Raw genomic sequence first — 55,746 nt, 5'->3', positions numbered from 1 at the left:
CGACCGCATCAACCTGTTGCTCAAGTGGAGAACGAACCATGCGTCCCGTTGATTTTGCTCCCCTCTATCGTTCCACCGTCGGCTTCGACCGTCTCTTTTCGCGTCTCGACACGCTGGCGCAGTCGGACGCCGCGCCGGCCTACCCGCCGTACAACATCGAGCGGACCGGCGAGAACGCCTACCGCGTGACCATGGCGGTCGCGGGCTTCGGCGAATCCGACCTTTCGATCGAGTCGCGTGAGAACACGCTGACCGTGAAGGGCGAGAAGGCCGAGGAGAAGGCGGAAGGCGTCGAGGTGCTGCACCGCGGCATCGCGTCCCGCGCCTTCGAGCGGCGCTTCCAGCTTGCCGACCATGTCGAGGTGAAGGGCGCGACGCTGAAGAACGGTCTTCTCCATGTCGATCTCGTCCGCGTCATTCCGGAGGCGATGAAGCCCCGGAAGATCGAGATCGCGACGGCGGCCGGCAACGAGAACGCCAGGCAGATCGAGGCGAACGCCGCCTGATCGACCGACCCGTCGTCGGATATGCGAACGGCGCCCTTCGGGGCGCCGTCTTCGTTTGCGGGACTAACTCGCGATAGTCGGTTCACCCCTTGCCGAAGGCCGCCTTCACGTCCGATTCGGAGATGCGCGCGGAGGGGTTGCCCTTCTGGTTGAGGTTCTGCTCTTCCGTGCCGTCGCCCATCATGCCGGGGTGCTGGTCGCCTTGCGGGCCGTCGCCGGTCGGGGAAGCGTTGCGCGCCCCGTTCCAGCCGTTCATCCAGTCCTCGCGCAGCGTCGAGCCGACCGGGAACTCGCAGGACGACATCGGATGGTTGTTCTGGAAGGCGAGCTTGCCCTGTTCGTATGCGTCGGTACCGGTAGCCATGATCGTTCCTCCTCGGATGGGAGGAGAAATCGGACCGGGCGGCGATCGGTTCCGGCGGTCAGGCGATGAGCGATGCGAAGCCGGCGACGTCCTCTTTCGTGGTCGACCAGCTCGTGACCAGCCGTGCCAATGTCTCGTCGTCCTTCAGGATGTCGTGGGAGGAGTGCGGCGGGTTCCAATCGTAGAACACCGCGCCTTCCGAGCGCAGGCGCTCGGCGGTGCCTTTCTCGATGATCGCGAAGACCTCGTTGGTCCGCGTCGCCCAGGCCTGGCGCGCGTGGCTGCCCGCATCGAGCGCAGTCCGCAGCTCGTCGGCCATGGCGTTGGCGTGGCGGGCGAGATCGAGCCAGAGGCCGCCGTCGAAATAGGCCATGAACTGTGCGGCGATGAAGCGCGTCTTGGAGAAGAGCTGCGCGCCGCGCTTGCGAATGTAGGGGAACTGCTTCGCCTTCTCGGGATCGAAGAAGATCACCGCTTCCGCGCACCAGCAGCCGTTCTTGGTCGCGCCGAAGGACAAGATGTCGACGCCGCGCTTCCAGGTCATCTCGGCCGGCGACAGGTTGCTGGCGACGAGCGCGTTCGCGAAGCGCGCGCCGTCCATGTGCAGCGAAAGCTGGTGCTCGTGCGCGATGCCGGCGATCGCCTCCAGCGCCTCGGTCGGGTAGATCGTGCCGGCCTCGCTCGGCTGCGAGATCGACACCGCCATCGGCTGGCCGGCGTGGACGAAGCCGGGGTTGAAGCGCTTCAGCTCGCGACGGAGGTTGAACGGGTCGATCATGCCTAGCGCGCCATCGACGGGCGCCATCCGCGCGCCGTGGGTGAAGAACTCCGGCGCGCCGCACTCGTCCTCGATCACGTGCGCCTCGCGGTGGCAGAGCACCACGCCGCCGGGCCGGTTCAGCGCCGCGAAGGACAGCGAATTCGCCGCCGTGCCGGTGCCGACGAAGAACACCGCCACCTCGCGCTCGAAGATCTCGTTGAACCGCTGCTCGACCGCCTTGTCGAGGTCGCTGGTGCCGTAGGCGGCGGCCATGCCCGCCCCGTGCTCGGCGAGCGCTGCGTTGACGGCCGGATGCGGGCCGGACCAGTTGTCGGATGCGAAGAACATGGCCGCGTGCCTATACCGGGCCGCGATCCCGGACAAGCCGGCGCCGGCGCGACTTGCGGGCGGCGGCGGAGGCTCTTATGCCGGCGGCATGGGCGATTGGCTGTTCCTCTGCGTCGCGGGCGTGCTTGCCGGCGCGATGAACGCGCTCGCCGGCGGCGGCAGCTTCGTCTCGCTGCCGGCCCTCATCGGCGCCGGCCTGCCGTCGGTCGCCGCCAACGCCTCTAGCACGGTCGCGCTCTATCCCGGCAGCGCCGCCAGCCTGTGGGTCTATCGCGGCGGATTGCGGAGCGTCTGCGGCGTGCCGCTGCCGCCGACGCTGGCGGTGACCCTGCTCGGCGGACTGGTCGGCGCGCTGCTGCTTCTCTGGACGCCGTCCTCGCTGTTCGACGGGGTCCTGCCCTGGCTGCTGCTCGTCGCGACGCTGGTTCTCGCCTTCGGCCGCCGGCTCGGACCGTCGCTGCGGGCGCGCTTTCGCGCCGGCGTCGGTACCGTCCTCGGAATCCAGTTCCTGCTCGGCGTCTACGGCGGCTACTTCGGCGGCGCCGTCGGATTGATGATGATGGCGACGTGGAGCCTCCTCGACGACGCCGACGTGAAGGCGCTGAACCCGCCGCGCGTCCTGCTCGTCACTGCCGCAAACACCATCGCCGCCCTCTGCTTCGCCGCCTTCGGCGCGGTGTGGTGGGCGCAGGCGGCCGTTCTCGGATTGGGCGCGCTCGCCGGTGGTTACGTCGGCGCGAAGCTCGGGCGGCGACTGCCGCCGGCCGCGGTGCGCGTGGCGACGGTACTCCTCGCGGCCGCGATGACCGTGCGGTTCTTCCTGCGCGCCTACGGCTGACCAGCGAGCACACCGAGCCAGCTTGCGGATTTCCTCGCGCTCTGGCATAAGCGCGAAGATAGGTCAGCATCACTGTCGTATTTACCTTTCCGCTTCGACGGAACGGACAGTCGGCGACGGCGATTGCGGATCGAGCCGGACGATGGTCCGGGCAGCGGGGAGACGATGCGATGACGAGCGAGACGCCATCCGTGACGACGGGCACCACGACCGCCGCCAAGCGCATCGCCGACGCGCGTCGCCTCGGCCTGTACGATCCGCGCAACGAGCACGATGCCTGCGGCGTCGGCTTCATCGCCAACATGAAGAACGAGAAGTCCCATTCGATCGTCGAGAAGGGGCTGCAGATTCTTCTGAACCTCACGCATCGCGGCGCGGTCGGAGCCGACCCGCTGATGGGCGACGGCGCCGGGATGCTCGTGCAGATCCCGCACGCGTTCCTCGCGTCGGAGATGCAAGCGCAGGGCATCGAGCTGCCCGAGCCCGGCCGCTACGGCGTCGGCTTCGTGTTCATGCCGCAGGACCCCGAGCGCCGCGCGCATTTCGAGGCGCTGTTCGAGGCGGTCGTCGCGGAAGAGGGACAGGCCGTGCTCGGCTGGCGCGACGTGCCGGTCTGGAACGGCTCCTTGTCGCAGGCCCCCGAGATCGTCGCGACCGAGCCGTTCCACCGGCAGATTTTCATCGGGCGCTCGGCCGCGATCCAATCCGACGAGGAGTTCGAGCGGAAGCTCTTCATCATCCGCAAGGTAGTGTCGAACCGCGTCTACGCCGAAGGCCAGGGCGAGGATCTCGGCTTCTACGTCGTGTCGCTCTCGTCGCGCACGCTGGTCTACAAGGGCATGTTCCTCGCCTACCAGCTCGGCGACTACTACAAGGACTTGAGCGACCCGCGCTTCGAATCGGCGCTGGCGCTCGTCCACCAGCGCTTCTCGACCAACACCTTCCCGTCGTGGCGGTTGGCGCATCCGTACCGGATGGTCGCGCACAACGGTGAGATCAACACGCTCAGGGGCAACGTCAACTGGATGGCGGCGCGGCAGGCGTCGGTCGATTCCGAGCTCTTCGGCAACGACATCGCCAAGCTCTGGCCGATCTCCTACGAGGGGCAGTCGGACACCGCTTGCTTCGACAACGCGCTCGAATTCCTGACGCAAGGGGGGTATCCGCTCGCCCATGCGATGATGATGCTGATCCCGGAAGCATGGTCCGGCAACAAGCAGATGTCGAAGGCGCGCAAGTCGTTCTACGAGTACCACGCGGCGCTGATGGAGCCGTGGGACGGGCCGGCCGCCGTCGCCTTCACCGATGGAAGGCAGATCGGCGCGACGCTGGATCGCAACGGCCTCCGGCCGGCGCGCTACGTCGTCACCGACGACGATCTCGTCGTGATGGCCTCGGAAGCCGGCACGCTCGACATCCCGGAAGAGAAGATCGTCAAGAAGTGGCGGCTGCAGCCGGGCAAGATGCTGCTGATCGACCTTGAGAAAGGCCGCATCGTCTCCGACGAGGAGGTGAAGCAGGAGCTTGCAAGCGAGAACCCATACCAGGACTGGCTCCGCGCGACGCAACTCGTGCTGGAGGACCTGAAGCCGGTCGCGCCGCGGGCGTCGCGCGCCGACGTGTCGCTGCTCGACCGCCAACAGGCCTTCGGCTACACGATCGAGGACACCCGCCAGCTCATGGCGCCGATGGCGACCACCGGGCAGGAGGCGATCGGCTCGATGGGCACCGACACGCCGATTTCGGCGATGTCGTCGAAGTCGAAGCTGCTCTACACCTACTTCAAGCAGAACTTCGCGCAGGTCACCAACCCGCCGATCGACCCGATCCGCGAGGAGCTGGTGATGAGTCTGGTCTCGTTCATCGGGCCGCGGCCGAACATCTTCGACCTCGAAGGCTCGTCGCGCCGCAAGCGCCTCGAAGTGCGCCAGCCGATCCTGACCAACGGCGATCTGGAGAAGATCCGTACGATCGGCCACACCGAGGACCGCTTCGACACGAAGACGCTCGACACGACCTACCCGTCCGAGCAGGGCGCGGCGGGCATGCGCGGTGCGCTCGACCGGCTGTGCGAGCGGGCGGAAGCCGCGGTCGTCGGCGGCTACAACATCATCATCCTGTCGGACCGGCAGATGGGGCCGGACCGCATCCCGATCCCGGCGCTGCTCGCCTGCGCGGCCGTGCACCATCACCTGATCCGCAAGGGCATGCGCACCGCGGCGGGGCTCGTGGTGGAGTCGGGCGAGCCGCGCGAGGTGCATCACTTCGCCTGCCTCGCCGGCTACGGCGCGGAGGCGATCAATCCCTATCTCGCCTTCGACACGCTGCTGGAAATGCACCGGAAGAAGGAGTTCCCGCCGGAGGTCGACGCCGGCGAGGTCGTGACCCGTTACATCAAGTCGGTCGGCAAAGGGCTGCTGAAGGTGATGTCCAAGATGGGCATCTCGACCTACCAGAGCTATTGCGGCGCGCAGATCTTCGACGCGATCGGCCTGAAGTCCGACTTCGTCGCGCAGTACTTCACCGGCACGGCCACCACGATCGAGGGCGTCGGGCTGGACGAGGTCGCGCGCGAATCGGCCGAGCGGCACATGCTCGCTTTCTCGGACGATCCCGTGCTGGCCCGCTCGCTCGATGTGGGCGGCGAGTACGCCTACCGCATGCGCGGCGAGGCGCATCTGTGGTCGCCGGACGCCGTCGCGACGCTGCAGCACGCGGTGCGCGGCAATTCGTGGGAGCGGTTCAAGGAATATTCGAAGATCGTCGACCTTTCGGCGGTCCACGCCTCGACCATCCGAGGCCTGTTCCGGATCAAGCTCGCCGAGGACGTGGGGCTGAGCCCGGTGCCGCTCGACGAGGTGGAGCCGGCGAAGGATATCGTGCGCCGCTTCTGCACCGGCGCGATGAGCTTCGGCTCGATCTCGCGCGAGGCGCACGCGACGCTCGCCGTCGCGATGAACCGCATCGGCGGCAAGTCGAACACCGGCGAGGGCGGCGAGGAATCCGACCGCTATCTGCCGATGCCGGACGGCTCGGCCAACCCCGAGCGCTCGGCGATCAAGCAGGTGGCGTCCGGCCGCTTCGGCGTGACGACGGAATATCTCGTCAACGCCGACATGCTGCAGATCAAGGTAGCGCAGGGCGCGAAGCCCGGCGAGGGCGGCCAGTTGCCCGGCCACAAGGTCGACGCGACCATCGCGAAGACCCGCCATTCGACGCCGGGCGTCGGCCTGATCTCGCCGCCGCCGCATCACGACATCTATTCGATCGAGGACCTGGCGCAGCTCATCTTCGACCTGAAGAACGTCAACCCCGCGTCCGACATCTCGGTGAAGCTCGTTTCCGAAGTCGGCGTCGGCACGGTCGCGGCCGGCGTCGCCAAGGCTCGGGCCGACCACGTGATCGTCTCCGGCTACGACGGCGGCACGGGCGCTTCGCCGCTGACCTCGATCAAGCACGCCGGTTCCCCGTGGGAGATGGGGCTTGCCGAGACGCAGCAGACGCTCGTCCTCAACGGCCTGCGCTCCCGCGTCTGCCTGCAGGTCGACGGCGGCCTTCGCACCGGCCGCGACGTCATCGTGGGCGCGCTTCTGGGAGCCGACGAGTTCGGCTTCTCCACCGCGCCGCTGATCGCGGCCGGCTGCATCATGATGCGCAAATGCCACCTCAACACCTGCCCCGTCGGCGTCGCGACGCAGGACCCGGTGCTGCGCCAGCGCTTCAAGGGCACGCCGGAGCACGTCATCAACTTCTTCTTCTACGTGGCGGAGGAAGTGCGCGAGCTGATGGCCGCGATGGGCGTCCGTCACCTGTCGGAGCTGATCGGCCAGTCCGACCGGCTCGACAAGCAGGAGATGATCGACCACTGGAAGGCGAAGGGCCTCGACTTCTCCAAGGTCTTCTTCAAACCGGAAGGGCAGGCCGAGCAGCTTCGCTGGACGGAGAAGCAGAGACATCCGATCGAGGACGTGCTCGACCGCAAGCTGATCGCCGAGGCCGAGACCGCGCTCGTCGCGCGCCAGCGCGTCGAGATCGAGACGGCGATCAGCAGCGTCGACCGCTCGGCGGGCGCGATGCTCTCCGGCGAGGTGGCGAAACGCTTCGGCCATCGCGGTCTTGCCGACGACACGATCAAGGTGGCGCTGAGCGGCACCGCCGGGCAGAGCTTCGGCGCGTTCCTCGCCAAGGGCATCACCTTCGAGCTCACCGGCGACGGCAACGACTATGTCGGCAAGGGCCTGTCAGGCGGGCGCATCGTCGTGAAGCCGCGGCCGAACACGAAGATCGTGCCGGAGGAGTCGATCATCATCGGCAACACCGTGCTCTACGGCGCGATCGGCGGCGAATGCTATTTCCGCGGCGTCGCGGGCGAGCGTTTCGCGGTACGCAACTCCGGCGCGGTCGCGGTGGTGGAGGGCGTCGGCGACCACGGCTGCGAGTACATGACCGGCGGCGTCGTGGTAATCCTCGGCCAGACGGGACGCAACTTCGCGGCCGGCATGAGCGGCGGCGTCGCCTACGTCTACGACGAGAAGGGCGACTTCGCCGAGCGCTGCAACATGGCGATGGTGGAATTGGAGCCGGTGCCGGAGGAGGACGACCTCCTGGAGAAGCTGCACCATCACGGCGGCGACCTCCAGCACATGGGGCGCGTCAACGTCTCATCCGACATGACGGGTCACGACGACGAACGGCTCTATCAGATGATCCTCAACCACCATCACTACACGGGCTCGGCCCGTGCCAAGACGATGCTGGACGAGTGGGAGAGCTACCGCCCACGCTTCGTGAAGGTCATGCCGGTGGAATACCGCCGGGCGCTGCAGGAAATGGAGCGCATGCGGATGAGCGTCGCGGCGGAGTAGCCGCGGCCGGATCGGATTCTATCTTCGGGGAAACCGAGGCCGGGACGCGTCCCGGCTTCTCTTTTCATGGAGGATGGGATGCCGAAGATCACGCTCTGGGGCTTCAGCGGCTCGACCTATGTCCGCACCGTTCGGATGCTGCTCGCCGAGAAAGGCGTGACGGATTACGAGCAGGTGCCCGTCGACGTCATGAAAGGCGAGCCGAAGAGCCCCGAGCATCTGGAGCGCCATCCGTTCGGCAAGGTGCCGGTGGTCGACATCGACGGCTTGCGCCTGATCGAGACGCCGGCGATCACCCGCTACCTCGATGCCGTCCTGCCCGGCAAGGCGCTCGTGCCGCGCGACCCGAAGGACGCGGCGCGCATGGACATGGTGACGAGCATCATCGATTCCTACGCCTACGGCCCGATCATCATGGGCGTCGTCGGCTACCACCTCTTCCCCGAGATGATCGGCGGCAAGAACGATGCGGCCCATGAGGAAGCCATGCGGACCTCGAAGCTGGCCTTCACGGAACTGTTCAAGATCAAAGGCGACTCGCCGTGGCTCGCCGGCGGCGAACCCAGCGTCGCGGATTTCTACCTCGCTCCCCACATGGCCTACATCGCGATGACGCCGCATCTCGACGAGTTCGCCGATCTGCCGGGCGTCCGGGATTGGTGGAACAGGGTTTCCGCGCTCGACAGCTTCAAATCCACCGCGCCCTGAACCGCCCCGCGAGCGGGCCCTTGCGGCGGGCAGCGAAATAGGGCAGTAACACTGTCGTATTTTCCGGAAGGCGGACGCGGAGACGCGCCCGCCTTTTTGACGCGGATCGAACGAGCCTCGGGCGTTCGAATGGCTTTGGAAATGTTGTAGTCGTTCCAAACGGCGACGGCGCCCGCGCGCCGGAGCATGTGTCGCGGCCGGGGGTTTGGTCGCGGCGGAAGGGAAGGGGAGCTGCCATGGGCAAGGTGACCGGCTTTCTCGAAATCGACCGGCAGACGCCGAAATACCAGCCGGCGTCGGACCGCATTCGCCATTTCCGCGAATTCGTGCTGCCGATGTCGGATGCCGAGGTCGGACGGCAGGCGGCGCGTTGCATGGATTGCGGCGTGCCCTACTGCCACGGCCCGACGGGCTGCCCGGTGCACAACCAGATCCCGGACTGGAACGACCTCGTCTACGCCGACGACTGGGAGGGCGCGATCCGCAACCTCCATTCCACCAACAACTTCCCGGAATTCACCGGCCGCATCTGTCCGGCCCCTTGCGAGGAGGCGTGCACGCTGAACCTCGAGGACATGCCGGTCGCGATCAAGACGATCGAGCAGGCGATCTCCGACAAGGCGCAGACGCTCGGCTTCCTCTATCGGCCGCAGCCGGCGAAGACCTCGTCGGGCCGCCGGGTCGCAGTGATCGGTTCCGGTCCCGCCGGCATGGCGGCGGCGCAGCAGCTCGGCCGCGCCGGCCATGACGTTCACGTCTTCGAGCGCGAGACCCGCGCCGGCGGCCTGCTGCGCTACGGCATCCCCGACTTCAAGATGGAGAAGCACCTGATCGACCGGCGCGTCGAACAGATGCAGGCCGAGGGCGTCACCTTCTTCTGCGGCGTCGAGATCGGCGTCGACCGGCAGTTGTCGGAACTGACGGCCGAGTACGACGCCGTCCTCTATTGCGGCGGCGCGGAGAAGCCGCGCGATGCCGGCATCCCGACCAACGACCTCGCCGGCATCTACGACGCGATGCCTTATCTCGTGCAGCAGAACCGCCGCGTGGGGTCGGAGAACTCGGCCTCGACGGCGTGGAAGTCGCCGGAGATCTGGGCCGGCGCGAAGCACGTCGTGGTGGTCGGCGGCGGCGACACCGCGTCCGACTGCGTCGGCACCGCCTTCCGGCAGGGCGCAGTGAAGGTCACGCAGCTCGACATCCGGCCGCAGCCGCCGAAGACCGAGAACAAGCTGGAAGTCTGGCCCTACTGGGCGACGAAGATGCGCACCTCCTCGTCGCAGGCCGAGGGCGCGATCCGCGAATTCCAGGTCGCGACCTTGGAATTCGTCGGCGAGGACGGCCAACTGACCGGCGTGAAGTGCTGCGAGGTGGACGAGCGGCGCAAGCCCGTACCCGGCACCGAATTCGTCATCAAGGCCGACCTCGCTTTCATCGCGATCGGCTTCGCCGGCCCGTTCGAGAACGGCTTCATGGCCGAGGCGGGCGAGAGCCTGTCGCTCAAGCAGGACAATCGCGGCAACGTTTCGGTCGTCGCCGGCGACCGCGACTACCGGACCTCGATCGACAAGCTCTATGCCGCCGGTGACGTCCGGCGCGGCCAGTCGCTCGTGGTCTGGGCGATCCGGGAAGGGCGGCAGGCGGCGAGGGCGATCGATCTCGACCTCATGGGCGTGACGACGCTGCCGCTGTAGGGCTCGTCAGCGGGGCGCGGCCGAGCCCGCCGGGTTCGGTTGCTCCGAGGCGGCGCGCTTCGCCGCGTCCGCCTTCTCCTGCGCGGTCCAATCCTCGATGATCGCCTCGTCGAGCGAAGGCGTCGGCTTCGGCGGCTGGAAACCGCCGGTGCCGGAGCGGACCGCTTCGAGGTTCACCGAACCGCGCGACACGACCGGCGCGTCGGGCCGCGATTGGATCGAGCCGCCCTTCGTGTTCCAGGCGAAATTGTCGGCGCGGCCGATCGAACCCGTCAGCGGCGTTCCCGCGTTCACCAGCCGCTCGCGCGGTGAGGGCTGCGTGCCCGCGACGGCCTGTGCCGGCCCGGCCAGCAAATCCTCGCCGCCGTCGAGCGACGGGCTGGCGAGGCCGACCGCCGGCACCGAGGTCGCGTTGGCGGGGTTCTGCGGAACGGCTTTCGGCGTCTCGGGCCGCGCCGCAACGGCGGTCCCGTCGAGGCTGCCGCCGAGGATCTTCTCCAAGGGCTTCTCGGCGAAGAAGGCGAGCTTGCGCGCCCCCTGCGGCGTCATGGTGATGCCGTCGGAATTGCGCAGGCGCGCCGGCTGGCCGGCGACGTCCGGGCCGCTCGACGCGAAGGCCCCGTTGGCGTCGACGAACCCGTCCCACACATCGACGAACTCGCCGCCGACCTTCGTCGCCGCCTGCCGGTAGAGTTCGTTGAAGAACGCGACGTCGTCGTTCATGTCGGAGGACTTGAAGGCCGGCAGCCCGACCCAGACCAGCGGCAGCTTCTTCTCGCGTACCGCCGCCGCCAGAGCGTCCATGCGCCGGACGTACTCCTCGGTCCATTCCTGCGAGCGAAGGTCTTCCGACGTGCCGTCGGTGCGGATCGCCTGCCGGTCGTTCGAGCCGAGCATCACGATGACGGCCGCCGGCTTCTCCTCCTCGACGATGCCGGCGATGCGCTGCGGCCAATCGAAATGGTCGTCGCGCACGAGGCCGGACGAGCCGTCGGTGCGGTCCACCACGCGCATGCCGGCATTCTGCGCCGTCGCCGCGCCGAGGCCCTTCGCCAGCGACAGCGCCATGAAATCGCCGACCACCAGCACGACCTTCGCATCCGCCGCCTTCTCGACCGGCGCAGGCGCCGAGGCGACGGTGCCGGCCGCGGCGGCGGCTCCGCCGGCTGCCGCCGGGCCGTTCTTCTTGGCCGAGGCGCGGGGTCGCGGCGGCGTCTGGCGCTGCTGGCGGCGCTGCACGGGCGGGTCGAGGTAATAGCGCGGCGGCGGATAGGTGCCGCTCGGGCCGTCGTCCATCGAGCGGCGCGGACGGCTGCCGAACAGCCGGCCGAACAGACCGCCGCCGAATTCCTGCGCCGAGGCCGAGTTGTCGGAAAGCGGGTTCGCGAGGTCGACCGCGAGGAATGCCGGAGCGAGGGCCGAAAGGAGGACGATGCGCGGAATGATCCGAACCGCGGCAGCCCGCCTTTCAACCGTCATCCGTCATCTCCTGCGCATGATGTCGAGCAGCGCCTTCGACGCGTTGCCGTCCGCGTCGACGCCGACGCTACGCTGATAGGCCATTATGGCGCTTTTCGAGGTCGAACCAATCTTGCCGTCGATCTTGCCGTCGTAAAGGCCTTGCGAGGTCAGGTGCTTCTGCACCTCGTAGCGCTCCGCCATGGTCAGCGGCTTGTAGCCGCGCGGCCAGTCCTGCACGAAGGGCGCGCCGCCGGCGATCATGTCGGCGAGATGGCCGACGGCGAGCGCATACTTGTCGGCGTTGTTGTAGGCCTTGATGACGTAGAAGTTCTTCGTCATCAGGAAGGCCGGGCCGTTCGTGCCGGCGGGCAGCACCAGCGTCGCGCGGTCGTTCGGCGCGGCGAAGCGTCCACCGGTGGCGCGCGCGAAGCCGCGCTTCGCCCAAACCGAGAGGCTCATGCTCTTGCCCCGGAGGCTCGCGGCATCGGCGGACGGCAGCACCACCTCGTAGCCCCAGGTTTTGCCGGTCTGCCAGCCGTTCTTGCGGAGGAGGTTCGCGGATGTCGCGAGCGCGTCCGGCACCGAGGTCCAGATGTCGGCATGGCCGTTGCCGTCCATGTCGGCCTGGTAGAGCCGATAGCTCGTCGGAATGAACTGCGTGTGACCCATCGCGCCGGCCCAGGAGCCGGTCAGCCCCTTCACCGACACGTCGCCTTCCTGCAGCATCTTCAGCGCGGCGATGAGCTGCGCTCTCGCGTACTTGCCGCGCTTCGGATCCATGTAGGCAAGCGTCGCCAGCGAGCGCGGCACGGAGCGCACCACGTCGGTGCGCTGCAGCACGCGGCCGTAGTCCGATTCCATCGACCAGATCGCCAGGAGGATGTCGCGGTCGACGCCGAAGCGCTTCTCGATCCGATCGAGCCAGGGCTTCAACTGCTGGCGCCGTGCGGCGCCCTCGTCGGCCGAGACCTCGTTGACGCGGTTGTCGAGGTAGTCCCAGATGGTGTCCTGGAATTCCGGCTGGAACTGCGCCTTCTGGATCACGTCCGGGTCCGGCTCGTCGATGCCGGCGAAGGCAGCACGATAGGTCGAGCGGCCGATGCCGGCATCCGCCGCCGTATCCTCGAAATTCGCGATCCAGCGCTTGAAGCCGGCATCCGCGGCGGAGGCGGACTGGCCGGCGCCGGCCAGCACGGTCGCGGCCAAGGTGGAAAGGAGAAGAAGGGAGCGGGAAAGCCTGAACGTCATCATGTTCGAACCCTGGCGTCTCGAAGCCGAGAAGTCTTTCGGCCCTCCGGCCGTTCCGCTTCGGATGCGGGCGGACACCGCGTCTTGTCCCTCAAGATAGAGGCGGCTCGTTAAGGCGAGCTTTACCACGGCTCCTCACGTTTCCGTCAATTTCGAGCCGTCCGTCGCGGGAGGTTCACCTCGGCCTGAATTATCCGTATGTCGCGCTTCCGCTGGCCCTCGACGCAAGCGCGGGCTAGGAACCGCGCATTCGCATCGATTCTCGGATGAACAGGAGAACCGCATGAAGAAGGTCCGCAAGGCCGTATTCCCCGTGGCCGGTCTCGGCACCCGCTTCCTTCCCGCCACGAAGGCCGTGCCGAAGGAGATGCTGACTGTCGTCGACAAGCCCGTGCTGCAATACGTCGTGGACGAGGCGATCGAAGCCGGGATCGAGCACCTGATCTTCGTCACCGGGCGCAACAAGGCGGTCATTGAGGACTATTTCGACATCCAGTTCGAGCTGAACGACACGCTCAACCGGCGGGGCAAGAAGGCCGAGCTCGCCCTTCTCGACGCGATCCAGCCGAAGGCCGGCACGACGAGCTTCACCCGCCAGCAGGAGCCGCTCGGCCTCGGCCACGCGGTCTGGTGCGCGCGCGAGCTCGTCGGCGACGAGCCCTTCGCCCTGCTTCTGCCGGACATGATCATGCAGTCCGACAAGGGCTGCCTTGCCTCGATGATGGAGCTCTACGCGACGTCCGGCGGCAACATCCTCTCCGTCGAGGAGTGCGATCCGGCCGAGGTGAACAAGTACGGCATCGTCGGGCGCGCGGCGGATGTCGGCAACGGCTTCCGCATCGACGGCATGGTCGAGAAGCCGCCGGTCGGGCAGGCGCCGTCCAACCTCTCCATCTCGGGCCGCTACATCCTGCAGCCGGAAATCTTCGAGATCCTGGCGACGCAGGAGAAAGGCGCCGGCAACGAGATCCAGCTTACCGACGGCATGCTGAAACTGGCGAACGCGCAAGATTTCTACGGCTACGTCTTCAAGGGCCGCACCTTCGACTGCGGCAACAAGGAAGGTTTCGTGCGCGCCAACGTCGCCTTCGCCCTGGCGCGCGAGGACGTGCGCGGCAAGGTCAAGGGCGACATCGCGGCGATGGTCTCCGCCGCCGGCAACTGACGTCTCAGTTCTGCAGCCGGATGCCGAGCTTCACGGCATCCACGCTGTAGTCGCCGTCCGAATGGAGGCGGTTCACGTCGTCGTGCGAGGCTCGCCCGATGAGGGCGAGCGAGCGGTTGAGCCAGTAGGTGAAGCCGGCGCTCGCGCCCCAGGTCCTTTCCTGGTCGGTGCGAAGCTCGCTGTCGCGGTAGCCGAAGGTCAGCGCCGTATCGAGGTCGAGCCGCGCCGTCGCGCGGTGGCGGAGGCCGAGGCCGGTCTGATAGAGCGTCGAAGTCGTCGGCGCGCTCGTATCCGGGTCGAAGGTGGTGGCGGCCGTCAGCTCCACGTCGGTGCCGCGCTGCGGCGACCAAGCGATCTTCGCGTCGACGGTCGGCGAGGCGGCGGTGCCCAGCCTGTCCGCCTTCGGCACGTTCCAGGCATAGCCGGCCGCGACTTCGCCGGTGAGCTTCTCGCCGAAGTCGACGGACACGCCGCCGCGCAGCGCGGCGATGGTGGAATCGCGGGTCGTCCCGGTCGCGTCGAACTCGTCGTCGAACACACGTCGTCCGAGGCTGGCTTCCGCGAAGGGGGCGATGGCCGGCGAGATGCGATAGCCGGCCCGCAGCGCGCCCGTATAGGTGTTGAAATTCTCGTCGAGCGTGGCGCCGATGCCGCCGTCCCGATCCTTCGTCTCCCGCACCGCCGCCACCGTGCCGCGCGCGAAGGCTTCGCCGAACTCGTGCTGCAGATCGGCGCTGGCGGAATAGTTGAGGAGGTCCGGCCGCTCGCCGCCGGCATCGGCGACCGGATCGAGATCCGACGCGTCCTCCTTCCGGTAGACGAAGCCGCCGCGCAGGTTCGAGGTGGTCAGGCGGTCGATGTCGAGGCGCACCCGCCCGTCGAGCGTGACGTCGGGGTTCGAGCGGTTCTCGCCGGCGAAGTCGCGCCGATAGTTCGCCAACATGTCGAGTTCGGCCGCATGGCGCGACCAGTCGGACGCGAGCCGGGTCGAGAGAGTCGTGTCGCTGAACGCTCCGTTCGTGCTGCGCGGCGACTGATCGAGATTGCTCGACCAGCCGGTGCTCTGGTCCAGCGCGGCGAAGAGGATGAAGGTGCCGAGCCGGATGCCGATCGGCGCGAAGGGGTCGTCCACCGCCGCCGGCAACGCGCCGCGGAACGGCGCGACGCGCCGGTTCTGCCGCAGGTCGTCCAGCGTCTCGGTGCGGGACGAGCGAACCGGCGCGGAGGGCAGGGACAGGCGCCCGCCCGCCAGCGTGTCCGAACCCGCGCCATCGGCCGGCTCGGCGCTGCCGGCCCGCGCGGCGCGGGACGGGTAGCCTACCGCCGTCGAGGCCGAGGTGCCCGAGCGATCAGGGCGATCGCGGCGCGCCTGCTTGGATGACCGCTTCGGCTCGGAAGCTTCGGTCCTCGCGGCCGCCGGGCGCCAGGCCTCGGCAGGTCCGGCGGGCCGGACCGCGGTATTCGACGGCTCTGTGTGCGCGCCGGGAGGCTCTTCGAACAGGTCGATGCGCGGTTTGCGCACCGGCCGGACGGGCAGTTCCTCGTCATCGGCGGACGCTGCGTCATCGCCGGCGTCCTCGCTCGGTGCGCTATCGCTCGAACTGCGGCTGAAGGGGGCTGCCGGCGTCTGGTCGCCGTCGCTGGCGAGCGGGGCCGTCAGCGGCTTTCGGAGGTTGGAGCGCAACTCGGTCGCCGGATCGGGATCCGTCCCGGCGCGTAGGTCGCCGATGCCCGCCGCCGTGCTCGGCGGCTTGTCCTCGGCGGTCGCAGTCGAGGCGAGCGCGATCCATGCGGCGCCCGCCGCGAGGGCGGCCAGCAGGGGGCGATCCCCGCATCTGCGCCGCTTCGGACAGGAAGGCGCGGACGGCGCCCCGCTCGGGTCGTGCAAGGAGTTGTCCAGGCAAGTTCGCAAATCTTGCCGAACCGTAAACGCGGATGGTTAACGGAAGCTTAGCGATCAGTGCGCCGCGCGGCATCGAAGCTTGCGTCGCCGGGCCGCACGGTCGATATGCAGGGCAGGAAACGACGGTCGGAACGCGCCGATGACGATAAGCAGCGAACGGGACAGGGTCGAACTGGAGGCAGCCGCCTTCCGCCGGCTGCGCGATCACCTGCGCGAGCGCGCCGACGTCCAGAACATCGACCTGATGAACCTCGCCGGCTTCTGCCGGAACTGCCTGGCGAACTGGTACCGCGAGGCGGCCGAAGCGCGAGGCGACGCCATGAGCAAGGACGCCGCGCGCGAAATCGTCTACGGCATGCCGTACGACGAATGGCGGCAGCTCCATCAGCGCGAGGCCTCGGCGGAGGCGTCCGCGGCCTTCGCGTCAACTTCGCACAAGTCTTGAGCCGCTATGCAGGCCGTGGCGCAGCCCGTGTCCGGGCGCGCGCCGAGCAGGAATTGGAAGTCATGATCGGAAAGGGTGCCGATGTCCGAGGTTGAAGCCGTTGCGGGCGATCAACTGAAATCCTTCGTCGAGCGAATCGAGCGGCTCGAGGAGGAGAAGAAGACGATCGCCGACGACATCAAGGACGTCTACGCCGAGGCGAAGGGTAATGGGTTCGATACCAAGGTCCTGCGCAAGGTGATCTCGCTTCGCAAGCAGGACCAGAACGAACGCGCCGAGCAGGACGCGGTGCTCGACCTCTACATGCAGGCCCTCGGCATGGCCTGACCGGCCGTCGCGCCGAACGATCGGCGCGATCCGATCGGAGGAGGCTGGCGACTGCCGTCCGTCGCCCGCTCCGATCTCGTACGAGCGGGCGAGTTCTCACGGACGCAGTGAGGTGGCCCGGCCATCTCCGCAGTTTTCGATCTAAGCCGAACCGGCAACAGGCGGGAGAGCTGAGGGTTCGTGGGTAGCGCCATGAGAAAGGCGCTCGCGGCAAACTTGCCGATGCTTCTGCGGAAATTGCCGCCGCAAGTTAGTTCTTTGCCGCTCAATGAAACGGCCCGGACCACCATTGCGGTGCCGGGCCGGAAACCACTCGCAGGTATCGGGGGTCAGGCGGCGGCGCGGCCGCCGCGCCGGCGCTTGTGGCCGAGGCCCATCTGCTTGGCGAGGCGCGAACGCGCGGCCGCATAGTTCGGGGCAACCATCGGGTAGTCGGCCGGCAGTTCCCACTTCTCGCGGTACTCCTCCGGCGACAGGTTGTAGTGCGTCATCAGGTGACGCTTCAGGGATTTGAACTTCTTTCCGTCCTCGAGGCAGACGATGTAGTCGTCGGTGACGGACTTCTTCACCGCGATGGCCGGCTTCGGCTTCTCGGCCGCCGGCACCTGCTGCGGGCTGGAATGGGTGCGGCCGAGCGCGCCGTAGACGTCCGAGATCAGCGCCGGAATTTCGGAAACCGCCAGCGAATTGTTGCTGACATAGGCGGCGACGACTTCCGCCGTCAGTTCCATCAGCATTTCGCTGCTGTCCGTTCTCTCGACCTGGTCCATCCGGGTGCTCGTTCTCGTTGGTTTTCTTTGCAGACCATCGGACGAAGCGAATCACGCGCCTTCCCGCTCCGGGAAAAGATGTCGTCTGTCGATTCGCTTGATTCCGCATTCGGCATTTCACTGCCGATAGCTCTATATTTATAACCCGTTGCTGTATGTCAAGATCGCGACCGCGTCCGCGAGAATAAACGCGAGAGCTACTCGCAGTTCCCCGCTCACGAATACATTCGATCGAGATCGGGCGGAAAGCTCAGTGGCGGATTGATCGCGCTATTGCAGCGAGTATAGAGCGATTGCCGTGGCGATGGACCGCTAAGCCGCATCGCCGATGCAACGAACCTCCCGCTCGAAAGCGGGAGGTCGGGCGAAAACGGACTTCGATATCTGCGAGAAGGGTGCTTCCCGGTCGGACGGCGCGTTGACCTCAGTCGACCTTCACCACCGGGGTAAAGTGCACGGCGGAGCCGGCGAAGCCGTTCGACGGCGCGGCGGGTTCCGTCGAGAAGCCGTCCGAGAGCACCGCGTTCGGGACGTTCCGCACCAAACGGCCACCGTCCGGATGGTTCGTCGCGGACACTTCCGGCCGGTGGTTGGGATCGCCGACGAGGTCCGCGAGGCGGATTCGCGAGCTGATCGCGGCCTGCGAGATCGGCTTGGCGGGCACGGCGGTATTCACGATCGCGCCGCGATTCTGCAGGCGGCCCGTCTTGCCCGCCGGGATCGCCAGCTTCGCCGCCGGAGCGCTCGCGAGCTTCGCCGACTTCGACTGTTCGAGGGAGGCGAGCAGCACGCGGCCGGCCTCGGGGCGCTGCGGATGGGCCGCCGGCGCATGCAGCGGCACCGCGGCCGGAACGGCGAGGGCGGCGACCGAAGCGCCGTCCGTGGACGGGGCGGGCGTCGCCGGCGGCATTTCGGCGTTGGCGGTTTCGACGATCGCCCGGACCTCGTCGATCGTCCCGGCCGACGGCGTTTCCTGCTTCAGGATGGCCGCGAAAGGCGGCCGGCTACGCGGCGTCGGGACGGAATAGGCGAGCTGGGCGGCCTCGCCGGCCGCGGTCTCCTCGGCCGCCGGGCTGGCGGACAGGGCGGCGAGCAGCGCGCTGTCGCCGGTCTGCGGCGCATTCGCCGGCACGGTCGGCACCGGCACCTTCATCGCCTCGGCGACGAGCGCGGTCTCGCGCACCGGCGCGGCGCTCGGCAACGGGATGCGGCTCGGCTCCAGCGCGGCGACCTCGACGCTCTTCGTCTCGGCGACCTCGGCGGGCGGCACCATCGTCTTCGGCGCGCTGGCGTCGAACGTGTCCTGGATCGGCATCGGCACGCCGCTCGGAAGCAGGGCGGCCTTCGCCTTCGGCGCGAGCGCCGCCACGGCCACTGGCTCCTCGACGGCGGGCTTCGCCGGCTTCGCGACCGCAGCCGGCTTCGCATCGCGGGCAGCCTGCGCCGGCGCGCTCGCCGCGCCGGAGGCTTCCGCCGTATCCTCTTCCTCGTCCGCGCCGCCGCCGCCGAACAGCATGGCCAGCAGGGTGCGGCCGCCGCCGGCGCTGCTGCCGGAGGACTTCGCGTCGGAGGCGTTCGCCACCTGGATCGACGAGGCGCCCTTGCGCGACTTGTAGGATGCGAGCGCCTGCTCGTAGCCCGGCAGCGGCTTGCCGTCCGACGGCACGTGCAGCGTGTTGCCGTTCGGGAAGACCGCCAGCAGCTCCTTGCGGCTCATCTTCGGCCAGTGCCGGACGTTGCCGACGTCGAAATGCACGAAGGGCGAGCCGGAGCGCGGATAGTAGCCGACGCCGCCGATCTGCATCTTCAGGCCGATGGCGCGCAGCTTGGCGAGCGAAACGTCGGGCAGGTAGAAGTCCATCGCCTTGCCGAGCATGTGCTGGCTTTCCTTGGCGACGCCGGAGGTGCGCGAGCGCAGCATGCCGTTGGTTTCCGGCGAGCGGTAGCCGCAGACGACGTTGATGTAGGCGCGCGAGCCGGACTGACGGTAGGCTTCCCAGATCAGGTCGAGCAGGCGCGGGTCCATGTTCACCGGCTTCTCCTTGCGCCAGTCGCGGAGGATCCAGTTGATCTTCTTCAGCCCGTCCGGAAGGAAGCGGCCGTCGCGCTTGTAGGCGATCTCTTCCTTCTCGTGCGTGTGGAGATGGTAGATCTTGAGAGTCCGGGTTTCGGCGGAGGCGAGGCTCGTTCCGGCGCAGACGGTCAGGACACAGATGGCGGCGTAGGAGGCAGCGCGCAGGGCGGCGCGGCCGACAGCGTCGGTCATTCCGGACATTCGCGGCTTGTCCCCTCGATCCCCCGTCGCGAGCAACTTCCCCAGAAGCCCGGAACGCGCATTGCCATTACGAATCTAGCGTTCTTTCCGCAAAGACTGCGGCACGAAGATGACGCTAGCCTCGTTTGCACGATATTTCAAAACAAAAGCCTTAAGCCAGCGTAAAGCCGAACAGCTTCCGGCAAGATTTCGGCAACCATGCGGGGCCGCACGATCCGACTCACTCCGCTTCGGCGGGCTGAAATCCGTATTCGCGCATCTTGCGGTAAAGGGTGGAGCGGCCGATGCCGAGCCGCCGCGCGACCTCGCTGAGATGCCCACCATAGCGAAGGACGGCGAGCCGGATGAGGTCGGCCTCGACGGCATCCGCGCGGCGGATCTGCCCGGCGGCGTCGAACGCCTCCAGTGCCGGCACCGCCGGTTCGCTCGCGGTCCGCACTTCAGTGGATTGGCAAATGGGTTCGGGAGCCGCGATCGGAGGGAGCGCCGATCTTTCCACAGGGGAGGGGCCGACCTGTGGAAAATCCTCGATGCCGAGTTTGTCGCCTTCCGCCATCACCACCGCCCGATGGACGGCGTTCTGCAACTGGCGGATGTTGCCCGGCCAGTCGAAGGCCTCGAGCGCGCGGAGCGCGTCGGATGCGATCGTCGAGACGCGACCGGGGCGCTCGGTGCGGCCGAGTTCGTCCAGGAAGCGGAGCGCAAGCGGCACGATCTCGTCGCGGCGTTCGCGAAGGGGAGGGATCCGGACCGACAGGACGTTCAGCCGATAGAGAAGGTCTTCCCGGAAGCGCCCCGCCGCCACCTCGGTCTCGAGCATCCGGTTCGTCGCCGACACGACGCGCACGTCGACGCGGGCGGGCGAGCCGCCGATGGGATCGATCTCGCCGTTCTGCAGGACGCGCAGGAGCTTCGCCTGGATGTCGAGCGGCAGTTCGCCGATCTCGTCGAGGAACAGCGTGCCGCCGTCGGCTGCCGCGAAGCGGCCGATGCGCCGTTCGGAGGCGTCCGTGAACGCGCCCTTCGCGTGCCCGAACAGGATGCTTTCGGCGAGGCTCGCCGGCAGCGCGCCGCAGTTGATCGTGACGAACGGTGCCGCGGCGCGCGGGCCGGCGAGGCGGACCGCCTCGGCCAGCCATTCCTTGCCGACCCCGGTCTCGCCCTCGATCAGCAGCGGCGCCGTCGAGGCGGCGGCGCGGCCGGCCCGCGACAGGATCGGCCGCATCGCGGCCCCGGCCTCGGCGAAGTCGATCGTCGCGAGTCGTTTCGCGGATGTGACGGCAGCGGCGGGCGAGCGGCGGGAGCGCACCGCGCGCTCGATGATCTGGCGCAGCCGCTCCGGCGCGGCCGGCTTCACGACGAAATCGAACGCGCCGGCCCGCATCGCGGCCACCGCGGTCTCGATGCCGCCGGTCGCGGTCTGGACGACGACCGGCACGTCGAGGCCGGCGCGGCGCATCTCCTCCATCACCTCCATGCCGCCGATGCCGGGCATGGCTAGGTCCAGCACCATCGCCGCGGGACGCCGGTCGGGCAGCGCGATGCGCAGGGCGTCGAGCGCCGCCTGTCCGTTGTCGCAGGTGATCGTGCGATAGCCCATGCGCGAGACGTGCGATTCCAGCAGGCGGCGCTGCACCGGGTCGTCGTCGACGAGGATCACCTGTTGCGTCATGGCGTGCTCCAGCCTCGCCGAAACGCGGGACCGACACAGTTTCGCACGAACCGAACTTCCATTCGCTTGACGGCGTGGGTGAACGATCCCCTAACGCCGCCGGCTCGACGACGAACCTTATCGGATCCGCGATGCCCCGCCTGACGCCCGTCCTGTCCACCGTCCGCAGCCGCGAGGGCGGCGTCGGCTCGGCCACGCTCCCCGAATGGGACCTCGCCGATCTCTACGCCTCGATGGACGCGCCCGAGATCGAGCGGGACATCGCCGAAGGCGACGCGATGGCATCCGGCTTCCAGGCGCGCTGGCGCGGACAGCTCGCAGGGGAAGCAGGGAAACCGGACGGCGGCGCGCTCGCCGAAGCTCTCAGCGGCTACGAGACGCTGGAGGAGATCCTCGGCCGGCTCATCTCCTATGCGGGGCTGGTCTATTCAGGCGACACCGCCGATGCGGCGAAGGCGAAGTTCTACGGCGACATCCAAGCGCGGATCACCGAAATCTCGTCGAAGCTCCTGTTCTTCCCGCTCGAACTGAACCGCATCCCGGACGAGACGATCGACCGCGCGATGGCGGCGAACCCGGCGCTGGCGCACTACCGGCCGTGGATCGTTGACCTTCGCCGCGACAAGCCGTTCCAGCTCGAGGACCGGGTCGAGGAGCTTTTCCACGAAAAGGCGATCACCGGCCGCAACGCCTGGAACCGGCTGTTCGACGAGACGATGACGGCGCTGCGCTTCGAGGTCGAGGGCGAGGACCTGGCGCTGGAGGAGACGCTGAACCTCCTGCAGGACGAGAACCGCGAGCGTCGGCGCGCGGCGGGGCAGGCCCTCGCCGGCGTCTTCTCGGAGAATCTCCGCACGTTCACGCTGATCACCAACACGCTCGCCAAGGACAAGGAGATCGCCGACCGCTGGCGCGGCTTCGAGGACGTCGCCGACTCGCGCCATCTGGCCAACCGCGTCGAGCGTCCCGTGGTGGACGCGCTGGCCGACGCCGTCACGGCGAGCTACCCGGCCATCTCGCACCGCTACTACGCGCTGAAGGCGAAGTGGCTCGGGCTGGAACGGCTGGAATTCTGGGATCGCAACGCCCCCCTGCCGGAAGCGGTGCGCCGCGAGATTGCCTGGGGCGACGCGAAGGACACGGTGTTGTCCGCCTATTCGAGCTTCTCGACCGAGATGGCGGAGATCGCCGGCCGCTTCTTCGAGCGGCGCTGGATCGACGCCGCCGTGCGGCCGGGCAAGGCGCCGGGCGCCTTCGCCCACCCGACCGTGCCGTCAGCCCATCCCTACGTGCTCCTCAACTACATGGGGAAGCCGCGCGACGTGATGACCCTCGCGCACGAACTCGGCCACGGCGTGCATCAGGTGCTCGCCGGCCCGCAGGGAGCGCTGATGGCGCCGACGCCGCTGACGCTTGCGGAAACCGCATCCGTCTTCGGCGAGATGCTGACCTTCCGCTCCCTCCTCGACTCGACCACCGACCGCCGCGAGCGGCGCGCCCTGCTCGCGTCCAAGGTCGAGGACATGATCAACACGGTGGTGCGCCAGATCGCTTTCTACCAGTTCGAGCGCGACCTACATGAGGAGCGCAAGGCGGGTGAGCTGACCTCGGAGCGGATCGGACAGATCTGGATGCAGGTGCAAGGAGCGAGCCTCGGGCCGGCCATGCGGCTCGGTTCCGGCTACGAGACCTTCTGGACCTACGTGCCGCACTTCATCCACTCGCCCTTCTACGTCTACGCCTATGCTTTCGGCGATTGCCTGGTGAACTCGCTCTATGCGGTCTATCAAGGCTCTGCGGCGGGTTTCCAAGAGAAGTATTTCGCGATGCTGCGGGCCGGCGGCACGAAGCATCATTCCGAGCTGCTGGCGCCGTTCGGCCTCGATGCGTCGGACCCGACCTTCTGGTCGAAGGGCCTAGCTGTCGTGTCCGGCTTCATCGACGAACTGGAAGCCGACGAAGGTTGAGGCCGCCGCACCGCGCCGTTCACCGAGTTTCGACGAAACGGGGCGCGAAGCTTTCCTTCCTCGTCGAATCCCGCTAGCCCCACCCCGAGACACCGCGACCGCATCTCAAGGACCTGCCGCGATGCCCGAAGAAACCTATCCCGTCCATGCGGAGATCCAGGGGCCGATCGTCATGATCGGCTTCGGCTCGATCGGGCGCGGGACCCTGCCGCTGCTCGAACGCCACTTCACCTTCGACCGCTCGCGGTTCACGGTGATCGACCCGCGCGATGCCGATCGGGGACTTTTGGACGAACGCGGCCTGCGCTTCCTGCAGCAGTCGATCACGCGCAAGAACTACGAAGAGGTGCTGACGCCGCTGCTGACCGGCGGCAAAGGGCCGGGCTTCATCGTCAACCTCTCGGTCGACACCGGCTCGCTCGACCTCATGCGCTTCGCGCGCCGCATCGGCGCCTTCTACATCGATACGGTGGTGGAGCCCTGGCTCGGCTTCTATTTCGACGACAAGCTTTCGAATGCCGACCGAACCAACTACGCGCTGCGGTCGGCGGTCCGGAAGGAAGCGCGGAAGCATCCGGGCGGCCGCACCGCGGTGTCGTGCTGCGGGGCGAATCCCGGCATGGTGTCCTGGTTCGTCAAGCAGGCGCTTCTCGATGTTGCGGAGGAGGTCGGCCTTCAGTTCGACGAACCGAAGGCGGCCGACCGCGAGGGGTGGGCGAAGCTGATGCGGAAGGTGGGCGTCAAGGGCGTCCACGTCGCCGAGCGCGACACGCAGCGAGCCTGCGAGCCCAAGCCGATGAACGTCTTCTGGAACACCTGGTCGGTGGAAGGCTTCATCTCGGAAGGCATGCAGCCCGCCGAACTCGGCTGGGGCACGCACGAGCGCTGGATGCCGAAGACGGCGCGGCGGCACAAGAAGAAGAGCGCGCCCTCGATCTACCTGGAACAGCCCGGCGCCGCGACGCGCGTCAGGACCTGGTGCCCGACGCCGGGCGCGCAGCACGGCTTCCTCGTCACCCACAACGAGGCGGTCTCGATCAGCGACTACTATACGGTCCGCGACAAGCACGACGACGTCGTCTACCGGCCGACCTGCCATTACTCCTATCATCCGAGCAACGACGCGGTGCTTTCGCTGCACGAACTGTTCGGCGCGGCGGGCCGCATCCAGCCGACGCATCACGTCCTGACCGAGAACGAGCTGGTGGACGGCGCCGACGAGCTCGGCGTTCTCCTCTACGGTCACGAGAAGAACGCCTACTGGTACGGATCGCGGCTTTCGCTGGCCGAAGCGCGCCGGCTCGCGCCCTATCAGAACGCCACGGGACTGCAGGTCTCCTCCGCCATCCTCGCCGGCATGGTCTGGGCGCTCGAGAACCCCGAGGCCGGGATCGTCGAAGCCGACGAGATGGATTTCCGGCGCTGCCTGGAAATCCAGCGTCCCTATCTTGGCCCGGTGAAGGGCTACTACACGGACTGGCATCCGCTCTCCGACCGGCCGGGCCTCTTCAAGGAGGACATCGACGAGACGGACCCCTGGCAATTCCGGAACGTGCTCGTCCGCAACGCTTGAACGGCGCAGCCGACGCCGCTGCTGCAAAAGGTCGCAGATGCGGGAGGCTACGCGGCAGCCGACGACGCTTCGGTGCCTATCGTCTTGAAAAGGCCGACCAAACTTGTGGAAAAACAATTGCGCCTTAGATTTGAGGCGTGATCGTCTTGTGAAGGCGGGGCCCGTCGTCGCAAGATTTGCATTCGAGCGGCTTTCCCTTAGGAGTCTGCTCCTATTTTCCGGTCGGCGATCGGAATAGCCGAGGATCGATGCCCATGAGCGTGGCGGAGAGCGACGCCGAGCGCAAACGAGCCGTCCTGCGGGAAGTGCTCGGGGCTCTGATGACCGGCAGGATGGGCGTCGTGTCCCGTCATTTCGCCCCGGGACTCGTCTTCTCCAACCGAAGCAACGCCGGCATCATCGACGCACCCTGGTTCGACCGGCTCGAAGGTGATTTCCGCCTTGCCGGGGAAGAGGAGGCGCGTTCCTTCCTCAGCGAACTCATGCGCCGCGCCAAGTATATCTCCTTCGAGGAGCGCGGACTCGTCATCGAGGAGGACTCCGCTGCCTCGATCTACAACTGGACGCGCCGCGACGACAAGGACGGAACGCTGGTGACCGGGACCACCATGTACTGGTTCACCTTCACCACGGATGCGCGCATCCGCTATGTCGAGACGATCAGCTCCATCCATTCGGTGTTCCCGGTGAAGGAGCCGGCTCCGGCCGGCGCCTGATGAACGTTAGGAATTGAAGTTTTCGGTGGATGGCGGCCGCTCGCAGCGCGTGCCGGGCGGCATCGGGATGACAGGCGCGGCCGCGTTCGCTAGCGTTTTCGGAACGGCGACGCTCCCGTTTCGCCGATACTGTTCGAAGGTCGATCGAATGCGCCGGCAAGCCATCATCTGTTCCCTCCTGGCCGCGAGCGTCCTCGGCGCCTGCACCACCTCCCGGCAGGCGGAGGTCGTGCCGGTGGAGCAGCCCCGCGGCATCGACGGAAGCTGGTCGTCGGTCGGCGGCGCGGTCGCCTACAACGCCAACTTCTCGGCTGGCCGCTTCACGTCGACGGAAGCCAATACCGGCGCCATCCTCGCCGAGGGCACCTATCGCAACCTCGGTCCCGGCCAGGTGACGATCGATTACACCTCGCGCGTCCGGGGTACCCGCGTCGCCGCCAACTGCAACCAGGTCGAGCCGAACCGGCTCGCCTGCGCCTCCTCGAACGGCAGCCGCTTCGAGTTCAGCCGCCGCGCCTGACAGCCGGAGGCCCGCCCGCATAAAACGATCGCTGCTGGGCCTGGAGTCATTCCAGCCTCGGCGGCGGTGCTTATATCGTGGCGGAAGCGGTCCTGGACCGCCCTCCACCAAGGCTCGTTCATGAACATGCATTCGCCGCCGCAGAGCGGTCGCGGGATCGGACCCCTGCCGACGAACCATCCGCCGGTGCGGGCGCGCAAGGTCGGGGTGTTGCTCGTCAATCTCGGCACGCCCGACGGCACCGGCTACGCGCCGATGCGGCGCTACCTGAAGGAATTCCTGTCGGATCGCCGCGTCATCGAGTGGCCGCGCGCCGCCTGGTATCCGATCCTCTACGGCATCGTGCTCAACACGCGGCCGAAGAAGTCGGGGCGGGCCTATGATCTCATCTGGAACACGGAGCGCGACGAGTCGCCGCTGCGCACCTTTACGCGGGCCCAGGGCGAGAAGCTGGCCGCGCGGATGTCGGGCGAGGCGGAGGTCGTCGTCGACTGGGCGATGCGCTACGGCACGCCCTCGATCGCGGAACGGATCGACGCGCTGCAGGACACCGGCTGCGACCGCATCCTGATCTATCCGCTCTATCCGCAGTACTCGGCTTCCACCACCGCGACGGTGAACGACAAGGCCTTCGAGCACCTGATGGGCAAGCGCTGGATGCCGGCTGTCCGGACCGTGCCCGCCTATCACGACGACCCGGTCTATATCGACGCGCTCGCGCGCTCAATCGAGAAGCACCTGGGCAGCCTCGACTTCGAGCCGGAGCGGGTGATCGCCTCCTATCACGGCATCCCGCAGAGCTATTTCCGCAAGGGCGACCCGTACCATTGCCACTGCCAGAAGACCTCGCGCCTCCTGGAGGAGCGGCTCGGCTGGCCGAAAGGGCGGTTGATGACCACCTTCCAGTCCCGCTTCGGGCCGGAGGAATGGCTGCAGCCCTATACGGACAAGACGGTGGAAGCGCTCGCCGCGCAAGGCATTAAGCGGGTGGCGGCGCTCAATCCCGGCTTCGTGTCGGACTGCCTCGAAACGCTGGAGGAGATCGCCGGACAGGTCGCGGAAAGCTTCCTCCATCATGGAGGGGAGCGCTTCGCGCATATTCCGTGCCTCAACGACAGCGAGGAGGGCATGGACGTGATCGAGGCGATGACGCGTCGCGAACTGCGCGGCTGGGTCGGCTGAGACTTCGTTGACACGGCTATCCGTGCGGCGGAAAATCGAAGCGCGATCCTGACGCGATATCGCGCGAACTCTAGGGCCTATCGATGCTGCCACGACCGCTCGAGGGATGGCGCCGCGCCGGCGCGCCGCTGGCGCTTGCCGTTCTCGGCTTCCTTTTCGCCGCGCCGTTCACCTCGGGGGCGGCGCGGGCGGACTTCCGGGTCTGCAACGGCACGCAGTCGCTGGTCGGCGTCGCCGTCGGCTACCGCGCGGAAGCGGGATGGACGGCGGAGGGCTGGTGGCAGATCCCCGCGACGACCTGCAAGTCCGTCATCGAAGGGCCGCTGTCCTCGCGCTACTACTATCTCTACGCCGAGGATCAGGACGGCCGCGGCCTCTGGGCCGGGGGCGTCAACTTCTGCGTCGCGGAGAAAGAGTTCAAGATCGCGGGCGTCAAGGATTGCTTCGCACGCGGCTTTCAGAAATTAGGTTTCCGCGAATACGACACCGGCGAGCAGGGGAGCTGGATGGTTCAGCTCACCGAGGCGCCGCGGGGAGATGCGACCACGCCATGAGACGCAACCGCCGGGTCAAGATCCTCGCCACGCTGGGTCCCGCCTCCTCCGAGGAGCGGATGATCCGCAGCCTGCACGAGGCCGGCGCGGACGTGTTCCGCATCAACATGAGCCACACCGACCACGACCTGATGCGCGAGCTGGTGCGCCGCATCCGCTCGGTGGAGGCCGAGGTCGGCCGGCCGATCGGCATCCTCGCCGACCTGCAGGGCCCGAAGCTGCGCGTCGGCACCTTCACCGACACCGCGGTCGCCCTCGAAGCCGGGCAGGAATTCACCCTCGACGACAACCCGGCGCCAGGCGACGCGACGCGCGTGCACCTGCCGCATCCCGAAATTCTCGAAGCGGTGAAGGCCGGGCATCGCCTCCTCATCGACGACGGCAAGCTGCAGCTCGTTGCGACGGAAGCGGACGGCAAGCGCGTCAAGTGCAAGGTCGTCGCCGGCAACCGCATCTCGAACCGCAAGGGCGTCTCGCTGCCGGACACGACGATCGGCAGCGGTGCGCTGACCGAGAAGGACCGCCGCGACCTCGACGCGGTGCTGGAATCCGACGTCGACTGGGTGGCGCTTTCCTTCATCCAGCGCCCCGAGGATCTGGCGGAGGCGCGCAAGGTGGCGCGCGGGCGCGTCGGCCTGATGTCGAAGATCGAGAAGCCGCAGGCCGTCGAGCGGCTGGACGAGATCATCGAGCTGTCGGACGCCCTGATGGTGGCGCGCGGCGACCTCGGCGTCGAGATGCCGCTGGAGCGGGTGCCCGGCATCCAGAAGCGCATCACGCGCGCCGCCCGCAAGGCCGGCAAGCCGGTGGTGGTCGCGACGCAGATGCTGGAATCGATGATCACCGCGCCGGTGCCGACCAGAGCCGAGGTCTCGGACGTATCGATCGCCGTCTACGAGGGCGCCGACGCGATCATGCTCTCGGCCGAATCAGCCGCCGGCCAGTATCCGATCGAGGCCGTCTCGATGATGAGCCGGATCGCGGAAGCCGCCGAGCGCGATCCCGTCTATCCGGGCATCATCACCGCGCAGCGCCCGGACCCGGAGCCGACCGGAGCGGACGCCGTCTCGCTGGCCGCCCGGCAGATGTCGGAAACGCTGCGAGTCGCGACGATCGTCACCTACACCGCGACCGGCACGACGGGCCTCCGGACGGCGCGCGAGCGCCCGCAACTGCCGATCCTCGCGCTCTCGCCGGTGCTCGCCACGGCGCGCCGTCTGGCGGTCTGCTGGGGCCTCCACTGCGTCGTGACGAAGGACGAGGAGTCGATCGACGCGATGATCGACACGGCCTGCAAGATCGCGGCTGAGGAAGGCTTCGCGCGGGCCGGCGAGCGGGTGATCATCACGGCCGGCGTGCCGCTGAAGATCCCCGGCTCCACCAACATGCTCCGCATCGCTCACATCGGCTCCGACGGCCTGTCGGCGGTGTAGCCCGCGGCCCGATCGACCGCCGTCGTGCGGCCGGAACGGCGCGATCCGGCTCCCGCCGCCGCGGCGGCCCAGATCGCGTGGCGCTGCTTCGTCTCCGCGGTGTTCGTCTCGGCGATCACGGGGCTCGCCGTATCCGCGATCCTCGCCGTCGTGCTGCTGATCCCATCCCTGGGATCGGAAGGTGGTGCTGCGGCGACAGTGTCCGGAGCGGTGCTGATGAGCTTGTTCTGGTTTGCCGTCGGCAGCGTCGGCGGGGTCATCCTCGCCGCCTTGCCGACATTCCTGCTCGGCTTCGGCATGACGCTGCTGGCGGTGCTCCGGCCGTTCGTGCGCCATTGGCTCGCCTGGGCGATCGTTGGCGGGACATCCGGCTTCTTCCTGATCGAACTGTCCCTGGTATTTCCGCCGCACACCACTACCGACGATCTCCTCGGCCTGCGCATGCTTCTCGTACCTGTCGGGGCGTTGCACGCATTGTGCTTCCGATACCGGACCCTTCCGCAAGCCGAACGCCTCTGGCAGTTCGTGGCAGCCGAGATCGGCCGCGAGGATTAGAACCGTCGACGGACTCCTTCCCGTCGATGTGCGGGCGTCAGAGCGCCTGCCCAGCCATCTCCTCCGACAGGCGTCCCACCGCGTCCTGCGCGCCTTTCAGCGTCGGGTAGATTTCCAGCACCTTGAGATAGGTCTGGAGTGCCTGCGGCTTGCGGTCGGTCTCTTCGAGGATCGCGGCGAGGCCCATCAGCGCACCGAAATGGCGGGGTTCGCGCTTCAGCGTCTCGCGGATGTCGTCCAGCGACTGGCTGTACTGGTCGGCGCTGTAGTTCAGCGTCGCCCGGCGGTTCCAGGCTTCGGCATAGTCCGGGTCGAGGAGGATCGCCTGATCGAGGAAGTCGAAGGCGGCGGCGTTATCCTGCTTGCCGACCGCCTGCGTCGCGCGCTGTACGAGAAGATCGACGGTGGCGCTGCCGCTGTCGGCCCATTCGGCCCCGATCCGGTTGGCGATCGTCTCCGCCTTCGCGGCCGAAGCTTCCTGCCGAAGCTGCGCGAAGAGGTCGTCGAGGCGCTTCGCCCGCGCGCCGGGTTCCTCGACGGCTTTCAGCGGCGTGCCGCTCGGCTGCTGTCGCGAGGGCGGGCGAGGGGATTCGGCGGCAGGAGGACGCTTCGTTTCCGGCGTCGGGCCGGTGATCTGCGCTACGGCGATCGAGCCGAAGCCGAGCGTGGAAACGAGGAGTGCCAAAACGAGAACGGCGCGCATGCGAGGGAACCTAGTCCCGGCATGCGCGCCGTTCAAATCGAAATCCACGTGATCGGCCGCGGGAGCGCGGCCGGCCGGCCTCAGCCCTGGCGGGCCTTGAAGCGCGGGGCTTCCTTGTTGATGATGTAGATGCGGCCCTTGCGGCGCACCATGCGGTTGGCGCGGTGACGGCCCTTCAGGGTCTTCAGCGAGTTCTTGATCTTCATGGGGCTTCGCTCCTTCCTCCGGCTCGGCCCGGAGGGCGCGCCGTCCAATGAAAAGCGCGCCATCTCTGGCGCGCCGATTGGGCACGGGAATTAACCGCGCCCGGGCTTCGTGTCAATATTCTACGGGCGCACGATCCGCGTCACGTGCCCCATCTTGCGGCCCGGCTTCGCCTCGCCCTTGCCGTAGACGTGAAGGACGGCGTCCGGGTCGGCGAGGAGCGCCAGCGCGCCGTCGATCTCGGCCCCGATCAGGTTCTCCATCACGCAGTCCGCATGCCGCGCCGCGGACCCGAGCGGCAGGCCGGCGATCGCCCTGACGTGCTGCTCGAACTGCGAGACGAGGCACACCGCCTCCGTCCAGTGGCCGGAATTGTGGACGCGTGGCGCGATCTCGTTGACGAGAAGACCGTTTGTCGTCGCGAAGAACTCCACCCCGACGACCCCGACATAGTCGAGATGTTCGAGGATGCGCGCCGCGATGTCGCCGGCCTCCGCCGCGAGGGCCGCGGTCACCCGGCCCGGCACCGTCGAACGCTTCAGGATGCCGAGCGAATGGACGTTCTCGGCCGGATCGTAGCTGGCGACCGCACCGTCCTGCCCGCGCGCCGCCACCACCGAGAGCTCGAACTCGAACGGCACCTTCTTTTCGAGGATCGCCGGCACCGAGCCGAGGCTCTCGAACGCGTCGGCATGCGGGCTCCTCTGGCGGATCGTCGCCTGTCCCTTGCCGTCGTAGCCGAAGCGCCGCGTCTTCAGGATGCAGTCGCCGCCGAGCTCCTGGAAGGCGTGGTCGAGTTCCTGGACGTCGTCCACCGCCCGCCACTCGGCGGTCGGGATGCCGATGCCGTTCAGAAACGCCTTCTCCACCACGCGGTCCTGCGCGACTTCGAGCGCCTGCGGCGGCGGGAAGACCGGCACCCGCGCGGCCAGCGCCCGCAAAGGCTCCACCGCGACGTTCTCGAACTCGTAGGTGACGACGGCGGAGGCGTCCGCGAGGCGCCCCAGCGCGCCCGGATCGTCGTATGGCGCGGCGATCACCTGGTTCGCGACCTGGGCTGCGGCGCAGTCGGGGTTCGGATCGAGCACGGCGACGCGAAAGCCGAGGCGTGCGGCGCTCAAGGCCAGCATGCGGCCGAGCTGGCCGCCGCCGATGATGCCGATCGTCGCGCCGAGCGAAAGCGCGCTCATGGCGCGGCCGTTTCCGCCGGGCGGGCCGCCAAGGCTTCGGTCTGCCGGGCGCGGTAGCTGTCCAGCCGCGCCGCCAGCGCGTCGTCCGAAAGCGCCAGCACCGCGGCGGCGAGAAGCGCGGCGTTCACCGCGCCCGAGCGCCCGATCGCGAGGGTCCCGACCGGCACGCCGGCGGGCATCTGCACGATGGACAGGAGGCTGTCCTGGCCGGACAGCGCTTTCGATTCCACCGGCACCCCGAAGACGGGGAGGGGTGTCAGCGCCGCTGCCATGCCCGGCAGATGCGCCGCGCCGCCGGCCCCGGCGATCACCACCTTGTAGCCCGCGCCCTTCGCGCCTCTGGCGAAATCGAACAGCCGCTCGGGCGTCCGGTGCGCCGAGACGATCAGCGCCCGGTGCGGGATGCCGAGCGTTTCCAGCACGTCGGCGGCGTGCTTCATGGTCGGCCAGTCGGACTGGCTGCCCATGATCACGGCGACGTCGGCGCGAGGCTCGCTCACGCGATGATGTCCGGCAGGATCTGGTCCTCGATGTCCTGCAGCCGGTCCTTCACGGCAAGCTTCTTCTTCTTCATCCGCTGCACCTGCAGGCGGTCGCAGCCGACCTTCTCCATCGCGTCGATCGCGGCGTCGAAATCGGCGTGCTCCTGCCGCAGACGCGCGGCGAGCATGCGGAGCGCCGCCTGTTCCTGATCGGCCATTCGCTTCCCCTCGGCCTCGGCCCGCGATGCGCCGACGGCGTCGCGGGGTCCGCTAAAATTATCCGTGATCGATTATCAGCACGGGCGCTGTAGTGGAACAGGAAGCCATGACAAGGCGTCGACGGGTCCCAGGTTTTGTGACACGTTCGTCATCGTGAGGTCCGCGATTGTGGAGTGAGGCGAAGAACGGGCTTCGCACGAAACACGAGATCGAAAGGAGCGATCATGTCTTTGGACGGGCATCTGACTACGCTGCAGCAGAAACATGCGGCGATCGAGGCCGAACTCGAAGCGGCGAGCCTCCGCCCTGCGACGAGCGACAATGAAATCCGCGACATGAAACGGCGCAAGCTGCAACTGAAGGACGAGATGGAAAGGCTGCGCGCGAAGCAGCACTAACGGAAATTCGCGCAGCGGACGCGGCGGCTCCCGACGCCGCGTCCGTCGCTCCGCCGCCGCTCAGGCGGCGAAATGCCAGATCCCGTCGAAGACGAGCTTCAGACCGACCGGAATCAGCAGCGAATAGGTGACGAGGTAGAAGCGCTCGCGCGGCACCCGTTTCACCAGTTGGACGCCGACCAGCGTCGCGAGCGGCGCCAGCGGCAGGAGAACCGCCGAGGTGGCGAGGTTCTCCGAAGAGAACTGCCCGAGCAGGAAATACGGAATCAACTTCACGAAGTTCGTCGCGGCGAAGAAGATCACCGTCGTTCCGGCGAACAGCGCCGGCTCCAGCTTCAGCGGCATCACGTAGACCTGAAAGGGCGGCCCGCCGGCATGGCTGACGAAGCTGGTGAAGCCGGCGACGGCCCCCCAGAAGAAGCCCTTCGGTCGGCTCGCCGCTTCCGGTTCGATCTTGTGACGGCCCGAGAAGAACCATTGCACGGCGAAGACGAGGCAGAGCCCGCCGAGCAGCAGCCGCACCGCCTCCTCCGAGGTCGCCGCCGACGTCGCGTAGCCGAGCGCGATGCCGAGCATCGACGCCGGCAGGATCAGCCGCAGCACTTGCCGGTCGTAGATGCCTCGCCAGGCGAGCAGCGCCACCACGTCCATCACGATCAGGATCGGCAGCATGACGCCGGCCGCCGTCACCGGCGAGATCGCCAGCGCCATGATCGGCACGCCGACCATCGAGATCGACCCGCCGAAACCTCCTTTGGACAGACCGACGAGGATGACCGCGGGAATCGCGGCGGCATAGAAGAGCGGATCGGTGATCATCGGCTGGCGACAGGCGGGAACGCGGCGGCTGGAGCGCGGGGAGGGCGAGCGCCGATAGGCACGGGCGGGACCCTGTGCTATTCGCCGCTCGTTTCCGTCGAGCCTATCAACTTTCAAGTGCCATGCGCCAGGATTTCGTCCGCCCCCGTCTCGTGCTCGTCACCACGCCGCTTCCCGATGGGGCCGCCGGCGTCGCGGCACTGCGCGCGGCGCTGGAGGCGGGCGATGTCGCGAGCGTCCTGATCGATCCCGCCGGCCGGGCCGAGGCCGCCTTCCAGCCCTTCGCCGAGGATCTCGCCGCGCTTTGCCGCGACCGCGAGGTGGCGGCCGTCGTCGCCGGCGACACGCGCGCCATGGGCCGCGCCAAGGCCGATGGCCTGCACCTCGCCGGCGGCGATCTCGAAGCGCTGGGCGATGCGATGCGGCGTTTCGCGCCGCGCTCCATCGTCGGCGCCTCGGGCTTCCGCACCCGGCACGAGGCGCTGGAAGCCGGCGAACTCCTGCCCGACTACATGATGTTCGGCGAGCCCGGCGAGGATCGCGCCCCGTCGCCGGGCGCCAATGACGCCGCGATGGCCGAATGGTGGGCGGAGATCGTCGAGGTTCCCTGCGTGCTCCTCGGCGGCAGCGATATCGAGACGTTGCCGGAAGCGGTCGCGACCGGGGCGGAATTCATCGCGCTGTCCGCCGCCGTCTTCACCGATCCCTCGCCGGCGGCGGTGGCGGTGAAGGTCGCCCGCGCCAACGCGCTCCTCGACGAGGCGTCGGAAAGCCTCGCCGCATGAGACGGCTCGTCGTTCTGCTGGCGGGCCTCCTCTCGGCTTGGCCGGCATCGGCGCAGAAGGCGCCGCAGGACTTGTCCACGCAGAAGCCGCCGGAGGCGCGCACCCTGCCGACGCCGACCGCTGCGCCGCGCGACGAGGCACCCGCCGACGCGGCGACGCCAGCCCGCGACCGCGCCTACGGCGCGCTGCAGCGTGGCATGTACCTGACCGCCCTGCAGCTTGCCCTGCCGCTCGCCAAGCTCGGCGACCCGGTGGCGCAGACCCTGCTCGGCGAGATCTACGGCCGCGGCCTCGGCGTCCCGCGCAGCGATGCGGAAGCGGCGCGCTGGTACGGCGCGGCCGCCGCGTCCGGCAATCCGGACGGCCAGTTCCGCTATGCCCTGATGCTGCTCGACGGCTCGGCCGGCCGCACCGACCCGGCGGCGGCGCGCGACCTGATGAAGGCGGCGGCCGACGCCGGTATTCCGCTCGCCGCCTACAATTTTGGCCAGATGCTGATCGAGGAGTCGCCGGTCGCGGGCTTCACGGAGGCGCTGCCCTATTTCCAGAAGTCGGCGCAGGCGGGCGTGTCCGACGCGCAATACGCGATGGCGCAGATCTACGCCTACGGGCGCGGCGTCAGCCAGCCGGATATACCGAAGGCGAGGGCCTATCTCCTCGCTTCGGCGCGCGGCGGCAACGTCACGGGACAGGTCGAGTTCGGCATCTGGCTCATCAACGGCAAGGGCGGCCGGAAGGATGTCGCGGCGGGAGCCGGCTGGCTCCGCCGCGCCGCGGCGCGCGGCAACCCGATCGCGATGAACCGGCTGGCCCATCTCTACAAGGACGGCATCGGGGTCGCGGCCTCGAAGGTCGAGGCCGGCAAATGGTCGGTGCTGGCGAAGCGCGCCGACAACGACGACGCGTCGCTGGACGACTTCTTCCGCAAGCTCGACGACGACACGAAGAAGGCGGCGCTGGAAGCTGCCAACAAGTTCCGCCCGAGTTGAGCCATCCGGCATCGGCGCTTGAAGCGCCGAGCCGATTGTGGTTCTGAAGCCGCTCGCCGGACGCCTCGCCTCCGCCTTCCCATGTTTCAAGGACTCTGGCCATGGCCCGCTCCGCGCTTCTCAACGTCATGACGCAGGCCGCGACCAAGGCCGGCCGCTCGCTGACGCGCGACTTTGGCGAGGTGCAGAACCTGCAGGTCTCGATGAAGGGGCCGGCCGACTACGTGTCGGCCGCCGACCGGAAGGCCGAGGAGATCGTCTTCCAGGAACTGTCGCGCGCGCGGCCCGAATGGGGCTTTCTGATGGAGGAGCGCGGCGCGGTGGAGGGGCGCGATCCCGAGCATCGCTGGATCGTCGACCCGCTCGACGGCACGACGAACTTCCTGCACGGCATTCCGCAGTTCGCGGTCTCGATCGCGCTGGAGCGGGCCGGCGAGATCGTCGCGGGCGTCGTGTTCAACCCGGCGACCGACGAGATGTATACCGCCGAGCGCGGCGGCGGGGCCTTCTCGAACGACCGCCGCCTGCGCGTCGCGGCGCGCTCGACGCTGACCGAAGCGCTGATCGGCTGCGGGGCGCCCTTCCTCGGCCACGGCGACCACGCCCGCTTCCTCTACGAGGTGCGCAACGTCATGGGCGGCAGTTCCGGCATCCGCCGCTTCGGCGCGGCCTCGCTCGATCTCGTCGCCGTCGCGGCCGGGCGTTTCGACGGCTTCTGGGAACGCGGGCTGAAGCCCTGGGACTGCGCGGCCGGCTCGATCATCGTCCGGGAAGCCGGCGGCATCGTCACCGACTTCGCGGGCGGCAAGTTCGATCATATTCCCGGCGACATCGCCTGCGGCAACGAACTGATCCACAAGGCGCTCCTCGCCGAGCTGAAGCGCGCCGACGACGCGATCCGGATGACGCAGACCAGCGCGGCGTGAAGCCTGCCCGGGGACCGTTTGCCGCAAATTGAGGCAGGCGTTCCCTTGCGCGCAGGACTCGGCTAGGCTTCCCGGCGTCCGAGCGCTCCGGGAATCCGCCACGCGTCATGCAGGTCTTCAATCCTCCGAACGATCGCCTGCGGCCGGCGGACGGCTATGCCGCCGGTCGGCTCGGCAGCCCGATGGTGTTCCTCTGGGCGATGCTCGTGTTCCTCGGGCTTGCCGGCTTCCTGGTCCTGATCCTGTCGCGGCAGGTCAGCCACGCCTTCAGCAGCAATCCCGGGCTGAACGGCGTCATCGTCGGCATCCTCCTGTTCGGCATCCTGCTCGCCTTCGGGCAGATCATCCGGCTCGCGCGCGAGGTGCGCTGGGTGAACGCCTTCCGCGAGAACCCGGCCGATTTCGAGCGCATGCGCGATCCCGTGCTGCTCGCGCCGATGCGGGCGCTGATCGGGCGCCGGCGGCAGATGGCACTGTCCACCGCATCGATGCGCGCCGTCCTCGATTCGGTCGCGACGCGGCTCGACGAGGCGCGCGACATCGCCCGCTACATGATCGGTCTCCTCGTCTTTCTCGGCCTCCTCGGCACCTTCTGGGGTCTCCTCGGCACGATCGGCGCGATCGGCGGCACGATCCAGGGCCTCGATCCGGCGGGGGGCGACGCCGCAAGCGTCCTGAACGCGCTGAAATCTGGCCTTTCCGCCCCGCTCGCCGGCATGGGCACGGCCTTCTCCGCCTCGCTCTTCGGCCTGTCCGGCTCGCTCGTGCTCGGCTTCCTCGACCTTCAGGTCGGCCGGGCGCAGAACCGCTTCTATACCGAGCTGGAGAACTGGCTCTCCTCCGTCACCGACGTCGGCTCGGACATGCTGATCCCGCCGGACGGGGCGCGGCCGGCGGTGGCGGCAGCCGGTAGCTCGGAGGAGATGCGCCTCCTGTCGGAGCGCCTGACGAAGCTCGTGCAGGACCAGTCGACGTCGCCCCGCACCTCGACGGCGATGGCGAGCCTTGCCGAAAGCATCCAGGGCCTCGTCCAGCACATGCGCACCGAGCAGCAGCTCCTGCGCGATTTCGTCGATGCGCAGGCCGGCGAGCAGCGCGAACTGCGTACCGTCCTCGATCGGCTGTCGCGCTCGCTCGGCGCGAAGGAGCCGGGGGAATAGCGGATGGCTCTTTCCCGCAACCGTCGCTCCGAGCGCACGCTCGACTACTGGCCGGGCTTCGTCGACGCGCTGTCGACGCTGCTCCTCGCCATCATGTTCCTCCTGTCGGTCTTCGTGATCGCGCAGTTCCTGCTCAGCCGCGAGGTTTCCGGCAAGGACGAGGTGCTCGACCGGCTGAACTCGCAGATCGCCGAGCTGACGCAGCTCCTGTCGCTGGAGCGCGCGACCGGCCAGGATTATCAGGACCAGATCGCCGGGCTGCAGGCGTCTCTCCAGAACGCCGAGACCGACCGCTCGCGGCTGCAGCAGGCGCTTGCCTCCGGCTCCGGCGCGGCCGGCGCGGCGGAAGCGCGGGCGACCGGGCTGCAGGGCGAACTGGAAAGCCAAACCCAGATCTCGCAGCGCGCACAGGCGCAGGTCGAGCTCCTGAACCAGCAGTTGACGGCGCTGCGCCAGCAGATCGCCGCACTGGAAGACGCGCTGCAGGCGTCCGAGACGCGGGACAAGGAAAGCCAGACGAAGATCGCCGACCTCGGTTCGCGCCTCAACGTCGCGCTCGCGCAGCGCGTGCAGGAACTCGCGCGCTACCGCTCCGACTTCTTCGGGCGCCTGCGCGAGATCCTCGCCGACCGCGAGAACATCCGCATCGTCGGCGACCGCTTCGTGTTCCAGTCGGAGGTGCTGTTCCCGCCGGGCGGCGACGCGCTGCAGCCGGCCGGGCAGGGCGAGATGCAGAAGCTTGCCGACGCGGCGAAGCAGCTCGCGCGCGAGATTCCATCCGATATCAACTGGATCATCCGGGTCGACGGTCACACCGATAACGTGCCGATCACGGGCGGCCGCTTCGCCGACAACTGGCAGCTTTCTTCGGCCAGAGCCGCCTCCGTCGTGCGCTACCTTGTCAGTCAGGGCGTGCCGGCCGAGCACTTGGCGGCGACCGGCTTCGGCGAGTTCCAGCCGATCGAAGCCGGCGATACGCCGGAAGCCCGCGCCCGCAACCGCCGCATCGAACTGAAGCTGACGGAACGGTGAGGGCCTATTCGGCCGCGTCCGCGAGGCCGGCCATGTCGAACTGGAGCCGCGCCAGCCGCGCATAGAGCGCGCCGCCGGCGAGGAGCTCGGCGTGGGTGCCCTGTTCCACGATCCGGCCGCCATCCAGAACCACGATGCGGTCGGCCTTCAGCACCGTCGCGAGGCGGTGCGCGATGACCAGCGTCGTGCGGTTCGCCATCAGCCGGTCGAGCGCCTGCTGGATCAGCATCTCGCTTTCGGCATCGAGCGCCGAAGTCGCCTCGTCGAGGAGCAGGATCGGCGCATTCCGCAAGATCGCCCGCGCGATGGCGATGCGCTGGCGCTGCCCGCCGGACAGGAGCACGCCGCGCTCGCCGATTTCCGTCTCGTAGCCGTTCGGCAGCCGGCGGATGAAGCCATCGGCCAGCGCGGCCTTCGCCGCCGCTTCCACCGCGTCGCGAGACGCCTGCGGCAGGCCGAACGAGATGTTGGCGGAAACGCTCGCCGCGAACACCGCGACGTCCTGCGGCACGATCGCGATGTGCCGGCGAAGCTCGCCGAGGTCCGCAAGGCGCACGTCGACGCCGTCGACGAGGATGCTGCCCGCGGCGGGATCGTAGAACCGCTCGATCAGCGCGAACAGCGTCGACTTGCCGGCGCCGGACGGACCGACGATCGCGACGGTCTCGCCCGGCCGCACCTCGAACGAGAGGTCGTGCAGCGCCGGCCGGTCGGGATGCGCCGGGTAGGCGAAGGAGACGTCCCGGAAAGCGATCGAGCCGACCGCCGGGCTCGGCAGGGCTTCCGGCGAAGCGGGGGAGGCGACGGTCGGCGTCTCGTCCAGAAGTTCGGTCAGTCGCTCGGTCGCGCCCGCCGCCTGCGTCACCTCTCCCCAGACTTCCGACAGCGAGCCGAGCGAGGTCGCGGCGAAGACGGCGTAGAGCAGGAACTGCCCGAGCGTCCCAGCGCTCATCGTACCGCCGGCGACGCGCTGCGTGCCGACCCAGAGCACCGCGACGACGGAAGCGAAGACGAGGAAGATCGCGATGGCCGTGAGACAGGCCCGCGCCGTCACCGAGGAGCGCGCCGCCTCGAAGGCCTGATCCACCGCCGCGCCGTAGCGACCGACCGCCGCTTCTTCGCCGGTAAAGGCCTGCACCGTGCGCACCGCGCCGATCGCCTCGCCGGCATAGGCGCTGGCGTCCGCAAGCGTGTCCTGCGCGAAGCGCGATTTCCGCCGCACCGACCGGCCGAAGGCCATCAGCGGCAGGACGATCAGCGGGATCGCCGCGATGGCGATCAGCGACAGGCCGGGGCTGGTCCAGACCATCATCCCGATCGCGCCGATGCAGAGGATGAGGTTGCGCAACGCGACCGAAGCCGTCGCGCCGACCACCGACTTGATCTGCGTCGTGTCGGCCGTCAAGCGCGAGACGATCTCGCCGGAGAGCGAGCGGTCGTAGAAGGCCGGCGACAGCCGCACGACATGCGCGAAGACGTCGCGCCGGAGGTCGGCGACGACCCGCTCGCCGAGCGTGATGACGAAGTAGTAGCGCCCGGCACTCGCCAGCGCGAGCACGGCCGCGAGCACGACGAGCATCGCGAAGTACTCGTCGATCAGCAGGCGGTCGCCGCCCATGAAACCCCGGTCCACGACGCGGCGGACGGCGAGCGGCAGCGACAGGGTGGTCAGCGCCGCGACGGTCAGGGCCACGAGCGCGCCGGCGATCAGGCTCCGCTGCAGGCCGAGATAGGGGGCGAGCCGCCGGAGCGGTCCGAGGGTGCGTCCGCGCCGCGCGCTCCCGTCATTCGCGATCGGTTTCGCCATGCTGTCTCCGGCGGATGTTCGGCGGCGCGCCGGAGCGCGCACGCGCCCCGCGCCTTGTGCCGCGGCGGCGGTTCATGTAAAGGCTCGCGCGACATTATCAAAGCGCCCGTGCGATTTTGCCTCGCGGCATCCGCGTTCCGCGGACGGCGGGGTTGGGCGGCGACGAGAGACGGATCTGCGAGCGATGAAGGCCAACATCCATCCCGACTACCACACCATCACCGTGGTGATGACGGACGGCACCGAGTACCAGACCCGTTCGACTTGGGGCAAGGAAGGCGACAAGCTGAACCTCGACATCGATCCGACCACGCATCCGGCCTGGACGGGCGGCAGCCAGCAGCTCATGGATCGCGGCGGCCGCGTGTCGCGCTTCAAGAAGCGCTACGAGGGCCTTGGCATCTGATAGCCGCTTCCGACGGCGGAAACGAAAAAGCCCGGCACTGCCGGGCTTTTTGCTGTCTGAACTGGCTCGGAAACGCGTTCAGGAGCGGAACGCCGTCCTGAGCAGGCTGAGCTGCTCGGCCACCGGGTTCGGGCTGTCGTCCTGCTGCGCCTTCGCGCCGGCGCCGTAGATTTCCTTGTCGAGCATCGCGATGCGGCGCTCGAGCTTCAGCACCTTGTCGACCAGCGCCCGGAAGGCTTCCGGCAGGTCGTCGAAATAGGGCGAGCCCTGACCGGTGCCGATGCCGTCGAGCCGCACCTTGGTCTTCTCGGTCTCGACCTGCTCGCGCGACATGTCGCCCTGGTTGGCGGCGCGCTGGAGGAGGAGCCAGGAAGCGATCTGCATCAGCCGCGTGGTGAGGCGCATCGATTCGGCGGCGTAGAGGGTGGCGGCCTGCCGCGACAGCGACTTCGCTTCGGTGCGCCCCGGCCCGTCGAGGTAGATCGCGGTTTCGTCCACCAGCGCCATGCCGTCGTTGAACAGCGGCTGGAACGAGGGCGAGAACGCCAGGTGCTCCGCGAGGCGGACCGTTCTGTCGTCGTCGCTCGGACCGATTTTCTGCATTGTCATGATCGCGGAACGGCCTCGTCAGTGCCCGGAAGGCAACGTGTTCCGCACGAGCGGGTTCCTGCGCCCGGCACCGTCGCCATCGCGAAATTGAGCCCCCGTGGCGCCGAAAGCAAGAGCACGGGCCGCAAGCTGGTTAACGGCGCACAAAAAGAAGCCGTGCGCGAGGCACGGCTTGGCTTAGTTGCAACAGGGAGAAGTGCAGACATTGTGGCCCACCACGATGTCGACCAGAAACTGGCTGGCCTGATTTCACACCGTAAAGCTTGAGCGGGGCTTAACGCGTCGGCGATTCGTTCACGATCGGGCGACCTCGCGGGAATCGTCAACCTTTCCGCCGCGCCGCCGTTTCCCTGGCGCTTTCTTGCGGAGGTCGGGGTTAGCTCCTATAGAGGGCTATTCCCGCATTCGTGGTGGCATCCCACCGCTCTCTCGCTCCCCCGGCGAGGGGCTCAGAGAAGGACCGTATCCATGGCCGAGCAGCTTCTGATGCCGAAGGCGACGGCCGTCTGGCTCGTCGACAACACGTCGCTGTCGTTCGACCAGATCGCCGAGTTCTGCACCATGCACCCGCTGGAGGTGAAGGCGATCGCCGACGGCGAATCGGCGCAGGGCATCAAGGGCCTCGACCCGACGCTCACCGGCCAGTTGTCCAAGGAGGAGATCAAGCGCGGGGAGGGCGACGTGAAGCATCGCCTGAAGCTCTCGCCGCCGAAGGTTCGGGTGCCGGAAGCGAAGAAGTCCGGCCCGCGTTATACGCCGGTCTCCAAGCGGCAGGACCGGCCGAACGCCATCCTCTGGCTGGTGCGCAACCATCCCGAGCTGAAGGACGCGCAGGTATCGCGGCTGGTCGGCACCACCAAGAACACGATCCAGCAGATCCGCGACCGCACCCACTGGAACTCAGCGAACCTCCAGCCGATGGACCCGGTGACGCTCGGCCTCTGCTCGCAGATCGACCTCGACCTCGAGATCGAGAAGGCCTCGCGCGGCATCGTGCGCCCGGAAGAGGTGGCGGAGGAGGAGCGCCTCCTCTCGGCGGCGCAGAGCCAGAACTACCGCTCGCGCGAACGGAGCGAGGAGGAGGACGGCGAACTCGACGCCGCCGCCGTCTTCGCCAAGCTCTCCTCCATGAAGCGCAAGCCGGAGGAGGAAGAGGAAGAAGAGGGCGGCTACTGACCGCCTTTCTCGACGGGCGGCGGCGCTTCAGCCGTTGCCCCTGAACTCCGGGTAGAGCGTCATCGCGCCGTCGACGAAGATCGTCTGCCCGACGATGTAGTCGGCGGCGTCGGAAGCGAGCCAGGCCACCACGCGCCCGACATCGGCCGGCTCGCCAATGCGCCCGTACGGGATCAGCCGCAGGATGTCGGCTTCGTGACTCGCGCGCTCGGCGGCGTTGATCGCCGTCGCGATCGCGCCGGGCGCCACCGAGTTGATGCGGATCCGCTCGTTCGCCACCTCCTGCGCCATCGACTGCATCAGCATGTGCATGCCGCCCTTCGAGGCCGCGTAGTTGGCGTGGAACGCCCAGCAGATCACCTGATGCACCGATGAATTGTAGATCAGCTTGCCCATCGCCGGGCTGATCTCCGCGCGGATGCCCTTCTTCCGGAACCGGCGGATCGCCTCGCGCCCGACCAGGAAGGCGCCGGTGAGGTTCACCGAGATCACCGCATTCCAGTCGTCGAGCGTCATGTCGCCGATCTTGGCGTCCTTTTGCCGGCCGGCGTTCGAGAACACCACGTCCGCCGGGCCGAGCGCGGCCTCGGCCTCGTCGAACAGGCGGATCACGTCCTCCTCTTTCGAGACGTCGGCCTGGATCGCGACGGCTCGCCGGCCGAGCGCCTCCACCTTGCCGACCGTGTCCCTGGCGTCGTCCTCGCTGTCGCGGTGGTTGACGACGATGTCCGCGCCGGCGCGCGCCAGCTCGATCGCCGCCGCCTCGCCGATGCCGGTGGAAGCGCCGGTGACGATCGCCGTCTGGCCGGTCAGGTCAATGCCTTTTGAAGAACTCATCGGCATCCTCGAGGTTTTGGAACTGGATGTTCGTCGGGTCGGTGCGCTTGCCGGTCAGCGAACGGTCGAGCCAGACGGCGGCAGAGATCAGCGACAGGTGGGTCAGCGCCTGCGGGAAGTTGCCGAGATGGTCGCCCGTGTCGGACAGTTCCTCGGAATAGAGGCCGAGATGGTTCGCGTAGGCGTGCAGCTTCTCGAACAGGAAGCGCGCCTCGGAAACGAACCCGGTGCGGGCCAGCGCCTCGACATACCAGAAGGAGGAGGTGGTGAAGGCGCCTTCCATGCCGCTGAGCCCGTCGGAATTCTCGTCGAGGTTCTTGTAGCGCTGCACCAGGCAGTCGTGGACGAGTTCGCGCCGCACCACCTTCAGCGTCGAGATCCATTTCGGGTCGCGCGGATTGATGAAGCGCACCAGCGGCATCAGCAGCACCACGGCGTCGAGGCCGCGCGAACCCTTGTACTGCGTGAACGCGCCGATTTCCTCGTTCCAGAACTCGGTGAGCAGCGTCTTCTCGATCTCGTCGCGCTCGTAGCGCCAGCGATTGACGTCGCCGGACAGCGATTCCAGCGTCGCCATGCGCTGGCCGCGGTCGAGCGCCACCCAGCACATCAGCCGCGACGAGAGGAATTCCTGCGGCTCGCCGCGCGACTCCCAGATGCCCATGTCCGGCTGCCGCCAGTTCCCGGCCAGCCAGTCGAGCATCTTCTGGAGCCTCGCCCAGACTTCGAAGGGCGGCTTCCCGAGGGCGCGGCTGCCGATATAGACCGAGTCCATCAGCTCGCCGTAGATGTCCATCTGCGTCTGCGTGTAGGCCGCATTGCCGATCCGCACCGGCTGCGATTTCGCGAAGCCGGCGAAGTGGTCGAGCGTCGTTTCCGTCAGCTCCTTCCGGCCGTCCATGCCGTACATGATCTGCATGCGCTCGGCGTCGTGCTCGACGGCGTTGTTCATCAGGAACCGGATGAAGGCGCCCGTCTCCTCGTGGTAGCCGAGGCGCGACAGGGAGTAGAGCGTGAAGGCGGAGTCTCGCACCCAGCAGAAGCGGTAGTCCCAGTTCCGCTCGCCGCCGATCTCCTCCGGCAGGCCGAAGGTCGCCGCCGCCGCGATCGACCCGTACCGGCGCGAGGTCAGCAGCTTGAGGGTCAGCGCCGAGCGCACCACGAGCTCGCGCCAGTAGGTCGGGAACTGGCCTGCCGCCACCCAGTCGTGCCAGTACCGCCGCGTTTCGGCGAAGGCCTGCTTCACGTAGTCGGCGTCGATCCGCGAGGTCTGCCGCCCGGGACAGAACACGACGTGGCACTCCTCGCCCTCGCGCAGCGTGATCTCGCCGCGGATCGCGCCGCCCCGGACCTTCAGGCGCATGTCCGAGGCGATCGTGGCGCTGCGCGTTTCGCCGTCCTCCTCCCAGCGGATGGTCGCGCCGCCGCGCGTCGCCTTCAGCACCGGCTTCCCGCGCCCGTAGCCGGGGCGAGGGATCGCCTCCAGCGTGAAGGGCACCTCGCCGCGGATGGACTTCGAGATGCGCACGATCCGCCCCGAATCGTCGAGCGGCATGAAGTCGGCTATCTCGCCGATGCCTTCGTCGCCGAGAAAGCGGGTGATGAGCACGTTCGTGTCCGGCAGGTAGATCTGCCGGTACTTCAGTCCGGTGCCGTCCTCGACGCCGAACCGGAAATGGCCGCCCTTGTCCGGGTCCAGCAGCGAGGCGAAGAGGGTGGGGGAATCGATGTCGGGATGGCAGAAGAAGTCGATCGTGCCGTCCTGCGCCACCAGCGCCAGCGTACGCATGTCGCCGATGACGCCGTGGCTGGCGATCGAGTGCGGAGGAATGGCGGTCTTGCGGCGATTTCCGCGGCGCGCGGCGCTCTTTGCCATCGGGATGTCACACGGTGCGAATGATGGGGAAGAGCGGGGCTTTCGGCATGCGCTGCAACATTGGACGGCTAAGGATTAAGTAAAGTCGCGACGCGCGTCCTTTGCGCCCGTTGGTTGGAACAAGCCGGTTAGGGTAGTGTCGGGGCCAGTGATGCCGGAGCAGACCATGAGCGCCATGGAAAAGAGCCTGAGGCGGGCGCTCGATGCGGGAGATGCGAAAGATCCCGCCTTTCGCGAATCGATCTATGCCGCCTCCGAGCGGGCCTTGGAGCGGATGCTGGCGCAGAAGCCGGTGGACGACGCCGTCGCGCATGTGCAGCGGACGCGGCTTGCCGAGACCATCAACCGGGTCGAGGACGACTTCTACGCCCGCCAGACCGAGGCGGGCGCGGGCGAGGACGGCCCGGCGCAGCACGATCCGACCCTGTCGCTCGATCCCGCCTACCGGGACGCGCACGCCTACTCGACGCGCGACCCCGGAGCGGAGGACGATTCCCGGCCCGCAAACGACGGCGCGTTCGATCTCGAACCGATTTTCGACACCCGTTCGGGCGATGGGCCCGCCACGGGCATGGCGGTCGCCGAGCCCGGTGCCGCCCGCGCGGGCAAGCCGGCCGCCGTGGAGCCGATCCACACCTCCCCACGCACGCGCGCCGCCGATGCCGCCCGCGAGGCGACCAAGCGCAGCAACGCCCAGCTTCGACGCTTTCTCCTGATCGCGCTTGCGGTGGCAGCCGTCCTCGCGGCCGGCATCTATTTCGTCTACGCGTCGGCCAGCCCGTCCGAGCCGACGGGCGGAGCCGACGGCGCGTGGATCGACCTCTTCGACGGCAAGCGGCTCGATGCGCTGGCGACGCCGGAAGGCGGCCGCGTCGAAGCCCTGGCAACCGACGCGACAGGCGGCCGGGCGGCGGTCCGCTTCACCCCGTCCGGCGAGGCCGCGAGCCTCACCGTCGCCGTCGGCGAAGGCGTCGCCCGATCGGTGGATGGACGCAAGGTCGTGGTGGAGCTCGCCGCCGGGTCGCCCGACGGCACGGCGCGCACCTTCGCGGTCGAATGCCGGCTCGGGGGCCGGAGCGTGTGCGGGCGGCAGAACTTCGCCACCGCCCGCCGCAGTGATACCTTCGTGTTCGACATGGAGGTGCCGGAGGGCGCGAGGGCGGGCGACATCGCCATCACCCCGACGGAGCCGTCGACGGCCGGGCTCTATCTCTACGCCATGCGTCTGCGGAACGGCTGAATCGGCGCTTCGGGTCCAGGAATGAGCGAAACCGGCCCCGCCGCGATGCGACCGTTCGAAGCCGTGCGCCGGAGGCTCGGCGCATCCTGGCCGCGCATCGTCGCGGCGTCCGTGGCGGGCCCCGCTGTCGCGCTTGTCCTCGCACAGGTTTCCGAGCCCTTGGGGTTCGTGGCCGGTGCGGTCGCGGCCTTCGGCGCGTCGACGCTCGTCGCCAGGTTCCGGGAAGGCCGTGGTGGCCTCGCGCCGGCGCTGGCGGCGGCGGACCGCTCCGCGACCGCGCAACCCGCCCATTCGCTGCTCGAAGCGCTGCCGGAGCCGGTGATCCTCGTCGATGCCGCGCAGCAGGTCGTCCACGCCAATCTCGCCGCGACCCGCGTCTTCGGCGCCGTCGCGGTCGGCGAGGCGTTGGCGCTGCGCTTCCGTGCCCCGGAGTTCCTCGCCGTGATCGAAGCGGCGATCCAGGCCGCCGAGCCGACCAAGGCGAGCCTGATGGAGGGGCGCGCGGCAAGGCGAGTCTGGGCCGTCGACATCGCGCCCGTTCCCGCTGCGGCCGGTCGATCCGGGCCGCTTTTCCTTCTCCTGTTCCGGGATCGGACGGCCGAGCGCGGCATCGAGCGGATGCGGACCGACTTCGTGGCGAATGCCAGCCACGAGCTGCGCACGCCGCTCGCCTCCCTCATCGGCTTCATCGAGACCCTGCAGGGGCCGGCGCGCGACGACGCGGCGGCGCGCGACCGGTTCCTCGCGATCATGCGCGAGCAGGCCGCGCGCATGTCGCGGCTGATCGACGACCTCCTGTCGCTGTCGCAGATCGAGATGAAGCGTCATCCCGTGCCCGGCCGCAGCGTCGATCTCGCCGAACTCCTGGAGGACGTCCGGCGGGCGATGTCGCCGATGCTCGCCGCTAACGAGATGGAAGCGGAGCTGGAGATCGGGCCGGGCCGACACGTCGTCGACGGCGAGCGCGACGAGCTCCTGCAGGTCTTCTCCAACCTCGTGGAGAATGCCTGCAAGTACGGGGCGAGCGGCAGGCGGGTCGTGCTTTCCCTGCGGGTGGAAGGCAGGGAAGGTGGCGGTGTCCGCGCCTCGGTGCGCGATTTCGGGCCCGGCATCGCGGCCGAGCACGTGCCGAGACTGACGGAGCGCTTCTACCGCGTCGACGTCGAATCGTCCCGCGCCAAGCGCGGCACCGGGCTGGGGCTGTCGATCGTCCGCAACATCTTGCTCCGCCATTCGGCGCGGCTGGCAATCGATTCGGAGGTCGGCAAAGGCTCGACCTTCGCCGTCATATTCCCGCGGCCCAAACATGCGGCGCAGGAAACCAATTAGATTTCAGTTGGTTGGACCGTCATAAAACTGAAGGGCAAAGGTCATAGAAGGCGGACCGACAGCGGACGGTCCGAGGCGTCGACCCGGTTAGGGGTTGCGGTTCCGGAGCGAAGGCCGGCGCATGGCGCATCGACGGGAACCGGCGAGTTTGACCAATGGCGCGATTACGGGCGGGGAGAGGGCGAAGGGGCGGTGCCGCCGTTCGCGCGTCGCTCCCGCCGGTGGTCGCGAAGGGGTCTGTCACACGCCTGTTGCCGGGCGGCGCTACTGCGCGACAGAACCCGGCAGGCCGGATTGTCCGGTGCGTTCTGCCGTTCCCCTCAGCCGAAAGGAAAGACACGCCATGACCTTCGTTTGGAAAGCCTCGCGGATCGCAATGCTCGCCGGCTTCTCGGCCCTCGCGACCCTTGGTGCCCAGGCCGCCGACATCTCCGGCGCGGGCGCGACCTTCCCCTATCCGATCTACGCGAAGTGGGCGGACGCCTATAAGAAGGAAACCGGCAACGGCCTCAACTACCAGTCGATCGGCTCGGGCGGCGGCATCAAGCAGATCACCGCGCGCACCGTGACCTTCGGCGCGACCGACAAGCCGATGTCGGGCGACGACCTGAAGAAAAACAACCTCGTGCAGTTCCCGATGGTTATGGGCGGCATCGTGCCGATCGTGAACCTCGAAGGCGTCAAGCCGGGCGAACTCGTGCTCGACGGCGCGACGCTCGCCAAGATCTTCCAGGGCGAGATCACCTCCTGGGACGACGAGGCGATCGCCAAGCTGAACCCGGACGTCAAGCTGCCGAGCGAGGCGATTGCCGTGGTGCATCGCTCCGACGGCTCGGGCACGACCTACAACTTCACCTACTTCCTCGGTGCCGTGTCGCCGGAATGGAAGGACAATGTCGGCGTCGACGCCAGCGTCGAATGGCCGGTCGGCATCGGTGCCAAGGGCAACGAGGGTGTCGCCGCCAATGTCGGCCAGACGGCGAACTCGATCGGCTACGTCGAATACGCCTACGCCCTGCAGAACAAGATGACCTACACCGATCTCCTCAACAAGGACGGCCAGAAGGTCGCGCCGGACAGCGCCTCCTTCGCCGCCGCCGCGGAAGGCGCCGACTGGTCGAGCCAGCCGGGCTTCGGCGTCATCCTCGCCAACCAGGCGGGCGCGAAGGCGTGGCCGATCACCGCCGCGACCTTCATCCTGATCCCGAGCGACCCGAAGAGCCCGGAAGACGCGGCCGAGGCGCTGAAGTTCTTCGCCTGGGCCTACAAGAACGGCGACGCGATGGCGGACGAACTGCACTACATCCCGATGCCGGACAGCGTCGTCTCCCAGGTCCAGAGCACCTGGAAGGACGTGAAGGGTTCGGACGGCAACCCCGTCTACCAGGCGACGAACTGATCGCCATGCGAACCGGACGGGCGGCCTGGAGCCGTCCGTCCACTCTTCGTCGTCCGAGAGGAACCCATGACGAGCCTTGCAGCCGGACAGGCAGACGCCGCGACCGATCACGATCGGCAACGCGCCCTCAAGCGCTTCGCCAGCGGCGACGCGCTGTTCCGCAACCTCACCCGTCTCGCCGCGATCCTCGTCCTCGTCGTTCTCGCGGGCGTCGCCGTGTCGCTCATCAATGGCGCGCTGCCGGCCTTCGGAACCTTCGGCTTCGGCTTCCTGACGGAATCCGTCTGGAACCCGGTGAAGGAGCGCTTCGGCGGCCTCGCGCCGATCTACGGCACGGTCGTCACCTCGTTCATCGCCCTCCTCATCGCGGTTCCGATCGGGCTCGGGATCGCGATCTTCCTGACCGAGCTCTGCCCCCGGCCGCTCCGCCGCCCGATCGGCATCGCGGTCGAGCTCCTCGCCGGCATCCCGTCGATCATCTACGGCATCTGGGGCCTCTTCGTCTTCGCGCCGTTCCTGCAGGCGACGCTCCAGCCGTTCCTGATCGCCGTGTTCAAGCCGATCCCCGTGCTGCACGACCTGTTTGCCGGCCCGCCCTACGGCATCGGCATCCTGACGGCGAGCCTGATCCTCGCGATCATGGTGCTGCCCTTCATCACCTCCGTCTCGCGCGACGTGTTCTCGACCGTGCCGTCCGTCCTGAAGGAATCGGCCTACGGCCTCGGCATGACGACCTGGGAAGTCACCACCAAGATCGTCCTGCCCTACACCCGCGTCGCGACGCTCGGCGGCGTCATGCTCGGCCTCGGCCGCGCGCTCGGCGAGACGATGGCCGTCACCTTCGTGATCGGCAACGCACACCGCATCGCCCCGTCGCTGCTGGCGCCGGGAACGACGATCTCCGCCTCGATCGCCAACGAATTCGCCGAGGCGACGGGCGACCTCTACACCTCGGCGCTCTTCGCGCTGGGCCTGATCCTCTTCGTGATCACCTTCATCGTGCTCGCCATCGCCCGGCTGATGCTGGCGCGGATGCGCGCCAAGGCCGGGAACTGACCGATGGCGTCCTACGCAAGCCGCCGCGCCAAGAACGCGGTGATGATGACGCTCTGCGTGCTGGCAGCCGTGTTCGGCCTCGTCTGGCTGTTCATCATCCTCGGTGAACTGCTGGTGCGCGGCATCGGCGGCCTGTCGCCGGCCGTGTTCACCCAGATGACGCCGCCGCCGGGCAGCGCCGGCGGCCTCCTGAACGCCATCGCCGGCTCCATCACGATGACGGTGATCGGCGTCCTGATCGGCGCGCCGATCGGCATCCTCGCCGGCACCTACATGGCCGAGTACGGGCGCCACGATCGCCTGACCAGCGTCATCCGCTTCATCAACGACATCCTGCTTTCGGCCCCGTCGATCATCGTCGGCCTCTTCGTCTACGAGGCGGTCGTGATCCATATGGGCCACTTCTCCGGCATCGCCGGCGCCTTCGCCCTCGCGATCATCGTGATCCCGGTCGTGGTCCGCACCACCGAGGACATGCTGCTTCTGGTGCCGGACGCGCTGCGCGAGGCGGGCACAGCGGTCGGCGCGCCGCGCTGGGTGGTGATCCGCTCCGTCGCCTACAAAGCGGCGAGCGCCGGCATGATCACCGGCGTGCTGCTCGCCATCGCCCGCATCTCCGGCGAGACCGCGCCGCTGCTGTTCACCGCCCTCAACAACCAGTTCTGGAGCATGAACCTCAACGCGCCGCTGGCCAGCCTGCCGGTGACGATCTTCCAGTTCGCGCTCAGCCCCTACGAGGATTGGCAGCGGCTCGCCTGGACGGGCGCTCTGCTCATCACCGTCGCCGTTCTCACCCTCAGCATCGTCGCCCGCCTGTTCGCAGCTCGCCTGGAGGACAAATGACCGCCCAGATCCGCATCCAGCCGGTCGTGGAGAACACGAAGTCCGCCATGCGACCCAAGATCGAAGTGAAGGACCTGTCCTTCTTCTACGGCGCCAACAAGACGCTGAAGAACCTCAACCTGACCCTGCCGGAGAAGGCCGTCACCGCCTTCATCGGCCCGTCCGGCTGCGGCAAGTCCACGCTCTTGCGCACCTTCAACCGCATCTACGAGATCTACCCGAACCAGCGCGCCGAAGGGCAGATCCTGGTGGACGGGGCGAACATCCTCGAGCCGCGCCAGGACCTCAACCTGCTTCGCGCCAAGATCGGCATGGTGTTCCAGAAGCCGACGCCGTTCCCGATGTCGATCTACGAGAACATCGCCTTCGGCATCCGCCTCTACGAGCGTCTCGGCAAGGCCGACCTCGACGAGCGGGTGGAACGGGCGTTGCGCCGCGCCGCGCTCTGGGAAGAGGTGAAGGACAAGCTCTCCGCCAGCGGCCTCAGCCTCTCCGGCGGCCAGCAGCAGCGGCTCTGCATCGCCCGCACCGTGGCGGTGCGGCCGGAGATCATCCTTCTCGACGAGCCGGCTTCCGCGCTCGACCCGATCTCGACCGCGAAGATCGAGGAACTGATCGACGAGCTGAAATCCGACTACACGATCGCGATCGTCACCCACAACATGCAGCAGGCGGCGCGCGTCTCCGACCTCACCGCCTTCATGTATCTCGGCGAGCTCGTTGAAATGGGGCCGACCGAGAGCCTGTTCCAGACGCCGCGCGAGAAGCGCACGCAGGACTACATCACCGGCCGCTTCGGCTGAGATTCGGACACCGGAACGCGGAGGCTCAAAGCTCATGTCCGAGCACATCGTAACATCGTACGACGAGGAACTGCGCTACATCGTCCGCCGCATCTCGGAGATGGGCGGCCAGGCGGAGCGCATGGTCGAGCAGTCGGTCGCGGCGCTGATGGGCAGCAATCTCGCGCTCGCCCAGTCGGTGGTCGCGGAAGACGTCCTCCTCGACAACGCCCAGCGCGAGCTGGATGAGCGGGCGATCCTGACCATCGCCAAGCGCCAGCCGATGGCGGTCGACCTCCGCCAAATCGTCGGCGCGATCCGCATCTCGAACGACCTGGAGCGGATCGGCGACCTCGCGAAGAACATCTCCAAGCGCGTCATCGCCGTCGCCGAGCACCAGCAGCCGGTGCGGCTCGTGCGCGGCATCGAGCACCTCACCGACCTCGCGCTCGAGCAGTTGAAGGAAGTGCTGGACTCCTACGCGACGCGCGACCACGAGCGCGCCGGCGCCGCCCGCGCCCGCGACGAGGAGATCGACGCGATGTACACCTCGATCTTCCGCGAGCTTCTGACCTACATGATGGAGGATCCGCGCAACATCAGCGCCTGCACGCACCTCCTGTTCTCGGCGAAGAACATCGAGCGGATCGGCGACCACGCGACCAACATCGCGGAGACGATCTACTACATCAAGACCGGGCAGCGGATGGACAACGATCGTCCGAAGGGCGACCAGACCGCCGGCATGACGCTTTCGGTCGACGGTGGCGAACGCGGCACGAATTTCAGGGTCTGATGCCTTGAGCGCGCGGATCGCCGTCGTCGAGGACGAGGAAGCGCTCTCGATCCTCCTTCGCTACAACCTGGAGGCCGAAGGCTACGCGGTGGACGCGATCATGCGCGGCGACGAGGCGGACATGCGCCTGCGCGAGGAGGTGCCGGACCTGCTGATCCTCGACTGGATGCTGCCGGGCCTGTCCGGCGTCGAGCTCTGCCGGCGCCTGCGCAACCGCGACGAGACGCGCGACCTGCCGATCATCATGCTGACGGCGCGCGGCGAGGAGGCCGAGCGCGTGCGCGGCCTCTCGGTCGGGGCGGACGACTACGTCGTGAAGCCGTTCTCCACCCCCGAGCTGATGGCGCGCGTGAAGGCGATGCTGCGCCGGACGAAGCCGGAGCGCCTATCCCACCGGCTCGGAGCGGGCGACATCGAGCTCGACCGCCAGGCCCGCCGTGTACACCGCGCCGGCCGCGAGCTGCGGCTCGGGCCGACCGAGTTCCGCCTCCTCGAGTTCCTGATGATGTCGCCCGGCCGCGTTTTCTCACGCGAGCAGCTCCTCGACGGCGTCTGGGGCCGCGACGTCTACGTCGACGAGCGCACCGTCGACGTCCATGTCGGCCGCCTGCGCAAGGCCATCAACCGCGGCCGCGAGCGCGACCCCATCCGCACCGTCCGCGGCTCCGGCTACTCGCTGGACGAGACGTTCGGATCGAACGCGGCGGCGAAGGCGCAAGCGGTCTCCGCTTGAGGTCGCCGATTGTGTAAGCGATTGCCTGCAAACGGCATAAACTCCATCATGGAACGGCAAGCATCGGCTGGTAAGCGGCATCAGCAATGCTGACCTGCGACTATATCGCGGTTTCATTAGGAGAGGTCTGTGAGGGACTACGACATTGCAGTCTCCTTTGCTGGAGAGGACCGCTCGATTGTAAGTGAATTCGCCAGTTCCCTTGATCAAAAAGGAGTTCGCATCTTCTACGACAATTTCGAGCGCGCTACTCTATGGGGAAAGGACCTTTATCAGCATCTTCAAGGTATATACAAAGATAATGCGCGTTACTGCATCGTTTTCGTCTCGAAGCACTATAAGGAGAAAAACTGGACACGGCATGAACTGCAACAAGCGCAGGCTAGATCGTTCTTAGAGGTAGCTGAGTATATTCTTCCTGTGCGGCTTGATGATACAGATTTGCCAGGCCTCAATCCGACAATCGGCTATATCGATCTACGCCAGGTAAGCCTAGACGAACTTATCGATCTGACGCTTGAAAAGATTGGACATCGGGTTTCTCCCATAGCGCGCCGGACTCTCCCAAGCGGTAAAGACGTCGAGCTCGTCGAGTACAATGGCATACTGGTTGCAAGCGGCTGGCCACGGAAGATCGAAGCGGCTCAGCATCAGCCCATGGCATTTGTCGTCAGACCTTGCGAGCGTATCCGTTATGGGGACGAGGGCCGTTTCGATGGCGGAGAGGTTAGGTCAGAACCTCCTGCTGTCTGTCATGACTGCGGCGTCTTACATGGTCAGCTACACGTTCCCGGTTGTGACATGGAACAGTGTGCATTGTGCGGAGGGCAGGCAATAAGCTGCGGCTGCAGCTACAGTCCCGCCACTCGCGAAGAGGTAGAGCGATGGGGGGAACACTATCCACCTTTCGATAAAGCTCCTTACGAGCAGTAGCTATTGCAAAAGTGGTCGCCTAAGGGTGTTACGGACTGGGGCGGAGTTGGCGGCTCGGCGTGGCCTGGCCTGCCGAGGCAGCATTCTGTTTCACGCACGATCTTGGCCTGTTCCTTGCGTAAATCAGGAACTTTACCATCCGTGCCGTTTCCAGCAAGTCCAACTACTTACGCCTTGCGAAAATCAGGTGCGAATCGGTGGCTGCTGGAAGCTAGTCGCCTTTCTCGGCGCATCTACATCGCCCGCTCGCCGCCGTCTTGTCGGGTTGGTAAGCCTCGCCGGTCGTCGTGGCAACGGGCCGCTCGGCCTTGGCGCTCCGTCAGCCGTCCGTGGAACGGCGGCCTGCCATCCGGTCCGCCATGGCCTGATTTCCCGACGCCTGCAGGCCGGCTATCGCACCGGCATAATCGCGAGGCTCGCGGTTCTGGCTGAGCTTCGACTTCGCCAAAGTCTTCCGAACATCGATCCGAAACGCGACGATACCCCTCAGCATCTGCTCCATGTAATCGGCGGGCGCGTCGGCCATGCGCCATGCGCTGGCCCCATTCAGACGTCGCTCGTGATTGCGGGTCAGCAGGCCGACCGCCGCGCGCTTGGCGCGCTCGTCGTGCTGGAAGCTGATGCCGCCGTAGACGTGGACCACCTGGTAGTTCCAGGTCGGAACATGCCGGTGGTGCTCGGGCTTGGTCGGGTAGAAGTTGGGCGAGACGTAGGCGTCGTCGCCCCGGAAGATCGCCAGCACTTCCTGATCGTCGGCGACGAGCCGGTGCATGTCGTTGGCAAGGGCGACGTGCCCGATCAGCGTCCCATCCGGCGCAGCCAGAAGCGGGATATGGTTCGCGATCAGACCTTCGGCGGTCTGCGCGACGATGCAGGCCAGCGGCGCGCCGTCGATCACGGCTGCGATCTCGCTGGAGCTGATCTCCTGAAAATGCGGCGGTATGTACATCCTGACCGATCTCCCCGGCGATTTCGTATCGGCTGACCGCCTTTTCGTAAATCAGCAAACACGCATCGTCGTTCAGATCAGCAGGACCATGACATGAATGGTGTGGAAGTCCGGCGCGGAATGCGTCGACGCGCTACGCCATTCCTAGAGACTTATCCCCGCCGCCCGCGCTTCGCATAACCTCCGCTGACCGCCGCTCTGTCGAGGGAGCGCGAATGA

Annotated in this window: 52 protein-coding genes; 33 read left to right on the top strand and 19 right to left on the bottom strand. The window is 67.8% G+C overall.

Annotation, left to right across the window (positions count from 1 at the left end):
* Nucleotides 1–38: 38 nt before the first annotated feature.
* Nucleotides 39–506, top strand: a complete 468-nt coding sequence (locus F6X38_RS14930) for an Hsp20 family protein (RefSeq protein ID WP_150970942.1) — start codon at nt 39–41, stop codon at nt 504–506.
* Nucleotides 507–588: 82 nt separating this feature from the next.
* On the opposite strand, the gene F6X38_RS23705 is transcribed toward F6X38_RS14930, so the two are convergent.
* Nucleotides 589–870, bottom strand: a complete 282-nt coding sequence (locus tag F6X38_RS23705) for an Rmf/CrpP family protein (RefSeq protein ID WP_150970940.1) — start codon at nt 868–870, stop codon at nt 589–591.
* Nucleotides 871–928: 58 nt separating this feature from the next.
* Complete coding sequence (locus F6X38_RS14920; RefSeq protein WP_150970938.1) at nt 929–1,978, bottom strand: threonine aldolase family protein; 1,050 nt, start codon at nt 1,976–1,978, stop codon at nt 929–931.
* Between the two features lie 88 nt (nt 1,979–2,066).
* Between F6X38_RS14920 and F6X38_RS14915 the strand changes: the two genes are divergently transcribed.
* From F6X38_RS14915 to F6X38_RS14900, 4 genes are all read left to right on the top strand, one after another.
* A complete protein-coding gene (locus F6X38_RS14915) occupies nt 2,067–2,816 on the top strand; it encodes a sulfite exporter TauE/SafE family protein (RefSeq protein WP_150971135.1) in 750 nt (249 codons plus the stop codon).
* Between the two features lie 170 nt (nt 2,817–2,986).
* Entirely contained in the window at nt 2,987–7,681 is a 4,695-nt protein-coding gene (gene gltB, locus F6X38_RS14910; RefSeq protein WP_150970936.1) for a glutamate synthase large subunit, read from the top strand.
* Nucleotides 7,682–7,759: 78 nt separating this feature from the next.
* Nucleotides 7,760–8,389, top strand: a complete 630-nt coding sequence (locus tag F6X38_RS14905; RefSeq protein WP_150970934.1) for a glutathione S-transferase family protein — start codon at nt 7,760–7,762, stop codon at nt 8,387–8,389.
* A gap of 236 nt (nt 8,390–8,625) precedes the next feature.
* The gene (locus tag F6X38_RS14900) at nt 8,626–10,083 is read left to right on the top strand and encodes a glutamate synthase subunit beta (protein ID WP_150970932.1); all 1,458 of its coding nucleotides are present in this window, start codon (nt 8,626–8,628) and stop codon (nt 10,081–10,083) included.
* A gap of 6 nt (nt 10,084–10,089) precedes the next feature.
* Here the strand turns inward: F6X38_RS14900 and F6X38_RS14895 are convergent, their stop codons facing one another.
* Both F6X38_RS14895 and F6X38_RS14890 read right to left on the bottom strand, forming a co-directional pair.
* On the bottom strand, nt 10,090–11,562 hold the full coding sequence (locus F6X38_RS14895; RefSeq protein WP_150970931.1) for an SGNH/GDSL hydrolase family protein: 1,473 nt from the start codon (nt 11,560–11,562) through the stop codon (nt 10,090–10,092).
* A 3-nt stretch (nt 11,563–11,565) separates the two neighbouring features.
* Nucleotides 11,566–12,795: a lytic murein transglycosylase gene (locus F6X38_RS14890; protein WP_150970929.1), complete on the bottom strand. Its 1,230-nt coding sequence runs from the start codon at nt 12,793–12,795 to the stop codon at nt 11,566–11,568.
* Between the two features lie 280 nt (nt 12,796–13,075).
* Between F6X38_RS14890 and galU the strand changes: the two genes are divergently transcribed.
* The gene (galU, locus tag F6X38_RS14885) at nt 13,076–13,957 is read left to right on the top strand and encodes a UTP--glucose-1-phosphate uridylyltransferase GalU (protein ID WP_150970927.1); all 882 of its coding nucleotides are present in this window, start codon (nt 13,076–13,078) and stop codon (nt 13,955–13,957) included.
* 4 nt (nt 13,958–13,961) lie between these two features.
* Here the strand turns inward: galU and F6X38_RS14880 are convergent, their stop codons facing one another.
* Nucleotides 13,962–15,845 carry an outer membrane beta-barrel protein gene (locus tag F6X38_RS14880; protein ID WP_161992768.1) on the bottom strand — a complete coding sequence of 628 codons (1,884 nt, stop codon included), beginning with the start codon at nt 15,843–15,845 and terminating at the stop codon, nt 13,962–13,964.
* A 154-nt stretch (nt 15,846–15,999) separates the two neighbouring features.
* On the opposite strand from F6X38_RS14880, the gene F6X38_RS14875 reads away from it, so the two are divergent.
* On the top strand, nt 16,000–16,305 hold the full coding sequence (locus F6X38_RS14875; protein WP_150970923.1) for a DUF1244 domain-containing protein: 306 nt from the start codon (nt 16,000–16,002) through the stop codon (nt 16,303–16,305).
* Between the two features lie 81 nt (nt 16,306–16,386).
* Nucleotides 16,387–16,632 carry a DUF2312 domain-containing protein gene (locus tag F6X38_RS14870; protein WP_150970921.1) on the top strand — a complete coding sequence of 82 codons (246 nt, stop codon included), beginning with the start codon at nt 16,387–16,389 and terminating at the stop codon, nt 16,630–16,632.
* Nucleotides 16,633–16,961: 329 nt separating this feature from the next.
* Here the strand turns inward: F6X38_RS14870 and F6X38_RS14865 are convergent, their stop codons facing one another.
* The 3 genes from F6X38_RS14865 to F6X38_RS14855 form a co-directional block, all read right to left on the bottom strand.
* Nucleotides 16,962–17,402: a Ros/MucR family transcriptional regulator gene (locus tag F6X38_RS14865; protein ID WP_150970918.1), complete on the bottom strand. Its 441-nt coding sequence runs from the start codon at nt 17,400–17,402 to the stop codon at nt 16,962–16,964.
* A 424-nt stretch (nt 17,403–17,826) separates the two neighbouring features.
* The gene (locus tag F6X38_RS14860) at nt 17,827–19,668 is read right to left on the bottom strand and encodes a peptidoglycan L,D-endopeptidase MepK (protein WP_150970916.1); all 1,842 of its coding nucleotides are present in this window, start codon (nt 19,666–19,668) and stop codon (nt 17,827–17,829) included.
* Nucleotides 19,669–19,897: 229 nt separating this feature from the next.
* Nucleotides 19,898–21,349, bottom strand: a complete 1,452-nt coding sequence (locus F6X38_RS14855) for a sigma-54-dependent transcriptional regulator (RefSeq protein WP_150970914.1) — start codon at nt 21,347–21,349, stop codon at nt 19,898–19,900.
* A 131-nt stretch (nt 21,350–21,480) separates the two neighbouring features.
* Here F6X38_RS14855 and F6X38_RS14850 point away from each other — a divergent pair, with 131 nt between their 5' ends.
* The 8 genes from F6X38_RS14850 to F6X38_RS14815 all read left to right on the top strand — a co-directional run bounded on the left by F6X38_RS14850 (nt 21,481) and on the right by F6X38_RS14815 (nt 29,849).
* On the top strand, nt 21,481–23,316 hold the full coding sequence (locus F6X38_RS14850) for a M3 family oligoendopeptidase (protein WP_150970912.1): 1,836 nt from the start codon (nt 21,481–21,483) through the stop codon (nt 23,314–23,316).
* Nucleotides 23,317–23,437: 121 nt separating this feature from the next.
* Complete coding sequence (locus tag F6X38_RS14845; RefSeq protein WP_150970910.1) at nt 23,438–24,889, top strand: homospermidine synthase; 1,452 nt, start codon at nt 23,438–23,440, stop codon at nt 24,887–24,889.
* Nucleotides 24,890–25,143: 254 nt separating this feature from the next.
* On the top strand, nt 25,144–25,605 hold the full coding sequence (locus tag F6X38_RS14840) for a nuclear transport factor 2 family protein (protein ID WP_150970908.1): 462 nt from the start codon (nt 25,144–25,146) through the stop codon (nt 25,603–25,605).
* Nucleotides 25,606–25,753: 148 nt separating this feature from the next.
* A complete protein-coding gene (locus F6X38_RS14835) occupies nt 25,754–26,125 on the top strand; it encodes an Omp10 family outer membrane lipoprotein (protein WP_150970906.1) in 372 nt (123 codons plus the stop codon).
* 120 nt (nt 26,126–26,245) lie between these two features.
* Nucleotides 26,246–27,307 carry a ferrochelatase gene (hemH, locus tag F6X38_RS14830; RefSeq protein WP_150970903.1) on the top strand — a complete coding sequence of 354 codons (1,062 nt, stop codon included), beginning with the start codon at nt 26,246–26,248 and terminating at the stop codon, nt 27,305–27,307.
* Between the two features lie 83 nt (nt 27,308–27,390).
* Entirely contained in the window at nt 27,391–27,861 is a 471-nt protein-coding gene (locus F6X38_RS14825) for a DUF1036 domain-containing protein (protein WP_150970901.1), read from the top strand.
* Nucleotides 27,858–29,294, top strand: coding sequence for a pyruvate kinase (pyk, locus tag F6X38_RS14820; RefSeq protein ID WP_150970899.1), 1,437 nt, complete (start codon nt 27,858–27,860; stop codon nt 29,292–29,294). The genes F6X38_RS14825 and pyk overlap by 4 nt, the downstream gene beginning before the upstream one ends.
* 24 nt (nt 29,295–29,318) lie before the next feature.
* Entirely contained in the window at nt 29,319–29,849 is a 531-nt protein-coding gene (locus F6X38_RS14815) for a hypothetical protein (RefSeq protein WP_150970897.1), read from the top strand.
* A 37-nt stretch (nt 29,850–29,886) separates the two neighbouring features.
* On the opposite strand, the gene F6X38_RS14810 is transcribed toward F6X38_RS14815, so the two are convergent.
* From F6X38_RS14810 to F6X38_RS14790, 5 genes are all read right to left on the bottom strand, one after another.
* Nucleotides 29,887–30,552, bottom strand: a complete 666-nt coding sequence (locus tag F6X38_RS14810) for a tetratricopeptide repeat protein (protein ID WP_150970895.1) — start codon at nt 30,550–30,552, stop codon at nt 29,887–29,889.
* A gap of 80 nt (nt 30,553–30,632) precedes the next feature.
* The gene (ykgO, locus tag F6X38_RS14805; protein WP_150970893.1) at nt 30,633–30,758 is read right to left on the bottom strand and encodes a type B 50S ribosomal protein L36; all 126 of its coding nucleotides are present in this window, start codon (nt 30,756–30,758) and stop codon (nt 30,633–30,635) included.
* 120 nt (nt 30,759–30,878) lie between these two features.
* Nucleotides 30,879–31,946 carry a 5-(carboxyamino)imidazole ribonucleotide synthase gene (locus F6X38_RS14800; RefSeq protein ID WP_150970891.1) on the bottom strand — a complete coding sequence of 356 codons (1,068 nt, stop codon included), beginning with the start codon at nt 31,944–31,946 and terminating at the stop codon, nt 30,879–30,881.
* Complete coding sequence (purE, locus tag F6X38_RS14795) at nt 31,943–32,446, bottom strand: 5-(carboxyamino)imidazole ribonucleotide mutase (protein WP_150970880.1); 504 nt, start codon at nt 32,444–32,446, stop codon at nt 31,943–31,945. Before purE ends, F6X38_RS14800 begins: the two co-directional genes overlap by 4 nt.
* Nucleotides 32,443–32,646 carry a YdcH family protein gene (locus tag F6X38_RS14790; protein ID WP_150970878.1) on the bottom strand — a complete coding sequence of 68 codons (204 nt, stop codon included), beginning with the start codon at nt 32,644–32,646 and terminating at the stop codon, nt 32,443–32,445. The genes purE and F6X38_RS14790 overlap by 4 nt, the downstream gene beginning before the upstream one ends.
* Nucleotides 32,647–32,871: 225 nt before the next feature.
* On the opposite strand from F6X38_RS14790, the gene F6X38_RS14785 reads away from it, so the two are divergent.
* The gene (locus F6X38_RS14785; protein WP_150970876.1) at nt 32,872–33,045 is read left to right on the top strand and encodes a YdcH family protein; all 174 of its coding nucleotides are present in this window, start codon (nt 32,872–32,874) and stop codon (nt 33,043–33,045) included.
* Nucleotides 33,046–33,105: 60 nt separating this feature from the next.
* Here F6X38_RS14785 and F6X38_RS14780 read toward each other — a convergent pair whose 3' ends face one another.
* A complete protein-coding gene (locus F6X38_RS14780; RefSeq protein WP_150970874.1) occupies nt 33,106–33,864 on the bottom strand; it encodes a sulfite exporter TauE/SafE family protein in 759 nt (252 codons plus the stop codon).
* Between the two features lie 122 nt (nt 33,865–33,986).
* On the opposite strand from F6X38_RS14780, the gene F6X38_RS14775 reads away from it, so the two are divergent.
* The 5 genes from F6X38_RS14775 to F6X38_RS14755 all read left to right on the top strand — a co-directional run bounded on the left by F6X38_RS14775 (nt 33,987) and on the right by F6X38_RS14755 (nt 38,756).
* Nucleotides 33,987–34,649, top strand: a complete 663-nt coding sequence (locus F6X38_RS14775) for a thiamine phosphate synthase (RefSeq protein ID WP_150970872.1) — start codon at nt 33,987–33,989, stop codon at nt 34,647–34,649.
* Nucleotides 34,646–35,638 (top strand): tetratricopeptide repeat protein, encoded by a 993-nt coding sequence (locus F6X38_RS14770; RefSeq protein WP_150970871.1) that lies wholly within the window; start codon nt 34,646–34,648, stop codon nt 35,636–35,638. The genes F6X38_RS14775 and F6X38_RS14770 overlap by 4 nt, the downstream gene beginning before the upstream one ends.
* Nucleotides 35,639–35,739: 101 nt before the next feature.
* Nucleotides 35,740–36,564 carry an inositol monophosphatase family protein gene (locus tag F6X38_RS14765; RefSeq protein ID WP_150970869.1) on the top strand — a complete coding sequence of 275 codons (825 nt, stop codon included), beginning with the start codon at nt 35,740–35,742 and terminating at the stop codon, nt 36,562–36,564.
* Between the two features lie 107 nt (nt 36,565–36,671).
* Nucleotides 36,672–37,724 (top strand): MotA/TolQ/ExbB proton channel family protein, encoded by a 1,053-nt coding sequence (locus F6X38_RS14760; protein ID WP_150970867.1) that lies wholly within the window; start codon nt 36,672–36,674, stop codon nt 37,722–37,724.
* Nucleotides 37,725–37,727: 3 nt separating this feature from the next.
* Nucleotides 37,728–38,756: a peptidoglycan -binding protein gene (locus F6X38_RS14755; protein WP_150970865.1), complete on the top strand. Its 1,029-nt coding sequence runs from the start codon at nt 37,728–37,730 to the stop codon at nt 38,754–38,756.
* Between the two features lie 4 nt (nt 38,757–38,760).
* Here F6X38_RS14755 and F6X38_RS14750 read toward each other — a convergent pair whose 3' ends face one another.
* On the bottom strand, nt 38,761–40,563 hold the full coding sequence (locus tag F6X38_RS14750; protein ID WP_150970863.1) for an ABC transporter transmembrane domain-containing protein: 1,803 nt from the start codon (nt 40,561–40,563) through the stop codon (nt 38,761–38,763).
* A gap of 184 nt (nt 40,564–40,747) precedes the next feature.
* On the opposite strand from F6X38_RS14750, the gene rpmE reads away from it, so the two are divergent.
* A complete protein-coding gene (gene rpmE / locus F6X38_RS14745; protein ID WP_150970861.1) occupies nt 40,748–40,969 on the top strand; it encodes a 50S ribosomal protein L31 in 222 nt (73 codons plus the stop codon).
* 78 nt (nt 40,970–41,047) lie between these two features.
* On the opposite strand, the gene rcdA is transcribed toward rpmE, so the two are convergent.
* Nucleotides 41,048–41,578, bottom strand: coding sequence for a protease adaptor protein RcdA (rcdA, locus tag F6X38_RS14740; RefSeq protein WP_425482866.1), 531 nt, complete (start codon nt 41,576–41,578; stop codon nt 41,048–41,050).
* Between the two features lie 468 nt (nt 41,579–42,046).
* Between rcdA and F6X38_RS14735 the strand changes: the two genes are divergently transcribed.
* Entirely contained in the window at nt 42,047–42,754 is a 708-nt protein-coding gene (locus tag F6X38_RS14735; protein ID WP_150970859.1) for a DUF1013 domain-containing protein, read from the top strand.
* A gap of 27 nt (nt 42,755–42,781) precedes the next feature.
* Here F6X38_RS14735 and F6X38_RS14730 read toward each other — a convergent pair whose 3' ends face one another.
* Together F6X38_RS14730 and F6X38_RS14725 are read right to left on the bottom strand one after the other, a co-directional pair.
* The gene (locus F6X38_RS14730; RefSeq protein ID WP_150970857.1) at nt 42,782–43,591 is read right to left on the bottom strand and encodes an SDR family oxidoreductase; all 810 of its coding nucleotides are present in this window, start codon (nt 43,589–43,591) and stop codon (nt 42,782–42,784) included.
* Nucleotides 43,569–45,467 carry a glycoside hydrolase family 15 protein gene (locus F6X38_RS14725; protein ID WP_246191362.1) on the bottom strand — a complete coding sequence of 633 codons (1,899 nt, stop codon included), beginning with the start codon at nt 45,465–45,467 and terminating at the stop codon, nt 43,569–43,571. Before F6X38_RS14725 ends, F6X38_RS14730 begins: the two co-directional genes overlap by 23 nt.
* A 166-nt stretch (nt 45,468–45,633) precedes the next feature.
* Between F6X38_RS14725 and F6X38_RS14720 the strand changes: the two genes are divergently transcribed.
* The 9 genes from F6X38_RS14720 to F6X38_RS14680 all read left to right on the top strand — a co-directional run bounded on the left by F6X38_RS14720 (nt 45,634) and on the right by F6X38_RS14680 (nt 54,578).
* Nucleotides 45,634–46,707, top strand: a complete 1,074-nt coding sequence (locus F6X38_RS14720; protein ID WP_150970855.1) for a hypothetical protein — start codon at nt 45,634–45,636, stop codon at nt 46,705–46,707.
* Nucleotides 46,708–46,728: 21 nt separating this feature from the next.
* Nucleotides 46,729–48,036 carry an ATP-binding protein gene (locus F6X38_RS14715; protein ID WP_150970853.1) on the top strand — a complete coding sequence of 436 codons (1,308 nt, stop codon included), beginning with the start codon at nt 46,729–46,731 and terminating at the stop codon, nt 48,034–48,036.
* A gap of 343 nt (nt 48,037–48,379) precedes the next feature.
* Complete coding sequence (gene pstS / locus F6X38_RS14710) at nt 48,380–49,435, top strand: phosphate ABC transporter substrate-binding protein PstS (RefSeq protein ID WP_150970851.1); 1,056 nt, start codon at nt 48,380–48,382, stop codon at nt 49,433–49,435.
* A 66-nt stretch (nt 49,436–49,501) separates the two neighbouring features.
* Nucleotides 49,502–50,491 carry a phosphate ABC transporter permease subunit PstC gene (pstC, locus tag F6X38_RS14705; protein ID WP_150970849.1) on the top strand — a complete coding sequence of 330 codons (990 nt, stop codon included), beginning with the start codon at nt 49,502–49,504 and terminating at the stop codon, nt 50,489–50,491.
* Nucleotides 50,492–50,494: 3 nt separating this feature from the next.
* The gene (gene pstA, locus F6X38_RS14700; protein WP_150970847.1) at nt 50,495–51,334 is read left to right on the top strand and encodes a phosphate ABC transporter permease PstA; all 840 of its coding nucleotides are present in this window, start codon (nt 50,495–50,497) and stop codon (nt 51,332–51,334) included.
* Nucleotides 51,331–52,137 carry a phosphate ABC transporter ATP-binding protein PstB gene (gene pstB / locus F6X38_RS14695; RefSeq protein WP_150970845.1) on the top strand — a complete coding sequence of 269 codons (807 nt, stop codon included), beginning with the start codon at nt 51,331–51,333 and terminating at the stop codon, nt 52,135–52,137. The genes pstA and pstB overlap by 4 nt, the downstream gene beginning before the upstream one ends.
* 34 nt (nt 52,138–52,171) lie before the next feature.
* Nucleotides 52,172–52,912 (top strand): phosphate signaling complex protein PhoU, encoded by a 741-nt coding sequence (phoU, locus tag F6X38_RS14690; protein WP_150970843.1) that lies wholly within the window; start codon nt 52,172–52,174, stop codon nt 52,910–52,912.
* A gap of 4 nt (nt 52,913–52,916) precedes the next feature.
* Nucleotides 52,917–53,645: a phosphate regulon transcriptional regulator PhoB gene (phoB, locus tag F6X38_RS14685; protein WP_150970841.1), complete on the top strand. Its 729-nt coding sequence runs from the start codon at nt 52,917–52,919 to the stop codon at nt 53,643–53,645.
* A gap of 129 nt (nt 53,646–53,774) precedes the next feature.
* Entirely contained in the window at nt 53,775–54,578 is an 804-nt protein-coding gene (locus F6X38_RS14680; protein WP_150970839.1) for a toll/interleukin-1 receptor domain-containing protein, read from the top strand.
* Nucleotides 54,579–54,897: 319 nt separating this feature from the next.
* Here F6X38_RS14680 and F6X38_RS14675 read toward each other — a convergent pair whose 3' ends face one another.
* Entirely contained in the window at nt 54,898–55,527 is a 630-nt protein-coding gene (locus F6X38_RS14675; protein WP_150970837.1) for an FMN-binding negative transcriptional regulator, read from the bottom strand.
* Nucleotides 55,528–55,746 lie beyond the last annotated feature (219 nt).

Origin of the sequence: Plantimonas leprariae, assembly GCF_008802405.1 — a bacterium.
Lineage (GTDB): Bacteria > Pseudomonadota > Alphaproteobacteria > Rhizobiales > Rhizobiaceae > Plantimonas > Plantimonas leprariae.
The sequence above is the reverse complement of the archived record's forward strand: the minus strand, read 5'-3'. Positions and strand labels throughout refer to the sequence as shown.

Bases quoted from the DNA above. Each gene is read 5' to 3' on its own strand.
- F6X38_RS14930 (WP_150970942.1), top strand. From the start codon at position 39: ATGCGTCCCGTTGATTTTGCTCCCCTCTATCGTTCCACCGTCGGCTTC.
- F6X38_RS23705 (WP_150970940.1), bottom strand. From the start codon at position 870: ATGGCTACCGGTACCGACGCATACGAACAGGGCAAGCTCGCCTTCCAG.
- F6X38_RS14920 (WP_150970938.1), bottom strand. From the start codon at position 1,978: ATGTTCTTCGCATCCGACAACTGGTCCGGCCCGCATCCGGCCGTCAAC.
- F6X38_RS14915 (WP_150971135.1), top strand. From the start codon at position 2,067: ATGGGCGATTGGCTGTTCCTCTGCGTCGCGGGCGTGCTTGCCGGCGCG.
- gltB (WP_150970936.1), top strand. From the start codon at position 2,987: ATGACGAGCGAGACGCCATCCGTGACGACGGGCACCACGACCGCCGCC.
- F6X38_RS14905 (WP_150970934.1), top strand. From the start codon at position 7,760: ATGCCGAAGATCACGCTCTGGGGCTTCAGCGGCTCGACCTATGTCCGC.
- F6X38_RS14900 (WP_150970932.1), top strand. From the start codon at position 8,626: ATGGGCAAGGTGACCGGCTTTCTCGAAATCGACCGGCAGACGCCGAAA.
- F6X38_RS14895 (WP_150970931.1), bottom strand. From the start codon at position 11,562: ATGACGGTTGAAAGGCGGGCTGCCGCGGTTCGGATCATTCCGCGCATC.
- F6X38_RS14890 (WP_150970929.1), bottom strand. From the start codon at position 12,795: ATGATGACGTTCAGGCTTTCCCGCTCCCTTCTTCTCCTTTCCACCTTG.
- galU (WP_150970927.1), top strand. From the start codon at position 13,076: ATGAAGAAGGTCCGCAAGGCCGTATTCCCCGTGGCCGGTCTCGGCACC.
- F6X38_RS14875 (WP_150970923.1), top strand. From the start codon at position 16,000: ATGACGATAAGCAGCGAACGGGACAGGGTCGAACTGGAGGCAGCCGCC.
- F6X38_RS14870 (WP_150970921.1), top strand. From the start codon at position 16,387: ATGTCCGAGGTTGAAGCCGTTGCGGGCGATCAACTGAAATCCTTCGTC.
- F6X38_RS14865 (WP_150970918.1), bottom strand. From the start codon at position 17,402: ATGGACCAGGTCGAGAGAACGGACAGCAGCGAAATGCTGATGGAACTG.
- F6X38_RS14860 (WP_150970916.1), bottom strand. From the start codon at position 19,668: ATGACCGACGCTGTCGGCCGCGCCGCCCTGCGCGCTGCCTCCTACGCC.
- F6X38_RS14855 (WP_150970914.1), bottom strand. From the start codon at position 21,349: ATGACGCAACAGGTGATCCTCGTCGACGACGACCCGGTGCAGCGCCGC.
- F6X38_RS14850 (WP_150970912.1), top strand. From the start codon at position 21,481: ATGCCCCGCCTGACGCCCGTCCTGTCCACCGTCCGCAGCCGCGAGGGC.
- F6X38_RS14845 (WP_150970910.1), top strand. From the start codon at position 23,438: ATGCCCGAAGAAACCTATCCCGTCCATGCGGAGATCCAGGGGCCGATC.
- F6X38_RS14840 (WP_150970908.1), top strand. From the start codon at position 25,144: ATGAGCGTGGCGGAGAGCGACGCCGAGCGCAAACGAGCCGTCCTGCGG.
- F6X38_RS14835 (WP_150970906.1), top strand. From the start codon at position 25,754: ATGCGCCGGCAAGCCATCATCTGTTCCCTCCTGGCCGCGAGCGTCCTC.
- hemH (WP_150970903.1), top strand. From the start codon at position 26,246: ATGAACATGCATTCGCCGCCGCAGAGCGGTCGCGGGATCGGACCCCTG.
- F6X38_RS14825 (WP_150970901.1), top strand. From the start codon at position 27,391: ATGCTGCCACGACCGCTCGAGGGATGGCGCCGCGCCGGCGCGCCGCTG.
- pyk (WP_150970899.1), top strand. From the start codon at position 27,858: ATGAGACGCAACCGCCGGGTCAAGATCCTCGCCACGCTGGGTCCCGCC.
- F6X38_RS14810 (WP_150970895.1), bottom strand. From the start codon at position 30,552: ATGCGCGCCGTTCTCGTTTTGGCACTCCTCGTTTCCACGCTCGGCTTC.
- ykgO (WP_150970893.1), bottom strand. From the start codon at position 30,758: ATGAAGATCAAGAACTCGCTGAAGACCCTGAAGGGCCGTCACCGCGCC.
- F6X38_RS14800 (WP_150970891.1), bottom strand. From the start codon at position 31,946: ATGAGCGCGCTTTCGCTCGGCGCGACGATCGGCATCATCGGCGGCGGC.
- F6X38_RS14790 (WP_150970878.1), bottom strand. From the start codon at position 32,646: ATGGCCGATCAGGAACAGGCGGCGCTCCGCATGCTCGCCGCGCGTCTG.
- F6X38_RS14785 (WP_150970876.1), top strand. From the start codon at position 32,872: ATGTCTTTGGACGGGCATCTGACTACGCTGCAGCAGAAACATGCGGCG.
- F6X38_RS14780 (WP_150970874.1), bottom strand. From the start codon at position 33,864: ATGATCACCGATCCGCTCTTCTATGCCGCCGCGATTCCCGCGGTCATC.
- F6X38_RS14775 (WP_150970872.1), top strand. From the start codon at position 33,987: ATGCGCCAGGATTTCGTCCGCCCCCGTCTCGTGCTCGTCACCACGCCG.
- F6X38_RS14770 (WP_150970871.1), top strand. From the start codon at position 34,646: ATGAGACGGCTCGTCGTTCTGCTGGCGGGCCTCCTCTCGGCTTGGCCG.
- F6X38_RS14765 (WP_150970869.1), top strand. From the start codon at position 35,740: ATGGCCCGCTCCGCGCTTCTCAACGTCATGACGCAGGCCGCGACCAAG.
- F6X38_RS14760 (WP_150970867.1), top strand. From the start codon at position 36,672: ATGCAGGTCTTCAATCCTCCGAACGATCGCCTGCGGCCGGCGGACGGC.
- F6X38_RS14755 (WP_150970865.1), top strand. From the start codon at position 37,728: ATGGCTCTTTCCCGCAACCGTCGCTCCGAGCGCACGCTCGACTACTGG.
- F6X38_RS14750 (WP_150970863.1), bottom strand. From the start codon at position 40,563: ATGGCGAAACCGATCGCGAATGACGGGAGCGCGCGGCGCGGACGCACC.
- rpmE (WP_150970861.1), top strand. From the start codon at position 40,748: ATGAAGGCCAACATCCATCCCGACTACCACACCATCACCGTGGTGATG.
- rcdA (WP_425482866.1), bottom strand. From the start codon at position 41,578: ATGACAATGCAGAAAATCGGTCCGAGCGACGACGACAGAACGGTCCGC.
- F6X38_RS14735 (WP_150970859.1), top strand. From the start codon at position 42,047: ATGGCCGAGCAGCTTCTGATGCCGAAGGCGACGGCCGTCTGGCTCGTC.
- F6X38_RS14730 (WP_150970857.1), bottom strand. From the start codon at position 43,591: ATGAGTTCTTCAAAAGGCATTGACCTGACCGGCCAGACGGCGATCGTC.
- F6X38_RS14725 (WP_246191362.1), bottom strand. From the start codon at position 45,467: ATGGCAAAGAGCGCCGCGCGCCGCGGAAATCGCCGCAAGACCGCCATT.
- F6X38_RS14720 (WP_150970855.1), top strand. From the start codon at position 45,634: ATGAGCGCCATGGAAAAGAGCCTGAGGCGGGCGCTCGATGCGGGAGAT.
- F6X38_RS14715 (WP_150970853.1), top strand. From the start codon at position 46,729: ATGAGCGAAACCGGCCCCGCCGCGATGCGACCGTTCGAAGCCGTGCGC.
- pstS (WP_150970851.1), top strand. From the start codon at position 48,380: ATGACCTTCGTTTGGAAAGCCTCGCGGATCGCAATGCTCGCCGGCTTC.
- pstC (WP_150970849.1), top strand. From the start codon at position 49,502: ATGACGAGCCTTGCAGCCGGACAGGCAGACGCCGCGACCGATCACGAT.
- pstA (WP_150970847.1), top strand. From the start codon at position 50,495: ATGGCGTCCTACGCAAGCCGCCGCGCCAAGAACGCGGTGATGATGACG.
- pstB (WP_150970845.1), top strand. From the start codon at position 51,331: ATGACCGCCCAGATCCGCATCCAGCCGGTCGTGGAGAACACGAAGTCC.
- phoU (WP_150970843.1), top strand. From the start codon at position 52,172: ATGTCCGAGCACATCGTAACATCGTACGACGAGGAACTGCGCTACATC.
- F6X38_RS14675 (WP_150970837.1), bottom strand. From the start codon at position 55,527: ATGTACATACCGCCGCATTTTCAGGAGATCAGCTCCAGCGAGATCGCA.